44 protein-coding genes, 1 tRNA gene, 1 other RNA gene and 1 pseudogene (2 of these 47 only partly in view) are annotated in these 57,671 nt (G+C 42.6%); 14 read left to right on the top strand and 33 right to left on the bottom strand.

Going from position 1 to position 57,671, the window contains the following annotated elements:
• The 5 genes from JMW85_RS02980 to JMW85_RS02960 all read right to left on the bottom strand — a co-directional run.
• A protein-coding gene (locus JMW85_RS02980) for an ATP-binding protein (protein WP_201580912.1) crosses the window boundary here: on the bottom strand, nucleotides 1–1,137 show its 5' portion. Its footprint begins 1,059 nt before the window's first position; only the first 1,137 of its 2,196 coding nucleotides appear in the window; its start codon is at nucleotides 1,135–1,137; the stop codon falls past the left edge of the window.
• Nucleotides 1,138–1,149: 12 nt separating this feature from the next.
• The gene (locus JMW85_RS02975; protein ID WP_045443631.1) at nucleotides 1,150–2,034 is read right to left on the bottom strand and encodes a transporter substrate-binding domain-containing protein; all 885 of its coding nucleotides are present in this window, start codon (nucleotides 2,032–2,034) and stop codon (nucleotides 1,150–1,152) included.
• Nucleotides 2,035–2,389: 355 nt separating this feature from the next.
• Nucleotides 2,390–3,649 (bottom strand): multidrug effflux MFS transporter, encoded by a 1,260-nt coding sequence (locus JMW85_RS02970; RefSeq protein ID WP_201580911.1) that lies wholly within the window; start codon nucleotides 3,647–3,649, stop codon nucleotides 2,390–2,392.
• A 317-nt stretch (nucleotides 3,650–3,966) separates the two neighbouring features.
• The gene (locus JMW85_RS02965) at nucleotides 3,967–4,779 is read right to left on the bottom strand and encodes a crotonase/enoyl-CoA hydratase family protein (protein WP_201580910.1); all 813 of its coding nucleotides are present in this window, start codon (nucleotides 4,777–4,779) and stop codon (nucleotides 3,967–3,969) included.
• A 161-nt stretch (nucleotides 4,780–4,940) separates the two neighbouring features.
• Nucleotides 4,941–8,489, bottom strand: a complete 3,549-nt coding sequence (locus JMW85_RS02960; protein WP_201580909.1) for an ATP-binding protein — start codon at nucleotides 8,487–8,489, stop codon at nucleotides 4,941–4,943.
• A 512-nt stretch (nucleotides 8,490–9,001) separates the two neighbouring features.
• Here JMW85_RS02960 and cysM point away from each other — a divergent pair.
• From cysM to JMW85_RS02930, 6 genes are all read left to right on the top strand, one after another.
• On the top strand, nucleotides 9,002–9,976 hold the full coding sequence (cysM, locus tag JMW85_RS02955; protein WP_201580908.1) for a cysteine synthase CysM: 975 nt from the start codon (nucleotides 9,002–9,004) through the stop codon (nucleotides 9,974–9,976).
• A gap of 56 nt (nucleotides 9,977–10,032) precedes the next feature.
• Nucleotides 10,033–10,857 (top strand): 3'-5' exonuclease, encoded by an 825-nt coding sequence (locus JMW85_RS02950; protein WP_201580907.1) that lies wholly within the window; start codon nucleotides 10,033–10,035, stop codon nucleotides 10,855–10,857.
• Between the two features lie 88 nt (nucleotides 10,858–10,945).
• Nucleotides 10,946–12,487 carry a 23S rRNA (uracil(1939)-C(5))-methyltransferase RlmD gene (gene rlmD, locus JMW85_RS02945; RefSeq protein WP_201580906.1) on the top strand — a complete coding sequence of 514 codons (1,542 nt, stop codon included), beginning with the start codon at nucleotides 10,946–10,948 and terminating at the stop codon, nucleotides 12,485–12,487.
• 395 nt (nucleotides 12,488–12,882) lie between these two features.
• The gene (locus tag JMW85_RS02940; RefSeq protein ID WP_201580905.1) at nucleotides 12,883–15,435 is read left to right on the top strand and encodes a RelA/SpoT family protein; all 2,553 of its coding nucleotides are present in this window, start codon (nucleotides 12,883–12,885) and stop codon (nucleotides 15,433–15,435) included.
• A gap of 53 nt (nucleotides 15,436–15,488) precedes the next feature.
• On the top strand, nucleotides 15,489–16,430 hold the full coding sequence (gene mutM, locus JMW85_RS02935; RefSeq protein ID WP_201580904.1) for a bifunctional DNA-formamidopyrimidine glycosylase/DNA-(apurinic or apyrimidinic site) lyase: 942 nt from the start codon (nucleotides 15,489–15,491) through the stop codon (nucleotides 16,428–16,430).
• 328 nt (nucleotides 16,431–16,758) lie between these two features.
• Nucleotides 16,759–17,199: a hypothetical protein gene (locus tag JMW85_RS02930; RefSeq protein ID WP_198329653.1), complete on the top strand. Its 441-nt coding sequence runs from the start codon at nucleotides 16,759–16,761 to the stop codon at nucleotides 17,197–17,199.
• A 123-nt stretch (nucleotides 17,200–17,322) separates the two neighbouring features.
• Here JMW85_RS02930 and mscL read toward each other — a convergent pair whose 3' ends face one another.
• The 3 genes from mscL to JMW85_RS02915 form a co-directional block, all read right to left on the bottom strand.
• Nucleotides 17,323–17,766, bottom strand: coding sequence for a large conductance mechanosensitive channel protein MscL (gene mscL / locus JMW85_RS02925; protein WP_060490427.1), 444 nt, complete (start codon nucleotides 17,764–17,766; stop codon nucleotides 17,323–17,325).
• 285 nt (nucleotides 17,767–18,051) lie between these two features.
• A complete protein-coding gene (typA, locus tag JMW85_RS02920) occupies nucleotides 18,052–19,902 on the bottom strand; it encodes a translational GTPase TypA (RefSeq protein WP_055125731.1) in 1,851 nt (616 codons plus the stop codon).
• A 356-nt stretch (nucleotides 19,903–20,258) separates the two neighbouring features.
• A complete protein-coding gene (locus JMW85_RS02915; protein WP_201580903.1) occupies nucleotides 20,259–21,572 on the bottom strand; it encodes an OmpA family protein in 1,314 nt (437 codons plus the stop codon).
• 560 nt (nucleotides 21,573–22,132) lie between these two features.
• Between JMW85_RS02915 and JMW85_RS02910 the strand changes: the two genes are divergently transcribed.
• The gene (locus JMW85_RS02910) at nucleotides 22,133–22,858 is read left to right on the top strand and encodes a GspH/FimT family pseudopilin (RefSeq protein ID WP_227681649.1); all 726 of its coding nucleotides are present in this window, start codon (nucleotides 22,133–22,135) and stop codon (nucleotides 22,856–22,858) included.
• Between the two features lie 46 nt (nucleotides 22,859–22,904).
• Here JMW85_RS02910 and JMW85_RS02905 read toward each other — a convergent pair.
• The 19 genes and pseudogenes from JMW85_RS02905 to coaD form a co-directional block, all read right to left on the bottom strand.
• A pseudogene (locus JMW85_RS02905) lies at nucleotides 22,905–23,683 on the bottom strand (pyridoxine 5'-phosphate synthase).
• Nucleotides 23,684–23,801: 118 nt separating this feature from the next.
• Nucleotides 23,802–24,578: a DNA repair protein RecO gene (gene recO, locus JMW85_RS02900; protein ID WP_201580902.1), complete on the bottom strand. Its 777-nt coding sequence runs from the start codon at nucleotides 24,576–24,578 to the stop codon at nucleotides 23,802–23,804.
• A gap of 56 nt (nucleotides 24,579–24,634) precedes the next feature.
• Entirely contained in the window at nucleotides 24,635–25,600 is a 966-nt protein-coding gene (gene era, locus JMW85_RS02895) for a GTPase Era (RefSeq protein WP_045443844.1), read from the bottom strand.
• A 361-nt stretch (nucleotides 25,601–25,961) separates the two neighbouring features.
• Nucleotides 25,962–26,759, bottom strand: coding sequence for a ribonuclease III (rnc, locus tag JMW85_RS02890; protein WP_060490423.1), 798 nt, complete (start codon nucleotides 26,757–26,759; stop codon nucleotides 25,962–25,964).
• Between the two features lie 120 nt (nucleotides 26,760–26,879).
• Nucleotides 26,880–27,272 carry a DUF4845 domain-containing protein gene (locus JMW85_RS02885; RefSeq protein ID WP_227681648.1) on the bottom strand — a complete coding sequence of 131 codons (393 nt, stop codon included), beginning with the start codon at nucleotides 27,270–27,272 and terminating at the stop codon, nucleotides 26,880–26,882.
• Nucleotides 27,273–27,417: 145 nt separating this feature from the next.
• On the bottom strand, nucleotides 27,418–28,320 hold the full coding sequence (gene lepB, locus JMW85_RS02880; RefSeq protein WP_201580901.1) for a signal peptidase I: 903 nt from the start codon (nucleotides 28,318–28,320) through the stop codon (nucleotides 27,418–27,420).
• 103 nt (nucleotides 28,321–28,423) lie between these two features.
• Nucleotides 28,424–30,220, bottom strand: a complete 1,797-nt coding sequence (gene lepA / locus JMW85_RS02875) for a translation elongation factor 4 (RefSeq protein ID WP_201580900.1) — start codon at nucleotides 30,218–30,220, stop codon at nucleotides 28,424–28,426.
• Nucleotides 30,221–30,582: 362 nt separating this feature from the next.
• Nucleotides 30,583–31,827 carry a capsule biosynthesis protein gene (locus JMW85_RS02870; RefSeq protein WP_201580899.1) on the bottom strand — a complete coding sequence of 415 codons (1,245 nt, stop codon included), beginning with the start codon at nucleotides 31,825–31,827 and terminating at the stop codon, nucleotides 30,583–30,585.
• Between the two features lie 160 nt (nucleotides 31,828–31,987).
• Nucleotides 31,988–34,570, bottom strand: a complete 2,583-nt coding sequence (locus tag JMW85_RS02865; protein WP_201580898.1) for a capsular polysaccharide biosynthesis protein — start codon at nucleotides 34,568–34,570, stop codon at nucleotides 31,988–31,990.
• Between the two features lie 80 nt (nucleotides 34,571–34,650).
• Nucleotides 34,651–36,432 (bottom strand): polysaccharide biosynthesis/export family protein, encoded by a 1,782-nt coding sequence (locus tag JMW85_RS02860; protein ID WP_060490417.1) that lies wholly within the window; start codon nucleotides 36,430–36,432, stop codon nucleotides 34,651–34,653.
• A 55-nt stretch (nucleotides 36,433–36,487) separates the two neighbouring features.
• A complete protein-coding gene (locus tag JMW85_RS02855; protein WP_227681647.1) occupies nucleotides 36,488–37,594 on the bottom strand; it encodes a capsule biosynthesis protein in 1,107 nt (368 codons plus the stop codon).
• Complete coding sequence (locus JMW85_RS02850) at nucleotides 37,572–38,243, bottom strand: ABC transporter ATP-binding protein (protein WP_201580896.1); 672 nt, start codon at nucleotides 38,241–38,243, stop codon at nucleotides 37,572–37,574. The genes JMW85_RS02855 and JMW85_RS02850 overlap by 23 nt, the downstream gene beginning before the upstream one ends.
• Nucleotides 38,244–38,257: 14 nt before the next feature.
• Entirely contained in the window at nucleotides 38,258–39,070 is an 813-nt protein-coding gene (locus JMW85_RS02845) for an ABC transporter permease (RefSeq protein ID WP_201580895.1), read from the bottom strand.
• 236 nt (nucleotides 39,071–39,306) lie between these two features.
• Nucleotides 39,307–39,383: transfer RNA gene (locus JMW85_RS02840), tRNA-Met, on the bottom strand.
• A gap of 118 nt (nucleotides 39,384–39,501) precedes the next feature.
• Nucleotides 39,502–39,884, bottom strand: an RNA gene (rnpB, locus tag JMW85_RS02835) — RNase P RNA component class A.
• Between the two features lie 113 nt (nucleotides 39,885–39,997).
• Nucleotides 39,998–40,738 carry a dethiobiotin synthase gene (gene bioD, locus JMW85_RS02830; protein WP_201580894.1) on the bottom strand — a complete coding sequence of 247 codons (741 nt, stop codon included), beginning with the start codon at nucleotides 40,736–40,738 and terminating at the stop codon, nucleotides 39,998–40,000.
• 11 nt (nucleotides 40,739–40,749) lie between these two features.
• The gene (bioA, locus tag JMW85_RS02825) at nucleotides 40,750–42,066 is read right to left on the bottom strand and encodes an adenosylmethionine--8-amino-7-oxononanoate transaminase (protein ID WP_201580893.1); all 1,317 of its coding nucleotides are present in this window, start codon (nucleotides 42,064–42,066) and stop codon (nucleotides 40,750–40,752) included.
• A 3-nt stretch (nucleotides 42,067–42,069) separates the two neighbouring features.
• Nucleotides 42,070–42,318, bottom strand: coding sequence for a YfhL family 4Fe-4S dicluster ferredoxin (locus JMW85_RS02820; RefSeq protein WP_197215874.1), 249 nt, complete (start codon nucleotides 42,316–42,318; stop codon nucleotides 42,070–42,072).
• A gap of 102 nt (nucleotides 42,319–42,420) precedes the next feature.
• Complete coding sequence (gene coaD / locus JMW85_RS02815; RefSeq protein WP_045453657.1) at nucleotides 42,421–42,939, bottom strand: pantetheine-phosphate adenylyltransferase; 519 nt, start codon at nucleotides 42,937–42,939, stop codon at nucleotides 42,421–42,423.
• A gap of 358 nt (nucleotides 42,940–43,297) precedes the next feature.
• Here coaD and smpB point away from each other — a divergent pair, with 358 nt between their 5' ends.
• Nucleotides 43,298–43,774, top strand: coding sequence for an SsrA-binding protein SmpB (gene smpB / locus JMW85_RS02810; protein WP_011512728.1), 477 nt, complete (start codon nucleotides 43,298–43,300; stop codon nucleotides 43,772–43,774).
• Nucleotides 43,775–43,878: 104 nt separating this feature from the next.
• Here the strand turns inward: smpB and rarD are convergent, their stop codons facing one another.
• Complete coding sequence (gene rarD / locus JMW85_RS02805) at nucleotides 43,879–44,901, bottom strand: EamA family transporter RarD (RefSeq protein WP_201580892.1); 1,023 nt, start codon at nucleotides 44,899–44,901, stop codon at nucleotides 43,879–43,881.
• A 276-nt stretch (nucleotides 44,902–45,177) separates the two neighbouring features.
• Between rarD and JMW85_RS02800 the strand changes: the two genes are divergently transcribed.
• From JMW85_RS02800 to JMW85_RS02775, 6 genes are all read left to right on the top strand, one after another.
• Nucleotides 45,178–45,645 (top strand): Lrp/AsnC family transcriptional regulator, encoded by a 468-nt coding sequence (locus tag JMW85_RS02800; protein WP_201580891.1) that lies wholly within the window; start codon nucleotides 45,178–45,180, stop codon nucleotides 45,643–45,645.
• Nucleotides 45,646–45,787: 142 nt separating this feature from the next.
• On the top strand, nucleotides 45,788–46,543 hold the full coding sequence (locus tag JMW85_RS02795) for a hypothetical protein (RefSeq protein WP_201580890.1): 756 nt from the start codon (nucleotides 45,788–45,790) through the stop codon (nucleotides 46,541–46,543).
• A gap of 220 nt (nucleotides 46,544–46,763) precedes the next feature.
• Nucleotides 46,764–49,223, top strand: coding sequence for a YgiQ family radical SAM protein (locus JMW85_RS02790; protein WP_201580889.1), 2,460 nt, complete (start codon nucleotides 46,764–46,766; stop codon nucleotides 49,221–49,223).
• A 335-nt stretch (nucleotides 49,224–49,558) separates the two neighbouring features.
• Nucleotides 49,559–49,972: a hypothetical protein gene (locus JMW85_RS02785; protein WP_045443583.1), complete on the top strand. Its 414-nt coding sequence runs from the start codon at nucleotides 49,559–49,561 to the stop codon at nucleotides 49,970–49,972.
• 251 nt (nucleotides 49,973–50,223) lie between these two features.
• Nucleotides 50,224–50,787 carry a hypothetical protein gene (locus tag JMW85_RS02780; RefSeq protein WP_227681646.1) on the top strand — a complete coding sequence of 188 codons (564 nt, stop codon included), beginning with the start codon at nucleotides 50,224–50,226 and terminating at the stop codon, nucleotides 50,785–50,787.
• A gap of 62 nt (nucleotides 50,788–50,849) precedes the next feature.
• Nucleotides 50,850–51,404 carry an REP-associated tyrosine transposase gene (locus tag JMW85_RS02775; RefSeq protein ID WP_181209549.1) on the top strand — a complete coding sequence of 185 codons (555 nt, stop codon included), beginning with the start codon at nucleotides 50,850–50,852 and terminating at the stop codon, nucleotides 51,402–51,404.
• Nucleotides 51,405–51,452: 48 nt separating this feature from the next.
• Here JMW85_RS02775 and JMW85_RS02770 read toward each other — a convergent pair whose 3' ends face one another.
• The 5 genes from JMW85_RS02770 to JMW85_RS02750 form a co-directional block, all read right to left on the bottom strand.
• On the bottom strand, nucleotides 51,453–51,611 hold the full coding sequence (locus JMW85_RS02770; RefSeq protein ID WP_181209548.1) for a hypothetical protein: 159 nt from the start codon (nucleotides 51,609–51,611) through the stop codon (nucleotides 51,453–51,455).
• A gap of 267 nt (nucleotides 51,612–51,878) precedes the next feature.
• Nucleotides 51,879–52,484, bottom strand: a complete 606-nt coding sequence (locus JMW85_RS02765; protein WP_201580888.1) for a DUF6338 family protein — start codon at nucleotides 52,482–52,484, stop codon at nucleotides 51,879–51,881.
• A 73-nt stretch (nucleotides 52,485–52,557) separates the two neighbouring features.
• A complete protein-coding gene (gene ligA / locus JMW85_RS02760) occupies nucleotides 52,558–54,645 on the bottom strand; it encodes an NAD-dependent DNA ligase LigA (protein ID WP_201580887.1) in 2,088 nt (695 codons plus the stop codon).
• 292 nt (nucleotides 54,646–54,937) lie between these two features.
• A complete protein-coding gene (locus tag JMW85_RS02755; protein ID WP_201580886.1) occupies nucleotides 54,938–55,954 on the bottom strand; it encodes a cell division protein ZipA in 1,017 nt (338 codons plus the stop codon).
• Between the two features lie 214 nt (nucleotides 55,955–56,168).
• Nucleotides 56,169–57,671: the 3' end of an AAA family ATPase gene (locus JMW85_RS02750; RefSeq protein WP_201580885.1), read on the bottom strand. Its footprint extends 2,460 nt past the window's final position; the window shows 1,503 of its 3,963 coding nt (coding positions 2,461–3,963); its start codon lies off the right edge, out of view; it ends in the stop codon at nucleotides 56,169–56,171.

Below are 57,671 nucleotides of genomic sequence, written 5' to 3'. Positions count from 1 at the left end.
CTGCATATCATTTTGCGAGCGCTCTTTTTCTAGACGCTGCTCTAAATATACGGCATCTGATACATCGTTGACGTTGACCAAAATACGAGCAATATCTTTGTTATCATAAACGCGCGAGAACTTGAAGTCTAAGAAGCGACTGTTCTGGGCTTTGTCTCCAGACGTATTATGCAGCATCACTTTATGTAGCGGATTCAGAGAATCTACCAATTTTTCTTTAACGCGTGGATTGTAAAGCTGCTCAATAAATTGCTGTGTAGTTTTCAGATCTTTATCAGAAATACGACCGCGCAAGACATTGGTAAAGTTTTCCCCTGCCAATCTGTCTGAGCCGACAATGTCATTTAATGCACGAGAATGCTGTTGACCAATATTTAAGTCTTTATCAAGCAAAAATAGACCGGTACTGACCGTTTCCATAATTTCTTGCGTCTCGCGACGAGCGGCAAATGCTTCAGCATCGGTTTCACGTAAACGACGTACAAAAAAGAATACAAAGATTAGAAAGTAGGTAAAGATGGCGGCAACACCAAGTACCTGAATAAGACGAATGGTCGTCGCTTGGCGTTCGGCACTATTGAAAACATCTTTGGTCAAATTGTCTAACGAATCGTTAATCAATAGACTTGACGTCTTGGCTTGTTCAACGGCTTGGGTCAGATCATCTTCAGAGGAAACCATAATATTATCAGCATCTTTAAGATATGCTTGAATCTTAGGCTCTAACGCTTTCCACTGCTCATTAGCCGCGGTAATGTTTACTTGTGCGTTACTGTCAATCTTTGGCAGATCATAAGTTTTGCCATCAACGTCAGTGATCGTTGCACCTTGCTCAATAGCAGCAATAGAGCTGGTAATCAACGCCGTATTTTCCTTCAAACGCTCCAAAACGCGCTGAATATGCGGAGAGTTCGTATCTTCGCCATAGCTATTATCTAAGTCAAATAAATCTTTAATTACCGCCTGCGCGCTATTAGCGACTTGGTTGGTTTGGTCAATTAAAGCGGTATTTCTTTCTAATAAGTTTGAGGTATAGAACGTAAAGGCTAACAAAGCACCGATGAGCGATAAAAATAGTGCAATTGAAATGATTAGACCTTGATAGCGCTTATTGTCAACATTGGGAGTGGTTGCCATCTTCAGAATTCCTTAGTTCAATTGCGTAGTATTAGTATCAGAATTGCTCTTATCAGCAGATGCAGGTACAGCCTCACCTAACCAGCGCTCTTCAATTTCTTTAAATGTCCCTTTTTCTTTCAGTTTAGCAATACCCTCATTAACCGTATTAATCAACTGAGTATTTTCTTTTGCCATTAATACGACTTGTTGCGCTGAAGGTGCGTCTGCCGCTTCATAAGGTACAATCTTCACTTTATGTTCTGGATAACCTTTTATGATGTACTGCAGCACTGGCATGTCGTATAAGAAAACATCAGTCTTACCTTGTACTAAGTCCTGATAAGCCAAAAATGCAGTAGATCTTGAAACCAACTCAACCGAGCTACCCATCTGTTTCAGAGTATCTTCTTCTTTAGAACCTGCCAACGTACCAGTTTTTAGACCCTTTATATCGTTTAAGCCTTTGATATCAAACTTACCTTCCAAGTACATGATGGTAGCTGGGTTAAAAAAGTAAGGCGTTGATAGACCATATCTTACCGCACGATCATCTTTATAAGAGATACCAGAAATAGCTAAATCACGTTTTCCTGACTCCACACTATCGAACATATCTTGCCAAGTTTCTTTATAAAACTCGACTTTAAAGCCTTGCTCCTCGCCGATAGCTCTAATGGAATCAACGTCAGTCCCTTGCATGTTGCCATAGTCATCTTGAAATGAGAAAGGCGGTAAATCACCCGTCATAGCGACCTTTAATGTTGGTGCCGTATCAGGCAAATTACTGACAAAATTATCTTTATTTTCTGTTACTGGCGTACCAGTCGAATTGGCATTTTCTTGAGTGGAAGAGTTACCGCAGCCAAACAGGCCAACACTCAATACAATTGGTAACACTCGATATAACTGCATCATAATTTACCCTTAAAGCTTCACGTGGTTGTACATATTAATTAATGACAATCTAGCAAGGTTAGGTAATATCTTCACAATACTTACTTACAGAAAGTTACGTTTGATAATACTTGCCTAACTTTATGATTGCAATAATTATGTTTAGTTATTACGTACAATTTGTTATATATGGCAAATAAAGGATATTAAGGGCGTACATAAGTCTACCTTTATGACTGAAGACTTGTAATATGGTCTTGTTTTATGAGCATTTTTAGGCAAAAAATAAAATAAAAAGCACAAAAAAAGCATCCTTACATAATCAATGTAAGAATGCCTTTTAAGATGCTAGTGCAAGAATTATAAAGTCTCTGGCTTACTCCGCATCGTCCAGATTTAAATTACGATCTATCTGCCAAATTAAAAAACAGCCAAGACTCATCAAAGCGAACATCGCAATACCAATTTTGAGCACGGGATTAACTGGAAATAGGTTTAATAATAATCCACCAAAGATACCGACTGAAAACATGAGCGAGCCTTGTAGCGCACTTGCCATGCCCGCTCGGCGTTTTTGAAAGGCCAGCGCAATAGCAGAAGCATTTGGCTGAGTAAGACCTAAGCCTGCGATACAGAAGAAAATACAAGCCAGTACCAGTGGAAGCCAAGCATCAGTACCCAAAAATAGACCTATGATAAATAGCACGCCTGCAGAAATAACCTGCATCATCGCACCAAAGCGCAAAATACTCAAAATACGAAAGCGATTGGTAAGCCACTGATTCAGCTGAGTCAAACCCACAAAACCAGCAGCATTCATCCCAAATAGCCAAGCGAAGTGGGTGGCGGATACCCCATAGGTATCCATAATCAGCTCAGAGGCTGAACTGATATAAACAAACATCGCCCCCATCAGCAGGCCGCCACCAATCGCTGGATAATTGAACGTCGGGTCTTTTAATAAGTCCCAGTATTGACTCAGTACTTCTCTTGCAGGACGTACATTACGATTTTCTTCCGTCAACGTTTCAAAGAAGAAAAACTTTGTGAGTAATAAATTCAACGTGCCAAAAGCAGCCAAAAACCAAAAAATAGAGTGCCAGCTAAAAAACTGTAGAAATAGTGCACCAAGCGATGGGGCCAATATCGGCGCTAAACCCATCACTAAAATCATAATAGAAAAGGCTTTTGCGGTTTGCTTAGCAGTCAATCGATCGCGAATCGCAGCACGAGTGACCACCGCGCCGACACACGCACCAAGCGCTTGCATCGTCCGTCCAACAAACAATACATACTCGTTATTAGTAGTCGCACAAACAATGGATGCGATGACATATAGCGTCATACCGATATATAAAGGCTTAACACGACCAACACGATCACTAAATGGTCCATAAAATAACTGGCCAAATACCAAGCCTAAAAAATAGGCAGGAACAGAGTTGGCCATAAAGGCTGTGGAGACACCAAAGTCATCTGCCATCGATGGTAATGCAGGCAGATACATATCAATAGACAATGGCCCCACTGCCACGATAAGTCCAAGCATCATAATCCATGCAACAGGCAAATCAGCAGAACGTACGCGCTCAGAAGCAATGGGTCGATTGGGTAGAGAGGATTTTGGAGCAGACATATTCAGACCATTTTATATAGAGTGTATTAAATCGTTATAAAGGTTCAATACACTCTAGTGATTGTTATTGTAGTATTCAGGCTTCCATTGTCTTTAATATTTAGTATTTACTCAATACTGAAAACAAGGGTCATTGCCACCATTAGTGCACATTTGCATACAGCGGCGCAAGTGGACAGTGTTATATCGTACTATCCGCTCACATTTCAATAGAGGTATGACGTGAATAAAACAAACAATAACAACTAAAAACAATCACAATAATTTGTCAAAACAGGTCTGAGCGTCAGCATAGCGGCATAATTAGTAAAAGATATTTAGCGGAACTGGCGCTTACCAAATGCCGTACTGGCTTGCTTGGCTTTTCTTAACGCAAGCTTGCGATTACGACCGAGCATCATTTTAAGCTGCCATACTTTTTCTTTATATAAAGTAGTGGCTGGCTGCTGGAACATAGCGTTGACCACTCGCTTACTCGCCAACACCGCATCAGGAGAGCGCTCTGCAAATTCAGCAGCGAGCTTTTGCGCCTGCTCAAGTGGCGCTTCACTGCAATGGCTGACAAGACCCAATGCTTTGCCCTCACTGGCAATCACGATACGCGCACTCATGGCAAGCTCTTTTAGCACATCTTCACGTACCACGCCAAACGCCGATTGCGTCAAACCCATGTCTGGTACCAGACCCCACTTAGCTTCCATAATAGACAGTTTGCAATCTGGATGACTGATACGCACATCGCAAGCCAGCGCTAGCTGAAGACCTGCACCAATACAATAGCCTTCTAGTACGGCAATGACCGGTACAGGCACATCGCGCCATACCAGACAAACACGCTGGAATGAACTCTGCCATGGCTTTATCAGCTCCCAAACGGCGAACGCTTGATTTTTTGGATGATTTAAATCACCCAAGTCGATGCCCGCACAAAACGTGCCTTCAGCACCATTTAGAATCACCGCACGTGTCGTTTTATCTTTACCAATGCGTTCTGCGACGGCAATCAATTCTTTCACCACTTTAAAGCTCATGGCATTTTTTTTGTGTGGGCGATTTAAGGTTACCGTGAGTATATTGTCGGTCATACTAACTTGTAAGGTTTCATATTGGTAAGTGGCAATCGCGTTCATAACAATCCTTATTCATGAATAAAATAGAAATGGCATCTAAATATGATGCCGATACGTCTAAAGCTGACGGCAACAATATTAACAGCCTTGTTACGACGCTACCTCATCAATAACTGACTGCAACGATTCGATTCATCGTTAATGTCATAAAACCATCACTTCTAAATCATTTTCCACGTCATATCATTTTCACTCAAACGATGATAATTGAGCTGAGGATAGGCTGATAAATCCAGCGCCTGCAAGTTATTTAACGCTGTTATTAATGCGGCATAATATGGCTCAAGCATGGCAAACTGCGCAGGGGTGGTGTGTTGGACATTCAGCAAGCACTTATCTTCTAGGTCTTGACTGGCCTGACGTAATTGCGGCACACCAGTATAACGACTGCCGCCTAAGATGCGATGGGCAATTTGCGCTAGCATACTGCGATCACGGGCGTCCCACGCTTGCGTCAGCGCCTGCTTTTCATCATTAATAGTATCAAGCATCATAATGATAAGCTTGGCCGCCAAGTCGGGCTTATTCGCTGAGCGGGTCAACGCGTCTTGCCAATCTAAAATAGCAAACCCATCACTTTCGTTAGCCCCCAAAGAGTGATGGCTTAAATGGTGGTGACTGCTGTCCCAACTCTTTGTTCCTTGCGCATATGTGTGGGAATCTGTAGGCATTGCCACTCCATCATGAGCACTATTTATCGGTGTTTCCGATGGCTTTAATAGTGGCGACTGTCCTTGTTTATGTAAGCGCAAGTTCTCATAGCGTGGCTGGGTGTTTCGCGGTGTTTCGCGTCTATAATCCTCACGAGGTTGGCTGTCTCGCAAGTAGTTATCACGAATTTTCTTCAATGATAAAGGACGCGTTATTTTTGGCTGATTGATTGTATTAGAATCGCTATGACGGTTATTTTCATCCCCTTTCACCATAGGATAGGCAATAGTTGTAGAGTCTGATGGCCACGTTGAATACGTTTCAGCCTCCCTATTTTGTGAGTCGGTAGAGTGTGAGTTATCTTTTGATAAATCGATAACCTGCACATCAGTATTGTGCACATCCGTACTATGCAGATTGGTATCAGGCAACGCTGTTAACTGCGGCATTGTCGTTGTACGTCCAAGCCATTTTTGCAGTACTTGTAATAACTGAGGCTGGCTAATGGGCTTACCCACATAGTCATTAATGCCACTAGCGATCAGTTTGTCTCGCTCATCAGCCAAACCATGGGCAGTCAACGCAATAATCGGGATACGGCTATCATCATTTTCAATATTGCGAATTTGTCTTGCGGCTTCATGTCCTGACATACGCGGCATTTGAATATCCATGAATATTAGATCAATATGACCTTTATCCTGAGTAGCAACTTTATCGTCGGTATTCATCTCTTCATAAAGCGTACTATTTGATTTTTTATTCACCTCATCGCGCGTTTCAGCTTTAGAGATTTGCGTTTTATTCGACAGACTTTGCTTATCATTTTTTGTGGTTTTGATATTTTTGGTTTGTTGTTTACTGATAATTTCTATGGCGTCAAAACCACTACTCGCTGTGATGACTTGGATGCCAAGCTCACTAAGTAATGCATCGAGCACCAACAAATTGGGCAGATGATCGTCGACTGCCAGTACCGTCACCCCTGTCCAGCGCGGTTCTTGCACGCTTTTTTTGGTACTGCGATTTTGGGTGTCGAGCATGGCATAAAGCTGTCTTTTGTCTAAAGGCTCATACAAAATATTGGCATGATAACGATTTAATAATGCTTGATCGGCGGCAACTTGATAACCAAATACTGCAAGCTTGCCTTGATAATGCAGACGAATTTGTTTGAGTAACGCCATCATATCGTCTTGGGTATCATCATCGACGATGACCCAATCCCAATAATTACCATGCTCTTTTAATGACTCAAGTACGCCTGGTAAGGAGTTGGCTTGGGTCAATTTAATCGGCAAATATTGCAAGCTGGCTTTGAGCACTTGGATAGACGCAGTATGATTAATCCAGACCAATACGTTAAATTCATCAGTCTCACTCGCCAGCGGCGCCAAGACTGGTAGCTCAATCGTCTGTCCTGTAGCCGCTTCCAATACATCGACATGTGCTGGCATCCGAAACCAAAACGTTGCGCCCTGATTGGCAATATTCTCTTGAGCATTATCATGAAAGCCAATATCACCGCCCATCAGCCGCGTTAATTGCTTGGAGATGACGAGTCCTAACCCTGTGCCACCATACTGACGAGTGATTGAAGGGTCGCCTTGGCTAAAGCTTTGGAACAGCATCTTTTGATCGGCTAAAGAGATGCCCTTACCGCTGTCTTGCACACTGATCATGAGATAATTATCACGATGATCATCTAAGCTGACGCGCACCACCACATCACCACTGTCGGTAAATTTAATCGCATTGCCGACGATATTGGTCAATACTTGCTTGAGGCGCAGGGCGTCGCCATTGATGCGCATCGGTACATCATTATAAAACAGCACCGCCATGCGCAGACCTTTTTCTGCGGATACCGGCGAAAGCATATCGACCACGTCATAAATGGTGTCATAAAGGTCAAACTCATGACGGTCAAGTACTAACTTGCCCGCTTCAATTTTAGAGAAGTCCAAAACATCGTTAACCAAGGCAAGCAAGTGTGCTGATGACTTACGTATGGTTTGCACGTACAAATCTTGTTCAGGATTTAGTTCGCCATGCCTTGCCAGCAAATTGATAAAGCCATCGATACTGTTTAATGGCGTGCGCAGCTCGTGGCTAATATTGGCCAAAAATGCCGATTTTGCTTGGCTGGTTGAAATTGCCGCATCACGTGCATTACGAATAGAGATGTTTTGCATTTCCATCTCATCAAACGCAAGACGCAAATCATCCTCAGTTTGCTCGGCATGGTCTTTTAATTCCTGAAAGCTCCTATGCAAGCGGCGCAAAGTTTTGACCAAATCTTGCTGCAATAAGTTCAGCTCACCATCTGACTCAACGGGAATAGGCTGATACAGATTGTCGACATGGGTGCGCTGCAACTGCAAACGTAGCTCATAAATTGGTGCTATCCAGCGCTTTGAATAAATATTTAAACTCAGCAATAAAATTAAAATAGTGAACAAGCCAGTAATCACTAACGCCATGGCGATACGGTAGCGGGCGATATAGAGTGGTTCATTGTCCATATCGACGAGCAGCCACAGTTTTTGTCCTTCAAACTCCCCTAATACACTGCCATAAGCGGTTCCAATAGGCGTTGGTTGCTGCGATAAAAACTTCTTTGTTGTGTCTATTGCAGGCCATGCTTCGTTCAGTCCATAACCGACTGCGGCGAGTACTTGATTGCTTTCATTGATGATCGCAATACGCTGTACATGTTGCTCAGACTGCATACGACCCAGCTTATCTTGAATTTCCTCAAGCTTTGTGATGGTCGTTTGAGTGGCATCATTTGCTCTCACTCCGCCATCCGCATTGGGTTCGCCGTCTGCTTGCTGGCGATCTTGCGCTAACAGCTCAGGGATTAGCTCTGCAATCGCTGGGGTATAACGAATCAGCACCGCCTCCGCCAATACTTCTTGTTCGGAATTGCTGGCACGCATGGTCTCATAAAAGACCAAAATACCGCCCACCGCTGCCAAGATACAAATGGGTAGGAACACCAATATAATCAACTGGCCATACGCACTGCTGGTATCAAAACGTTTTTTGTATGCCATGCTAGCTTTACTCTCTACAGAAAATTGCACTATGAATCAATAGCGGCGGTAAGCGGTGTTAGCCAATCATAATTTTTTTAGGGGCTGTGCTCATTTCAAAGCTCTCCTCATTTCAAAGCTATCGTCATTTTAAAAATGATAACTGCCTACCCATGATAAATTTAGCGGTTCTTGTTATTGCCGTACCTATATATTGCCATAACTATAACGCATTTCATCGATCATGGTGAGTGGCTATGGCGCAAAGGCATTTTAACTGTCCAGCCCTTTTTAAACACCACTCATTTACCAAAATCTCTTGATGCCTTCAGCGTAGCTAAAAACAAAATGATATAATGACGCAACTTTTCATTTATTGCTATTTGGTTAAAGCGGTAGAAATATCATTAATGATCAAATTACTTACTTCACTCAATAGCAGCCGTATCAAGATATTTATTCAAAAATCAAAATGATAATTAAAAAATAAACGGTAATTAAAAATCAATTTTAAAAATTAACAAGGATACTTTATGTCCGCAACGGCTATCTCCAACTCTAATTTCATTACTCAAGTCACCAAACTTGCTGATTGTGTCGGTCAGACGCCATTGGTTAAATTGCAGCGCTTACCTGAGCAAGAGCAGCTGACCAATGGTGCTGCATTACTGGCCAAGCTTGAAGGTAACAATCCAGCGGGCTCTGTTAAAGATCGTCCTGCTTTTAATATGATTTATCAAGCAGAACAGCGCGGTGACATCAAAGCGGGCGACATGCTGATTGAAGCCACGAGTGGCAACACTGGTATCGCTTTAGCCATGGTCGCCGCGATGCGTGGCTATCCGATAACGCTACTGATGCCAACCAATTCAACTCAAGAGCGCAAAGATGCCATGATTGCGTATGGTGCGACGTTAATCGAGGTGGATGAAGGCATGGAAGCCGCACGCGATTTGGCGCTGCAAATGCAAGCAGATGGCAAAGGCATCGTATTGGATCAGTTTAATAACCCTGATAACAGTCAAGCCCATTACCTGACCACAGGGCCTGAACTGTGGGCGCAAACCGCAGGAAAAATCACTCATTTTATTAGCTCAATGGGCACCACTGGTACTATTACCGGTGTATCGCAATACCTCAAAGAACAAAATCCAGATATCAAAATTATCGGACTACAGCCTGATGAAGAAGCTTCGATTGCTGGTATTCGCCGCTGGCCTGCAGCTTACATGCCGAGTATCTTTAACGCAGATTTGGTTGATGAAATCATGGATGTGGATCAGCGTATCGCAGAAGTTTATATGCGCAAACTGGCCAAAACCGAAGGTATTTTCGCGGGCGTTTCATCAGGTGCTGCAGCATGGGCTGCCGTACAAGTCGCTAAAGAAAACCCTGATGCCGTCATCGCCTTTATTGTCTGTGATCGCGGCGATCGTTATTTGTCGACGGGTTTATACAATATTAACGACGACAATATTGACAACAGCAATGTCGATAACCGCACATAAACTACTTAACGCACAGACAACGCTGCTCAGTTTAGTTGATTCAATCAGGATTTCTTATGTCACAAGCTCTACCATCCGACCCTATACTGGTCTTTGATATCGAAACTGTCGCTGATACCGATGCGGCGCGCCGTATCTATCCGCAATTGGCAGATTTGAATGATGCAGATGCATTGAGCGCACTCACAGCGCTTCGAATACAAGAAGCTGGGCATGATTTTATGCGCTTGCCACTGCAGCGTATCATCTGTATCTCAGCGTTATATATCAAAGATGGCAAGTTGTCGTTATTCTCATTGACCGCTGATAAATTCAGTGAAAAAGATATTCTTGCCAAATTTTTTCGGGCATTTAGTGACCTTGAAAAATTGCCACAGCTTATTAGTTGGAATGGCTCAGGTTTTGATATTCCTGTACTGATATATCGGGCTATGCAATACGATTTATCAGCGCCATGGTTATTTGAAGAAGGCGAGCGCATCAAAAATATGCGCTTTGATAATTATGTCAATCGCTTCCACACGCGTCACCTTGATTTGATGGACAGATTTAGCCAGTATGGTGCCAGCCGCCGCGAAGCCATGGATATTGTCGCAAGCTTATATGGTCTACCGGGTAAAACAGCTGTCGACGGTAGTATGGTTGGTGAGCTTGTCAGCACTAATGACTGGCAAACGCTGTCTATTTATTGCGAGTCTGACGTCATGAATACATGGCTAATCTATTTGCGCTGGTTGCGTTTAACTGGGCAACTATCCTCACAAGATTTTGACGCTTGGCAGCAGCAGAGCTATGACTATTTAGTAAAATATACCCAAGCAGATGGTCATGCCCGCCATCAAGACTTCATCGCTGATTGGTCATCTGCGCCCACATCATAACAAATGAAGTTATATGAAGGCGCGGTATAAGACATCGCGTTTATCCTCATTTTTTTAGTTATTTATCATTTATTATTAAGGCAGGTTTATGCAACCCACCGATTCAAAAACGTCTACAACCTCTGATGTTACGCCACCAACGAGCGAGACCCAAACGATTACTATTCCGCCTAATAAGAAAAAATCTAAACCCTCATCAAAGACACGCCGCCGTCTAAAGGATGCAGAACCTCTGCCCTTCACCATTGATGGTTTGTCGCATGATGGTCGCGGCGTTGCCGTTTATGGTAATGGTTTTGGTATAGACGATGGCCATATCGAAGACAAACATGGCAAAAAAATCTTTGTAAGCTTTGCATTGCCGGGTGAAAGTGCCTTGGTCAAAATAACCAATAGCCGTGCCAGCTTTGAAGAAGGCGAGGCTGTCAGTATTACTGCCAACCCAAATTCTGAACGTGCCGTACCGCCCTGCCCACATTTTGGCGTCTGCGGCGGCTGTAATTTGCAACACTGGCAGCCAGACGGTCAAATCAACTTTAAGCAATCTGTATTGGCTGAAATGCTGATACACCAAGCCAATGTCACGCCTGATAACTGGCTTGCTCCAGTGGTTGGTGATCGTCTTGGTTATCGTACCAAAGCACGATTGGGTGTGCGTTATGTCACCAAAAAAGAAACCGCGCTTGTTGGCTTTCGTGAGCGCTCAAGTAACTTTTTGGCAGAATTAAATGAGTGTCATATTTTAGATCCAAGAATTGGTTTTGAGATTGAAAACTTAAAAACACTGATTAGTACGCTAGAGAGTCGTAACAAAATTGCTCAGCTTGAGTTGGCCATGGGTGAGGAGATGCCTGAGCTGCCAGATGGCAATCAGCCCGTTGCCCTTATCGTACGCAACTTGGAGCCGTTATCAGACGCTGATATAGAAAAGCTAAAAGTGTTTTTTGCCGCACGCAACTGGCAGCTATATTTGCAGTCTAAAGGTGCGGACAGTATCCAGCGTATTGCATTGACTGAAAATGATGACATGAGCCAGCAATTTGGTCGTTTGTATTACCAATTGCCAGAATACGATTTGACTTTCGAGTTTATCCCGACAGATTTTACCCAAGTGAACCTGTCCGTTAATCGTCAAATGACCAAGCTTGCTTGCGATTTGCTAGACTTAAAAGCAGGTGAACGCGTACTTGATTTATTCAGTGGTCTAGGCAACTTTAGCTTGCCACTCGCGCGCCTCGTTGGTGAGACAGGTTCTGTGGTTGGTGTTGAAGGCAGCGAAGCGATGACCGCACGTGCAGCCGATAACGCACGTCGTAATGGCATCAATAATACAGAATTTTATAGCCAAGATTTGACGCAAGACTGTACCGATAAACCTTGGGCGAATCAGGGCTTTGATGCGCTATTGATCGACCCGCCGCGTTCTGGTGCTTGGGAAATTATGCAGTACTTGCCGAAATTTAACGCTGAGAGAATCGTTTATGTCTCTTGCAACCCTGCAACCCTCGCCCGTGATACAAAAGCATTGTTAGAGCAAGGCTATCGTCTGACTCATGCTGGCGTGATGGATATGTTCTGTCATACCGGTCATGTTGAGTCCATCGCTCGTTTTGAAAAAGTAGCGGTGTAATTCAATTTACGGTTAAGTAAGCGGTTCAGAGCGTTAAATAACCATGCTAAAGGTCACTGACATTGATTCAAAATTTGAGTCAAAATTTGAGTCAAGCGGTGGCAAAAAATGATGGTTATTTATCCTGATTAACCGCGGACATTACATAGCCTCGCTTGATTTGTCTCTTTAAAGTGAGATAATAGTAAACAATATTCCTAGGCTGGTTTTTTCAATCCTTGTGAACGTTTGCACTCATAGCTTTATATATTTTACGCGCATTTTATGACTGCTAAAAAACAGATTTTTTAGCAGTTATATTGGTTTATAGCTGATACTTTATGAATCGTAAGTTCAACGTGTGTGCATAGTAGATGAGGTTATAATCAATTCAAAATAGCTAAGAGGAGTCGGCTATGGTAAAAATTCGTGAAGGATTACCGCTGGTGGATGGACAGACCACCCAAGCCGATAGTGCAGCACTTGCCGCTCAACTGGTCGCGAGCCAACGCTCGCACCAGTCTGCCAATAGCTATGCCCAAATCCCCCTCGATATCAAATACCAGCTGTCCACTCATAAACTACACACCACTTTTGATCGCTCAGCACTACATGCTTTTCATAGTCATGATCCAAAGCTTGAAAACGAATATTCTGATAACCCGCTTTTAGATAAAAATAATGCTCTCTCAGATAAAGAGCTCGAAGCGATTGATTTAGATCAAGTCAATATTGATGTTCCCACTTGGTTAGACAATGTCGCCAAACGTATCGGACAAGATTCTGTACCTCACTTGAATGCTGCTTGTGAATTTATTCGCAGTCATATGAATACTAGCGAGTCTGAGCGTTCAGGCGCTTATGTCACTGGTATTGGCATGACAGACATATTGACCTATCTCTACCAAGACGAAGACGCTCTTGTGGCTGCAATGCTCTATCGTAGTGCGCGAAAATCAATCATAAGCCTCGCTGATATCGAGAAAAAATTCGGTGCAGACATATCGACCCTAGTCAAAGATACCTTGGCAATGGGTAAGCTGTCTGAGATTATTGAAAGCAATAAGCGTCTAGAAGATCACTTCGTAAACAATCAGCGCGACCAGCTATCTAATATTTATAGCATGCTAATTTCCGTCACCAATGATGTACGCGTCGTGCTTATCAAATTGTCTGAGCGTACTTTCGCCATGCGCGAATTGACCTTTTCTAATGAAGAGCGTCAGAATCGTGTGGCGCGTGAAGTCATGACTATTTATGCCCCACTGGCGCATCGCTTGGGCATTGCGCAACTTAAATGGGAGCTGGAAGACTTAGCCTTTCGCTACCTTGCGCCTGAACGCTATAAAGAGATTGCCAAACTGCTCTCCGAAAAACGCAGCGAACGCGAGTCCTATATTCAGCGTGTACAAGATAAGCTTAATGAAGCACTAGCAGAGGCTAATATCGAAGGTGAGGTCTCTGGACGAGTCAAGCATATCTACTCTATCTACCGAAAAATGAAGCTCAAAGGCTTATCGTTTGATCAGCTTTATGACATTCGCGCGCTGCGAGTATTGGTCACCAACCCATCAGACTGTTACCACGTGCTTGGATTGGTACATGGCTTGTGGCGATATATTCCTGAACAATTCGATGACTATATTACCAACCCCAAGTCCAATGGTTATCGCTCACTACATACGGCAGTCATTGCTGAAAACAAGTCACTGGAAGTGCAAATTCGTACTCATGAAATGCATTTCGAAGCTGAGCTTGGTATGTGTGCTCATGTTAACTACAAAGAAGGTCTAAAGAATAAAAAAGACAATTATCTTAATCAAAGAATCAGCTCGCTGCGTCAGCTGTTATCGATCAATAATGAAACTCGTAACCAACCGCGCTCATCTTTACTAACAGGTGAAGAAATAGAGGGTATGGAGTTTGACGAAGAAGAGCAACTCGTTGATTTTGACGAGCTCGAACGCATCTATATCTTTAGCCGTGATGGTGACATTACTGAACTGCCAAAAGGGGCGACCGTTCTTGATTTTGCTTATTATGTACATACACAAGTTGGTAATCGTGCTCAAGCTGCGCGAGTCAATCAGCGCTATGTACCATTAACCTATCAACTCAAAACGGGTGAACAAGTTGAAATTATCACCAAAGCATCACGTGAGCCCAACCGTGATTGGCTAGTTGCTTCACTTGGATACATTCATACCAACCGTGCACGTTCAAAATTGCGTCAATGGTTCAATAAGCAAGACCGTGATAAGAACATTGAAATTGGTCGTCAAATGCTCAGTAAAGAGCTTGAACGACTATCGGTACATCCCAATAGTATCGATTTAAACGACTATATTCAGCATTTCCATGTCAATACGACTGATGATATTATCGTTGGATTGGTCACAGGCGACATTGGTCTCAACCAACTCACCAGCCACATCTCTCGTCAGCTACACCTAGAACCTGAAAGACCGCCAGAACATTTTGCGCCAAGTATAGATGCTAGAGAGGCAGGAAAAATCGATGCTTATAAAATTCGTATCGATGGGCTGGATAATATAGAAATCAATCTAGCAGGCTGTTGCCACCCTGTGCATGGCGAGCCAATTGCTGGTTACATCACCTTATCACGAGGTGTCAGTGTCCATAATCGTGGTTGCCCTGAATATTCGCGCTTGATTGAACGCGATCCTGAGCGCGAAATAGAGGCTTCGTGGCGGGTACAAGCTGGTCGTTATCAACCCGTTGATATTCACGTAGAAGCCTATGATAGACGCGGACTATTGCGTGATTTGACGCAAATTATTGATAAAGAAAATGTCAATATCCGTCAAGTTGAAACCCTTAGTAATGATGATAACATTGCCTTTTTGAAATTTCATATTGAAGTCTCAGGATTGGCGCACCTATCTAAGCTTTTGGCGAAACTAGAGCAACAGCATGGTATCTTGCATGCTCGCCGCGCCGTCGCTTAGATATAAAATCACAAAATACGTCCACTGAATCATAAGGTTATTATAAAAAAATCATGCCTGAACTGCCTGAAGTAGAAACAACCAAAACCAGCCTTGCACCGCTATTAGGGCAACGCATCATCGATATAAAAGTTTTCCAGCCAAAGCTGCGCTGGGCGATGCCAGATGATTTAGACAGCTTGATTGATTACACGCTAGATAGCGTTGAGCGCCGCGCAAAATATTTAATTCTTAACTTTTTACCTTTATTACCCAATGATGATAGCGCTGCAGCTCAAACTGCTACGTTAGTACCGCGTCAACTTTTGGTTCATTTAGGCATGTCGGGCAGCCTGCAACAGCAGAGCTACGGTACTGAAAAGCGCAAGCATGATCATCTCATCATCATTGTTTTTAAGGGCGTTAATAATACAAAATCCCAACTACATTATTATGACCCAAGACGTTTTGGGTCAGTGTTATGGCACAAGGATTATAGTGCTAAGCTATTAGATCATTTAGGTCCTGAACCATTATCAGATGAATTTACTGCAGACTATTTGTATCAGTTGATTCAACGGTCAAACTTGCTTGATCACAGTGCTGATACCGTAGCAATTGGCAACGCCAAATCAAAAAAGCAGCCCATTGCTCGCGCTATAAAATCAGTCATCATGGAACAACAGGTCGTCGTGGGTGTCGGTAATATCTATGCGACTGAAAGCCTATATTTATCAGCTATTCATCCAGCCACCCCCGCTCACCAACTGTCCCATGCTCAGATGATTATTTTGGTCGATCATATTAAAGTTATTTTACAAAAGGCGATAGCACTTGGTGGCTCGACACTGCGAGACTTCACCGCAGCAGATGGCCAAACCGGTTACTTCCAGCAGACATTAAATGTCTATGGTAGACAAGGGGAAACTTGTCCGCATTGTGATGCCGTACTTGAGAATATCAAAATTAATGGTCGCGCCAGTGTATTCTGCCCCAACTGTCAGCCAATCCTTTAAATATTATCTGAAACTATCACTATCTGTTTCGCCTTAAGTACCAGAATAACTTAGGTATCAAGTCGTAGAATATGGCAGCACAATACTCTTTACCAAGTGTCTTATTATTTTGCACTAAGATTATTATATCGCGCGCCATTTTTGTTGCTTATTGACACACATCTTGCTTTAATAGTATGAGCACTTACATAAATAGTGCATAATGTTTATACATCTGTAATATATTTAGCTTACTTATCGTTGCGCATTGTTTATATAGGGAAATTGTCTCTGTGTGGAAATAGCAGCAGCTAATAATCATACCAATTATGAATTTTAGGACATCGTTATGACTGTTAAAGCCAAAAACCAACGCACAGTTAAGCAAAAAGCCTTTACTATAGCCGCAAGCTTAAGTTTAATGGCTGCTACTATGCATCCTGCCTTGGCAGCCATAGAAATTGATGAGACAGACTTTGGGCCTTCTTATGAGACAATGGTGGTTGATACTGTAGTGGGTAAACCTCTACAACTGGTCAGTGCCGTTGCTGGTACTGCCGCCTACCTAGTTAGTCTACCCTTCTCGCTTATCGGTGGTAATGCGGATCAGGCGCAGCAGAAACTTTTTGTTGAACCTTGGGATGCGATGGGACGCTGCTTAGGTTGTACTGTGGCTGAAGACAACTATTACAAATCACAAGTGACTAATGATAATGTTGTCCGTATTGTCGTTGATCAACCATCTGAGATTTTGATTAATACCAACGATTATGTCGTAGTTACGCCATAGTCTTTATATTAACAGCTGGTTAAATGATACAACTGCGCTAAAGACAATGCATTTATAAATTATCCATAAAAAAGGCTAACACGACGTTAGCCTTTTTTGTGTTTTTAATCAAATCATCATATTTTATTTTGAAACAGCGGTATTACCTAATTTAGCACTAATTTCACGAAGCAATTGCACCTCTTCTGAAGGTTGTTTTACCAATTCTTGTACTTCTTCTTTACGACGCATTTTGTTAACCATTCTAACCATCATAAAAATAATAAATGCTAAAATTAAGAAATTAATCAGTACAGTAATGAAACTGCCATAGGCTAATACAGGAACGCCAGCTGCTTTGAGAGCATCATAGGTCATGGCAACACCTTCAGGCGCATCACCCAACACTAAGAACATGTTTTTGAAATTGATTTCGCCACCTGCTATGAAGGCCACTATTGGCATAATAATGTCTTCAACTAAGGACGTTGTGATAGTAGCAAATGCTCCACCGATAATGACACCGACCGCTAAGTCCATCACATTACCTTTTAAAGCGAATTCTTTAAACTCAGAAACCATACTCATTATTTTCTCCTCAAAATACCAATCTATAATCGAATAAGTATCTCAACAGTCGACCCAATCTTGAGCCTTAAGAGTAATAGTGAGAAACACTACTACTGTCGGTTATTCTGTCTATATTCTATGGAAATTACAACAAAAAAAAGCAGCATAAAATGAACCATATTTAGTTCACTCTATACTGCTAATTTTTTAGCTATCTTGATGACCATTATTAAATAAAAACAGCATCAAATGCTTCTATAAAATATCAATCCAATAAATTACTCAGTAATTCATGGCTCAATATTAAGCACCTTTTTTACCACGGCCGTGACGCTTACGCTCACTTTCAGTCAAATAGCGCTTACGTAGACGGATCGCCTTAGGTGTTACTTCAACCAATTCATCATCTTGAATGAATTCAAGCGCTTGCTCAAGTGTGAACTTGACTGCTGGAGTCAACGTCAATGCTTCATCAGTACCACTCGCACGAACGTTGGTTAACTGCTTAGCAGTCGTTGGGTTAACAGCCATATCATCGTTACGTGAGTTAAGACCAACGATCATACCTTCGTAAACTTCAAGCTGTGGCTCAGCAAATAACTTACCGCGTTTTTGCAAGTTAAATAGCGCAAAACCTAAGCAAACACCCTTCGCCATAGAAACCAAGACACCGTTCGAGCGACCACCAACATCACCGATCTTTTGTGGACCGTAATGTGAGAAGCTTGACGTCATGATACCCGTACCTGAAGTCAAGGTTAAGAATTCAGAACGGAAACCAATCAAACCACGGGCAGGCATCGTCGCTTCGATACGCATACGACCTTTACCATCAAGTTCCATATTGGTCATCTCGCCTTTACGCAAGCCAACCTGCTCCATGATAGAACCTTGATGCTCATCTTCAATATCAAAAACAACGTTTTCATACGGCTCTTGTAATTTACCATCCACTTCTTTGACGATAACTTCTGGGCCTGAAACACCCATCTCAAAACCTTCACGGCGCATGTTTTCGATCAATACAGATAGATGAAGTTCACCGCGACCTGATACTTTGAATTTATCAGGAGATTCCGTATCTTCTACACGTAATGCTACGTTATGAATCAATTCACGCTCAAGACGCTCACGGATATTACGCGAGGTCACAAACTTACCATCACGACCAGCAAAAGGTGAGTTATTTACTTGGAAGTTCATTGAAACGGTAGGTTCATCAACCGTTAATGCTGGTAACGCTTCGACAGCACTAGGATCACAAATCGTATCTGAGATATTAAGCGAATCAATACCAGTAATACAAACGATGTCACCAGCTTGTGCATCTTCAACATCAATACGATCAAGACCATGATAACCCATAATTTTCAAAATACGGCCGTTACGGGTATTGCCGTTTTTGTCGATTACAGTCACTTGAGTATTGGTTTTAACTTTACCACGCTGAATACGACCAATGCCGATAACGCCAACAAAACTGTTGTAATCAAGGCTTGAGATTTGCATACGGAACGGTGCGTCAGCATCAACTTGAGGAGGCTGAACCACATCAACAATTGTTTTGAAAAGCGGTGTCATGTCATCAGCCAAATCGTCAGCTTCCAAACCTGCAATACCATTCAATGCTGAGGCATAAACAACTGGGAAATCAAGCTGTTCATCAGTTGCACCCAAGTTATCAAAAAGATCAAAGATTTGATCCATTACCCAGTCAGGGCGTGAGCCAGGACGGTCAATTTTATTGATGACCACGATAGGTTTTAGACCTTGCTCGAACGCTTTTTGCGTCACAAAACGGGTCTGTGGCATTGGGCCGTCAACCGCATCAACGACTAGAAGCACGCAGTCAACCATAGACATTACACGCTCAACTTCACCACCAAAGTCGGCGTGACCTGGGGTGTCAACAATGTTGATACGATATTCAGTATCATCAGTCTTATCTGTCCAGCGGATGGCTGTATTTTTAGCCAAAATGGTAATACCACGTTCTTGCTCAATATCGCCTGAATCCATTGCACGTTCAGCAATGTTTGCACGGTCGCCAAAAGTACCAGACTGATGTAATAACTTATCAACCAAAGTTGTTTTACCGTGGTCAACGTGGGCAATAATTGCAATGTTACGCAGGTGTTTGATATCGTTCGCCATATAAAATGCTCGTTTCGTCTTAAAAAAATGCAGTAGCAATAAGCGCCGCTGGATAAACTTTTATCATCAACCAGATAGATATTGAGTACTTACTTTTAGAAGACTGCACAATAGATGCGGTTAATCAAATAATTTCAATATAATCAAGTATCTACACTGATAAATTCATCATACAGATAGCTATGCTAATGTACATTCTGTCAATTTACAGAATGTTTGGGCAGCTAGTATAACATTATTGCTTCACAAATTTATGTAATAACTTGCTTTTCTCAATCCATAAATAAAAAAAAGCCACCCATTAGGTGACTTTTTTTGTAACTATATATTTAGTAAAACAATCGGTCCAATACTATTTACTGAACAACCATATCTTTAGTTTGTTCAACAGTCATTGTTTTGTCACCAGTGATGATGGCATAAACACGACGGTTCATAGCACGACCTTCTTCAGTGTCGTTTGGAGCGATTGGTTGGTCATAACCATAGCCAACTGTTGATATACGGTTTGGAGCAATACCGAATTCGTTAGTCAACATAGATTTAACAGCAACGGCACGGGCTTCAGATAAACGTTGGTTATAACGTGCTGAAGGACCAGTTTTAGAAGCATGACCTTCGATACGTGCTGTAGAGTTAGGATACTCGCGCATCTTCTCTGCTACTTTAGCGATTTCAGGTTGATACTGTGATTTGATCGTTGATTTATCGTTATCAAAGAATACACGTAGTTCCATTTTCAGCTCATCAGTAATATCTACTGGTACTGGGCAACCGCGCTCATCTACTACAACATTCATAGGAGTGCCTGGGCATGCATCGATGCTATCAGGTACGCCATCGCCATCAGAATCAAGATCAGATTCAACTACGACTACTGGAGTAGTATCGATAACTGGCTCTTGCATTGGTGGTACTGCTACTGTAGGTGCTAAATGGCCACCAAGTACAACTTCTAGACCGGCCAAAGCCATGCCTTCCCACCAGTTGTTATCAAAGTTATGAATCGCACGAGCTTCACCACGTAGGCTTAAAGCGTCATTGATACGATACATAGCACCTAGACCTAGGTTACCAATAGTATCTTTAGACTCTGCAACTTCAGTACCAGCAGTAACTGTACCTACAGAAGAACCTTCAGCAGCTGTATAAGTTTCTTGGTTTTCTACTTTGATCTTAGATTGACCAGCACCAACCAATACATATGGCTTGAATGCGCTATCAGTATAACCAGTAAATTCTTCAGTACCGATTAAGAAGTTACCAGAAAGCATGGTTTGTTCTACGTCAAAACGGTTAACGCCAGCATCAGCAGAATCTTCAGAAGCTTCGCCGTTTGCACTTGACACGCCGTACTCTACTTGGAACTGAGTAGAAGGAGTTAGTTCAATACCTAGTGCAGCACCAGTGTATAAGCTGCTTTCTTTAGCTACGCCGCCATTATTAGGATGACCATTAGCGCCAGTAAAAGGAGTACCGTCGTCGATGTTATTACCATCAGCATTTACGTACAAGTTTTTACCAGTTTTCAAAATTTCGCGTTGCTCGTCATGAGCTTCGCCAGTGTAATGATAACCTAGTAACAATGGGCTAATAGTTACGCCAGCATTAGCTGCTAAAGGTGCAGCTGCTACAGCAACCAGAGCTAGAGCAATTTTATTCAATTTCATGGACTTCCTCCAAAGGATAATTTGAGTGATGCATTAAGCAAAACCGCTTCTCAAGATGCTCTAAAATAGACATCTTTTACGAATTTTAAGTGACAAAGCAAAACCAATTAAGGAGTAGCTTAGCGATTATCAATTCAGTTTACAACTTTTTTCGTTAACGAGCTACACATTATTACACGATAATGTCGTAACTAAAACACAATAACCAGCTTAAGTTACCTAGAACTAACACACCTTACGCTTTTTATCTTTTGTATGTCAGTTCACAATAGATAGTAAACCTAACAGTATCTATTGTCTGGGCGTATTTTAGTACAGTTAGTATTTTTTCTCTATTATTAAAACCAGTCATTCACTAATTGAAACATTTTTTGACAGTAGACATATATTCTGTTTATATTATAGCACTCAACATTATTTCATACATCATAAATTTGATCATTACTCCAAAATTTCGCGCGCATATTGGCTCGATTTTAGGCAATGATTGGATTGAATAACATTTAAAGAAGCGAGATTGTTTTATTGAACTAAACTACTTATTATAGGTAACAAGCCTCATGGCATTGCTGCATAAAACATTATCAAGTTATAAAAAGCTCTCAGCATTTATGTTATGGGTTTTTACTTCAAATAAGCACAGGCTAGCTCAAAGCCGATTGATTCTTTATGTGTATCACAGATATATAGTATCTCTCTATAAAAGAGCACCTAATACAAACACTAGAACAGACCCAAGCACTGTTAATAGAAATAACAAGGGTTTTACGCTGGTTGAACTTATCGTCACTGTATGTGTATTAGCAATTATAGTGACGATCGCAGCCCCAGTCATACGAACGCAATTAGCACGTATGGAAGCCAAACGGATTCAAAGTCAGTTAGAGAATTCTCTTGCCTTAGCCAAGGCTGAGAGTTACATCAGAAGACAGAATGTGATTGTTTGCTTGTCTGATACTGGAGGGCGCTGCCATAGAGACAGCGATAAGACACTTTTGTTATTCATAGATAAAAATGACAATAATCACTTTGATGCTCAGGTAGATTCATTAGTCGTTCAGCAGTCTTTAAATCCTAAATACAGTAAGTTAAGTTTAAGAGTTGGGAGTCGACGCCACTACACCAAATTTTGGGGTGATAGTGGCAAACCACGAGGACATTTTGGTCATATAAAATACTGTCCCATCGTTGCTTATAATGAAGCAATGTATCTAATATCATTTAACCAAGGAGGTATTGTTAAACAAAAACTTAACGAAGATCATCCCACCGAATGTGACGAATAAAAAACTACCAATGACATAAATTACCACTCACATTTTTTTGATAGCTTTATAGATCTGTATACATTGCTTCTTTCATCATAATGACGGCCTGCTCGAGTCCTACAAGTACAGCGCCTGCAATGAATGCATGGTTGATATTCAACTTATAAATACCCTCAATTTGTGCGATAGCACTCACATTATCACGTGTTAGATCATGACCTGCGTTAATTAAGAGCTTATTATCACTGCGTCAAGCAGTAGCAAGAGCTTGCTTAATTCGTTTCAGCTCAGCCTTTTGCATGTCCATATCGGCTACCAAGCTTGCCTCAGCATAAGCGCCTGTATGTAAATAATAGCATCAGCGCCGCCTTCTATAGCAGCAGCGATTTGCTTTTCTTCTGGGTCAATGAATAAAGAAACCTTTAGACTTGCCGCTTGTAACTTGCCAATATAGTCTGTCAACTAAGTGATCTGCCCTACGACATCAAGACTGCCTTCTGTTGTTAACTCTGCTCGTTTTTCAGGTATTAGATATACCCAAAATGGTTTGACGTCACAAGCAATCGCTAGCATCTCATTGGTAGCGGCGATCTCTAAATTCATTCTAGTCGTCAACTACCCTGCTATCTCATAAACATCTGCGTTTTTAATATGACGACAATCTTCGCGTAGATGGATAGTAATACCGTCTGCTCCCGCCTTCTCGCACCAAAGAGCGGCGGCTAAAGGGCTTGGATAACTAACCCCACGCGCTTGACGCAGAGTTGCTACGTGATCAATGTTTACACCTAATAAAGGTTTTTGCAAAGCGTTGTTAGATGAAGGTAATGAAGCAGTGGTCATAAGAAATTTTTTTGATAACGAAACCCAATTGACTGATCAACGGTACAAGAATATGAAACTTTAGACAGTCTCAGCACCAATCAGATTGGTTATAGCACTTTGAGGATAGTGCTATTATTTATTGGTAACGCTGTTGCTGCTGCCATAATAGGCGGCTTTGCAATGGTTGATAATCCAGTAAATGGTCAATAAACTGTCGATGGATTTTTGACCAATTATTTAAGGTTTTTTCAGTAATACCTAACTGCGTCATCTCAATGATATCAGTACCTTTGAAAAAAATTTGCCCCATAGTATTATCTAAATGCTCAGTCTTTATATCATTCTGCAAGACAGGCACTAAACCAACATCAGGTAAAAAGCGATAAGAATCGTCAGGCTGAATGATGTTTTCAACACTATCGTGAGTCAACATTAAGATAAAACCCAACTCATTGAATAAATGCTGCTCAAATTGGCGCAAGCACAACCGTAATTCGTTGGCGCTCAAAGGTCGCCTAAGCTGAGACAGACTGTCCTGATAATGTAGCCATAATACCGGCATTGGATCTTCAGTCGACAACAACCGCCATAGTATTTCGTTTAAATACAACGCCGCATATTGATGTTGACCTGTAATATTTTCGTAGGGCAGTGCTTCTAAAACAGTGGCAATGCCATAATCTTTTGCTATGCCTGTTTGAGTTGTGTGTTGCGATGCAATATTGATCTGACTAAACGTTTTTAAATCCCGTTTACCAGTGGCAAAGAGCTGCAATGGCATGAACAATGGCGCGCCTTTTTTCCCAATACCATGAATCACGCCATGTTGCTGAGAAAACAGATAATATAAGGCGCGCTTTTCTTGATAAGGACGCTGATGCAATAAATAACCGACTAACGCTTCATTGCGCATTTTTTATCACCTCAGCATCAAAACCATAGAAAAGTGATTCAAGCGCTATTCTTCAATCAATATCCTAAGCTAGTCAATGCACGTTCGTCATCAGACCAGCCACGTTTCACTTTCACCCACAGTGTCAGCATGATTTTTTTATCAAACAACTGCTCCATATCTTTACGAGCATCCATACCCACTTGCTTAATACGCTGACCTTTATCACCAATTACAATGGCTTTTTGACCACTACGTTCAACATAAATAGTCGCATCGATGAAAGTACAAGCCTTACGTGGACGCCCTGTCTTTGGATCGGTGTGCGCAGGCTCATCTTTGAACCCATCAATCTGTACAGTTAAGTCATATGGCACTTCGTCACCAGCGCTACGCATGATTTTTTCGCGGATAATTTCACTGGCCAAAAATCGTTCTGAGCGGTCAGTAATTTGCTCGGTATCATAGATAGGAGCAGCAATAGGCAGGTGTGAAGCAATCACTTCTTGTAGACGATCTAGGTTTTGGTTTTTTAAGGCAGATACTGGTACGATATCGGCAAAATCAAAACTGTCATTAAACGTCTCAATCAGTGGCAACACGCTGCCTTTATCTTTTAAGGTATCAGATTTATTAATAACCAATACCACATTTAAATTGGTGTCGCCAAGCTTTTGTAAAACCAACAAATCATCATCACGCCATTGATCTGAATCAACAACGAATAACACTAAATCAACATCTACTAATGCAGATACCGCAGCTTTATTCATACGCTCATTAATAGCACGTACTTCATTGCGATGAATACCCGGCGTGTCAACGAATACTGCCTGCATCTCATGATTTGACAAAATACCGTGGATACGGTGACGAGTCGTTTGCGGCTTACGTGATGTAATAGACAGCTTTTGACCCAATAAGTGATTCATCAAAGTCGATTTACCAACGTTTGGACGTCCAACGATCGCGACATAACCTGCTTTAAAATCATCAGCAATACCTGCATGGCTACTAGGGGCAAAGAATTCTTCAATTGCCATATCGTTGTCTAAAGTAATATCTTCTGCTTGATTGATACCATCGTTAGTAGTATCGATATTATCTTGGTTTTGATTCAATTCTGTGTTTTCGGTCATATTTTTGGCATTATCTTCATCGTTGGATGGCAAGTCAGTACGATTGCTCATAGGTTAATCCTATAGAATTTATACCCAGTTAAATGGTGCTTAATGATGTATTGGCTGTATTAGCACTAAAAAAGCAAAACCATTATCGGCTGGGAAATATTTAAGGTTTTGAAATGTGTGACGTTTACGCTAATTCAAATAAACGACTCTTAAAACGTCACTTAACATATATTGTCAAAAAAAGTGGTATGTGCGATCCATAGGTTAATCCTAGTTAGGATCGCTTTTTAGCTGAGCTCGGCAGTTTATGCAATTGGTTAATCATTAGTTCTGCTGCTTTTTGTTCAGCGATACGGCGGCTCTCACCAGATTCAGTAATATCAACACAGTTATTGATATTAACATGGCAACGTACAACAAAAATTTGATGCGGCGCGTTACCACGTGTTTCCATCAGCTCATAATGTGGCAGATCAAACTGCTTAGATTGTAGCCACTCTTGCAATCGACTCTTGGCATCTTTTAAGGCTTTTTGGTCATTAACGTTGTCAATCAAATCACCATACCATGAGAGTACACAATCGCGAGTAATATCCAAATTTTGGCTGTCTAAATAAATAGCACCAATCAAAGACTCCACGGCATCAGCCAATATAGAAGCGCGATTGCGCCCACCACCTTTACGCTCACCTATCCCTAATATCAAATGATTAGAGAGCTCTAAGTTTTGCGCAATAATGACCAATGATTCTTGACGTACCAAAGTGGCACGCATACGAGTCAAGCGACCCTCATTTTGGCTAGGATAGCGATGATATAAAGCCTCACCCACAATCATTCCTAACAGAGCGTCTCCTAAAAACTCTAAACGCTCATAATTTTTTTTGCTATCAAATGAGCGGTGTGTCAACGCAAGTTTGGGAAGACTCAAGTCCTTAAACACATAGCCTAACTTGCGTGTTAATACGGCTAATTGCTGAATAAATTCTGAGCTAACAATCAGCGTGTCGACAGACGTGCTATTTTGTTGAGGAGTAGGAATCGCTTGGGAGTGCTGCAAAGTTGGTTTCATGCGTGGCTTGTGGTTATCCCTTCTGTTTTACTGATTTGGTTAGTAATAGTATGGATTAATAAATATTATAAAGACATTCAGATATTAAAAAGTTTAAGAGTGATCTAACACTCTTTTTAGTTACTCTGCTGTTGTCATATCGATATCACCTTCGAAGCGATTGACGATATCAACATTACCAAAGAAATTGTTAGTGACTGCATATTGTTTACGAATAGCCAATTGTCCCGTCTTTTTATCAATAAAAGTAAATACGTCTTCCGCCTGAGTATCGTAGTCAGCATTAATAGATAGCTGTCTATTAACACGCTCGACAAACTGCTTGGCCGTCTCATTATTATTATTTGCTTCCTTAAGCTGTGCGCTTAAGGTCTTGGTCAATTGATAATCACCAATCTGAGCAGGTATGATAGCAACCATCAATTTGGCAGCAACTCCTAACACAAGAATAATTAAAACGATACTCGTTACGCTAGCACCACGCTGTGTGGCGATTCCAGATAATTGCTGCACTATGATATCCCTCTACTGGTAAACAACTATTTTTAGGAGCTACCGAAATACTAGGTAGCCGTTTATTAGATAGCAACAATATTAGCATAAAACTATTATCGATAAATCAACCAATAGAGCGTCTCATAATCTTAATGACATAATCTTAATCAATAGTGCCATTGCGTTCAAAGGTTGGCAAATTAAGTCCGGGTGGCTTATGCATCCAGATATAAACCGCTTTACCCGCTAAATTTTCATCAGGAACAAATCCCCAAAACCGACCATCAGCACTACGATCACGGTTATCGCCCATCACAAAATACTGACCTTCTGGAACGCTAATACGCCATTTGGTACCTGCTGAGCTAACCACCTCTGGCGATTGCTTCTGCAAAAATGGTGCATATTGAGAACTATTCATACCATTCAAGTAACGAACAAGATGCTTGTTTTCACCTTGTGTTTCCTGAAAGTATTGCGCCTCACCCTCTTCTTGCTCACCCATCGCTGCCGCACTGTCTTCGGTCAGTACTTGCCCTGGACCGATTTGTCCTGGTAAATAAAGCTGTGAGGTCAACTCAGGGTTCGCCGCAAAATCGACAGGCTTAGTATCAACTGGGATATCATTGATAGAAAGTGTCCCTTGATCATAACTAACAGTATCACCAGGCAAACCAATGACACGCTTGATATAATAAATACTTGGGTTTTCAGGATAGCGGAATACCGCCACATCACCATGCTCAGGCGCGCCCGTATCCAGCACTTTGTTATACGTCAGCGGTAGGCGCACCCCGTAGGCATACTTATTAACCGCAATAAAATCGCCCGTATATAATGTCGGCACCATAGAAGATGAGGGAATATTAAAAGGCTCAATCAAAAACGAGCGTACTATTAACACCACTGCCAATACGGGGAAAAAATCGTAAGCCCAGCGTACCAAGAGACTTTCTTGACCACGCCCGCGAGTTTTACGCTGTTTCAGGGTCAGCTTATCTAATAGCCAAATAATACCCAAACCAATGGTTAATGGTACTAAAATTAAATTAAAATCAAAATCCATACTCAATTGCCTATTAACGAGCGACTTATCTGGCTATCTATACTATCAACTGCGCCACTAATTACACAAAAAAACTATCGTTGACCAGTCAATTAGTAATGACTTACTCAACCTGCAATACCGCTAAGAAGGCTTCTTGTGGAATCTCCACATTACCGACTTGCTTCATACGTTTTTTACCCGCTTTTTGCTTAGACAATAGCTTTTTCTTACGCGACACATCACCGCCATAACACTTAGCCAAGACGTCTTTACGCATGGCTTTCACCGTACTACGCCCAATAATTTGGCTACCAATCGCGGCCTGAATTGCCACATCAAACATCTGACGCGGAATCAACTCTTTCATCTTAGTCACCAACGCATTTCCACGATAGCGTGATTGGGTTTCATGCACAATCATAGCCAAAGCATCAACTTTTTCGCCGTTAATCAGTACATCCACTTTGACCAGCTTATCGACTTGATAACGCTCAAAATTATAGTCAAGTGAGGCAAAACCGCGCGAAACTGATTTTAGACGGTCAAAGAAGTCCATGACGACTTCGCCCATCGGAATATCAAAGATCAGCTGTACTTGACGACCCATAAAACGCATATCTACCTGTACGCCGCGGCGCTCGATACAAAGCGTCATGACATTACCTAAGTAATCTTGCGGTACTAAAATCTGACAGCGGGCAATGGGCTCACGGAACTCTTCAATATTATTCGGCTCAGGGAGTCTTGATGGATTATCAACATACATGACATCGCCATTTTTCTTGACGATCTCGTAGATAACGGATGGCGCAGTAGTAATCAAATCCAAGTCATATTCGCGCTCTAAACGCTCTTGGATAATCTCCATGTGCAGCATGCCAAGGAAACCACAACGGAAACCGAAACCTAGCGCATCGGAGGTATCAGGCTCGAAGAACAAAGACGCATCGTTGATTTGTAGCTTTTGCAGCGCTTCACGGAATTTTTCAAAATCTGTAGATTCAACAGGGAACATACCGGCATAGACTTGCGGAGTAATCTGTTTAAAACCTGGAATACGCTCAACGTCTGGCGTTTTGGCGTGGGTAATCGTATCACCCACTGGCGCGCCAGCGATATCTTTGATACCAGCAATAATAAAACCGACTTCACCCGCTTCCAAGATACCCGTATCGACAGGCTTGGGCGTAAAGACACCGATCGAGCCGACTAAATGCGATTCTTTGGTTGATTTGATATAAAGTTTATCACCTTTTCGGATAGTACCTTCACGTACCCGAACCAATGAGACCACACCCAAATAGTTATCAAACCAAGAGTCAATAATCAATGCTTGTAGTGGCGCCTCACGATCACCAGTCGGTGCAGGGATAAATTCAACCAATGCTTCTAGCAGTTTATCGACGCCCAAACCCGACTTAGCAGAAACTCGTGGTGCATCAACTGCGTCAATCCCAATGATGTCTTCAATCTCTTGAATAACGCGTTCTGGCTCGACTTGTGGCAAATCAATTTTATTTAGTACCGCCATGACTTCTAGACCCTGATCAACGGCAGTATAGCAGTTGGCCACGGACTGAGCTTCCACCCCTTGCGCGGCATCAACGACCAATAACGCCCCTTCACAAGCGGCTAGTGAACGCGACACCTCATATGAGAAGTCAACGTGTCCTGGGGTATCAATAAAGTTGAGCTGATAGCGCTCACCATTAGGATGATCGTAGAATAAAGTTACCGACTGCGCTTTAATGGTGATACCGCGCTCACGCTCAATATCCATGGAGTCAAGTACTTGCGCCTGCATCTCGCGATCTTGCAAGGCACCGCACATTTGAATAAAACGATCAGCAAGCGTCGACTTGCCATGATCAATGTGGGCAATGATTGAAAAGTTACGAATATTTGCTAATGCAGTCACAAAGCGCCTACTAAATTAAGGGTGATAGAATAATAAAATTAAGAAATAAATGCTGTCAGGCGCAACCGCTAAAGTAGCTGTCCATCATTAAGGGAGAAATAACAAGAGAAAATAATTAGAATCAGCTTATTTGCCAATATTATCATCTCCACTCAACCGCTCAGGACGTCAACTCTTACGCGCAGGCATGAAAGAGTATTCTAGCAGTTTTCTACCATAAAGTAAGGCGATTTTATTAGCAGAGGGATGATTTACAAGTGAAGTTACGAGCGGATAACTGTACAGATAGAAAGCGAGCGGCTTGATAGCACCTTATTCACTTCGACAAGACTCATGCTAACTAAATATGAACAATCAATAATCTACTGAGGGGTATTGGTTTTGGACAGATCGCTCTCTATGGGTTCACATCCTGCGCTATGCAGATATTTATGCATCCATGGTGACTTACCGTAAAAAGCCCCGTTGATTTGAGTTTGCTCTATCAAGTATTCACGGAATCTAAGATAAAACTCATTATCTGGGCGGTTAGGTTGTTGCCAAAACTCATTCAGTGGTTTTTGATCTATCAGTTTCGGCGTATCATAAATCGCGCGACCCATGATTTTGGTAGGTTTTTTGTGATATACCGATTGCAACCCTGTCGTGCTATTGATAGTAACCATCCCAATACTGTGTTTCATCAAGGTTGGCAGGTGCATGTCGCAACCATAAAATACACGATCCGCCACTTGATAGCGTCTAGCCAAGCTAGATACCAGCTCGCGATAATCTCGATGACCACGATCTAACGGATGATGCTTAAATACCAGTAATTGCTGCTTATCAGCATACTCTGCAAAGCTGGCAATAGACTCATCAATAAACTGCACCACATCACGATAGTCACTATGATGGGTAATCTGCGAGTCATTATGCACCTGTAAACTAATCAAAAAATAATTATTACTTTGTTCTTTGGTCAGCTTATTTTGCAATCGCTTATCAGGTAAATACCCTCGCAATTTACGCCATGGTGCTTTGAGCCAAGCGATTGCTTCTTGCCACGCCGTCATCCCGCGATAATGCGAATAATGCGGATAGCGACTTTTGTACACCCAAACGATAATATAGTAGACAATCGCAGCGATACTCAAACGATAAAAACGATTGTGAGTATACAGTGGTTTATCATTGGCTTTTTTGAGCGCTTTAATATCTGCCGTATTTAAGCGCGAATAGCCATTAATGCCATATTCTTGCAATGTAATGTAATCGGGACGCAAGTAGCCTTCTTCAAATACAAAAAAAGAGGTGCCCAACTGCTCACTGATATAAGCAGCTTGGGTGTGATGCGGACGACAATCACCAAAACAGACAATCGCATCAATGCTATTTTCTTCAATGAAAGCCTGCAACCAAGAAGAGAACTGCGCTAATGTATCAGTATATTCATAGGTATTATCATGATGATAAAAAAATGCATCACCTGCATTAAAGTTAATCTTACTAACCTTAATATTTTGAGTTTGCAGAAATGTCGAAAAACGGTTGAAGAATCCGCCCATCTTTCCTTGTAACAGCAAGACGTGTCGATGAGTAAGCAAGTGAGACATCGAAGCTGCCATAGTATTGAATTACCATTAATGAGAAGATGAAGGATAAAAGCGGGAGTATTTATTAAACAATTTGAATGTTAAGCCGTGTAAATACACACTAATCATCACTGATTATACCGAAAAAGCCCCTACTTGTCGCAATGGATTTACGTCATAAGTTTAGAATAAACTAACGAGATAGTTTACGCAGGCGCTGCTGCCATTGATGACGCTGCTGCATAAAACGAGTCGTCGATTGGCGTTTAAAGTTTGCAGATAGCGTGGATAAAACTGAAGTCGCATGGTTAATCGAGCTATTTATAGGGCTAGATATTTGCGCTTGAGACGCTGTATTATGAATATCTTTAAGCAAAGGAGCGCTTTTAGGAGGGTATAAATAGTCAATCACTTGCTCTACTTGTGCAAGCCCGTAGCCATTTGGCAAACGATATAAGGGATAGCGAATAAGCGCACAATATAATAATTGCTCAAGCGTTAATGCAGTGTCGCGTTTTCGTCTCTCTAAATAGTCAGCTTTCGGTGGTAATTGGGCATCAATATCTGCCGTTAACCCCCAACCAGCATAAAACGGTAAGCCGTAGCAAGTAACGTCTAAACCGCGCAGCAACGCCTCAAAGCCAGTCAATGAGCTAATCGTATGTACTTCATCGACACATTCTAAGCAATCAGGCATCGCAGTATCATAGGCGACGGCACTGACCTGCTGTAAAAACTCTGCGCTAACCTTACCAGTCCTTAGCCCTGCTTCAACGTCAGGATGCGGCTTATAAATAAGATAAGCCTCAGGATTGTCTTTGCATACACGCTCAATCAAGCCGCTGTTGGTTTTGATCGTCGAGCCGCAGTACTGCACCGATAAATCATCTTCGACTTGACCGATGATAAGCAGACGGCGCTTGCCAGATACCCTAGCCTCATGCATCCACGAAGTATACTGGTTATTAGCACTGTCGACCTCAGCCCCAACATTGTATTTACTCACCCGCTGATTCAGCAATTTATCTTGCAGCTGTTGTACACGGACACTTTGCTGTGGGTTCAGTGCCTGGCAATGATATAGCAACGTCTCTAAATCTGAAGGCTGGGTCGCATCATAATAAATGCCTTGCTTATCTATGACGACCGACAACGGTGCTAACAACGTCGCGCCCAAACCATTTGAGCGGATAAATCCATCTTCCATACAGTATATAGACGGTAGGGACAAATGTGGCTGTCTCTCAAGCTTACGCTGTAATTTATTTTGTACTTGCTGGCGTTTAGCCAAACCCCACGCTAGTAGAGGCTGCTGATAATCAACACGAAAATGATCAGGATGCAATAAATTCTTGAGACGTGGCTTGGGTTTGATAAATAATGTCGTACGCGGTAGATTCGTAAAAGCTTTTACAAATGGTAATTTCCAGCGACTAAATTCATATATCGTGAGATCCCCTTCAAGGCGCGCTTGCCAATATCGATTAGTCACTAGCCATTCTATCGCTGTATCAATATCACAGGCTTGCTTGGTGGCTGGATCTACATAACGACTATAATCTATATAGGCGCTATAAAATAACGTTTCTAACGTTGCAGATGTTTTTTTAGCAAATGATGTAGGAAACAACGCAGGATTTGAGTGTCCCCTAGACTCTAGCTGTTTGCTGACAAGTTTTTGACGACGTTTTTCGACCGCTTTAAGCAGATTTTTGGGTGCGCCGCTGTCATCAGTTAGACCCCAGCCACTATACCAGTTGACCCCGAAGCAATGTACTGTTTTACCTAACATCAACCCTTCAAAGCCCATATGGGAGCTGACCGTATAAACATGGTCAACTTGCTCTAATAGCTCGATAGGATTGAGCGCTTGAGTTAATAACCGAACCTGCTTAGGTAGTTTTAAACGAGTCAGGTATCCCGATTTTGATGCAGGATGTGCCTTTATCCAAATATGGGCATGAGGATGATTACGACACGCAGATGTTAACATCTTCTTAAACTGACGTTTATCCGCGCCCGCACCGGTGATAGAAGCATCACCAACCACTTGGTCAATCAATAAAACATGCGATTTCAATGGATCTGCTGTTGTATTAACGCCGTCTTCATTTATCAATTTATTCAAGGACGGACAATCGATCACTGTGTTATATTTACTGAGCTGCTCATTACAAATACGTGCAATCAATTGCCTCGCGTGCGCGTCATCTATTTCGTGATTATTAGGCGTAGTAGCATTTTTAGTACGCTCAATAATCAGCCGCTCAAGGCGTGAGTCATGCGTCATATCAAAATAAATACCAAGGTCATCAACGACGACACTCAGGCCATGACGGCTACCAATACCAGAATCTAATGAGCGCAAAAAGCCATCTTCAACACTCAATGTCTCAAGCTTTTGCCGCTTAGCCACTGTATTAGCTCGTTGATAACTTTTTTTACGACCCCAACCGATAAAGGCATCGGGTTGCTGAAAAGAGAGAGAGGAGCTGGACAAATGAGTTATCTGATTTTTTACAACATTAGGTAATGGCAATGCAGACAGTAAATGCGTTTTACCTGCATTGATACGTTGCTGTATACCTGACCACGGATACCAGCGCTGAATATCTGCCTGCAATACCTGAGACAAAAGTACATTGTTTTGACGCATACCCTTACCAATGACCGCCAAATGCTGTGGCAATTGGTATGCGGATGATGGCAAAAGCAAGGCATTATCAGAGTGAGAGGTCACTGCCACATTGACATCATCTGCCGCGCTTTTTGCCATTTCTAACACCCTTATTCATTACTTTTGCATCTATCTATGCAAATGACTTGTTCTCTTGTTATACAACTTTTCAATAATGGTTATAAATCGAGAACCACTTTAGCAGCAATGGCCAACTGATAAACAATTTGCGATAAGCCACGAGCAATTTCTACGCGCTTGGTTTTGACTTTTGGTAATACCATAATCTCATCGCCTTGCTGGATACGGTAAGCGGTATTGACCACCTCACTGGCGCCATTTTGATGGATAATCAAGATTTCTTTAACATCAGCATTGTCAGAGAAACCGCCTGAATTGGCAACATAATCACCAACGGTATAATCTGGATTAAAGGTCAGCGCGCCTTGTGCTCGTACTTGACCATTAACGGTAATGACAGACGTTTGCGCAGGTATCTCAATGATATCACCTTGCTGCAGAATAATATCCTGCCACGAATTCGGGACGACAACAATTTGACCCGTCGTTTTAACATTACGCGCTTTGGCAACAAACTGCTTAACCAACGCTGCATCGTCTTGACGCAGTGCTGCTTCTTCACGAGTGGTTGACTGCGTGGCAAGCGTCAGCTCTTCTAGACGATCGAGCGACTCATTAATCATGCGTTTTTGTTGCTCAGCAACAGACTCACGATAAATGGTCAGATGAGTCAGTTTAGCGAGTGGGCTTGGCTGTAGCTGTGGCACGATGTCCTTTAAGCGAGCACCATATGGTACAACCATGGCACCATTACCCGTATGCGCACCTTTTACTTGCACCGCAATTGTGCCCGCATAGCGATCGGAGGTAACTACCATCTGATCACCATTATAAACAGGCACGTTTTGAGCTTCTGCTAACGAGTAATATTCTGCCGTCTGCGCGCGTCCTGCACTACGAGTGATACTAACGTTGGTCGCATTTGCTGCTGGATTGGCCACTTGCAATACATCACCAATGGTCAGATCGTTCACATCAAATTCAAAGGTATATTCGTTTTGGACTTGACCGCCTACTTCAAAGGTTTTTTTCTGCGGCGCGACCGTAATCACATCGCCGTCACGAAAAGAGAATGCTTGTAATTTACCCGCTAGTAAAAAATCATACAGGTTGACTTGCTGTAGCATTTGCCCATTACGTTTGATTTGAATATCAATATAACTACCACGTGTTGGGTCAACGCCGCCTGCTCTATCCAAATAAGACAATACAGAGTCTGCTGCTAAACCGCCGTAATAACCAGGTTGTTTAACGAAACCTGTTACAAATACTTTTACTGGCTGTGCTTGTTCTAATGAAGCATACACGCCAACGTTCGAGCGATAAATACGACTGACAGCACTTTTTACCACATTTTGTAGACTGCCATTTTGCACACCTGAGACACGTACTGGACCGATATTTGGTAAGAAAATATTGCCTTGTGGGTCGACGGTCATGGTAGCAGCATATTGATAAGCGCCCCACATCCGTACTTGGACGTTATCACCTGGGTTGATCACGTAACTGTCATTAAAGGTAGAGCCAGAGGTGGTCGAAAATGCTCCACGGAAGAGCTGCTCACCAAACATCATGTCTTGCGTATTGATGTCTTGATAGGGGCGCGTGGTATTGATGACTGACTGACTTGGCAAGCTTGAGGCATTAACCGCTTCTTGCGCGGTCGCCTGTCCTGATACACCACCTGCAAATGCCTGTGTTGAGACATTGATGTTATTGCTGTTTTGGTCTTGACTCATGCTGTTATTGCTGGTGCCAAAGCTAGATCCTGAGATTTGATCAGCATAACTGCCTGCTGCTAGTGCTGATACACTGCTGGCGGCCATGGCCAAACTTAACACTTTTATCACGGTCACAAGAGGACGTGGTTTCATATTCATGAGTGGTATTCCTTTGCTGATCTATCGATCATTACTGATATCTGGTGTGTTAAAACTAGCTACGATGATCACGGACAACCGCCATCACTAGGCGCACAAATCCATAAAGCATCAAAAGTAATGCTAGCGACGTCCAAATAATATAAGCACGGCGTGGATAAGTTGCTTCTTCAGCCTGATATGGTGTTGAGATAACAATCAAATTCTTCATCTTTTTAAAAGCTTCTAAACGTGCCTTCTCAAGTGAAGATAACGACAATTTATAGAGCTCAGTAGCGAAATCAACATCTGCCTTGATAGTCTCAAACTGTACCGCTTGACGGTTTAACTTGGTGGTATTCGGTGATGTCAGCTTAGTTTGCTCTTGGTTGATTTGCTCTTCGACTGCTTTGATCTGGCTTCTTAATGACACTACTTGCGGAGCATCTGGATTTAGATAGCTGAGTAATTGACGCTCTTCGGTACGTAATGAGCTTAATTGCGCTTGCAAACTACCAATCAGCTGATTCACAATTTGAGCATTGGATTGTGGATCGTAAATCTCATTTTCGTTCTGATAGTTTAACAATTTCTCTTTGGCATCATTCAAGCGATCTTGTGATTCATCCAATTGCGTCTCTGCAAATAACAACTGATCACGAGCCACCTCTTGTGAAATACGGTTGACGAACTGCTCAGACTCATTGAGGATCGTTTTATTCAGCTCAAAAGCATACTTTGGATCAAAGGCTTCTGTCGATACTGACAGCACATAGCTTTGCTCGTCCAGATTGATGTGCACGCGTTTTTTAAAGTACTCAAGTAACTCTTCTTGTGTGGCATCAGGCTCAATCTCATTAAGTGGATCTGAGCCATCGACATGATACGCTTCGCGGAACTTGAACTTATTATCAAGGCGCTTCACCATATCATTGGATAGAATATACTCGGTCAGATAAGTCGCATCTTCTTTACTGGTACTGTTCACACCCAACAAGGCCGACAGTCCACCGCCAGAAGGCACACTGGTATCACTGACTTGTTTGACCACCACATCAGCCGTCGAAATAAACCGCGGATGAGCAATGGTCATGACATAAAATATCACCAATACCCAAGGGAGGACCACCAAGCCAATAAACAGCGAGAAGTCAATTATCTTATTTTTTCGCTTTGTGGACATGCTCTTCATATACCTCAATCGCTTCTGTTGTGTCTTCAAAGACGTGTGCTGTTTGATCCATTAGCACAATACCAATATCACAATTACGCTTAATATCACCGATGTTATGCGATACGATTAAAAACCCTGCTTGTTCACGGCGCGCGGCCAATATCTCTTCACTACGCTTACGAAAAGCCGCGTCCCCAACCGCACCCGCTTCATCAAGCATATAATAATCAAAATCAAAGGCCAAACTTAGCCCAAAGGTTAATCGCGCTCTCATGCCTGATGAATAACTTTTTACCGGCATATCGAAATAGTTTCCGATATCTGCAAACTCTTCCACAAAACGAATTTTTTCGTCAATATAGGAACCGCTTGAATAAAGGCGGCAAACAAAGCGGACGTTTTGACGACCCGTCAAACTACCTTGGAAACCGCCGGCTACCCCTACTGGCCAAGAAATCGTCGAGTCGGTAATAATCTCTCCGTGATCAGGCTTATCTAGTCCGCAAATAATACGCAGCAAAGTTGATTTACCCGCCCCATTACGACCGAGTAAACCCACACTTTTTTTATCACCAATAGTCAGATTTAGATCTTTAAATAGATAATGCCGACCTTGCTTGGTCATAAATGACTTAGAAACATTTTTAATCTCAATCATTCATTTACCTGTCACTACTTTGAACGGATAAGGTCTTTTTCGACCGCTTTATACATCAATAAACCTAAGAAATTGACTGCGACCATCCATTTTAAAAAATACGTTATGTCAATATGATACGCAGGATAAGTAGGAGATAGTGCATTTCTCATTAGTTCAATATTATGGACAAATGGAATATATAATAAATAACTCAGATATGGTTCAGGAATAATATGAATAGAATACATAATTCCAGATACAAAATATAAAATAGTAAAAATCAAACCTATAATTTTGCTGATTTCACCACCATAATAACCGACAACCATCATAATCATCGCTAGACCAAAACCAAATAAGAATAAGGTTAACCAACAAAACAATACTACATTCAAATGTGCAAGGCTGATGGGAATACCAATGAATGCAAGTATGACTAACAACAGTACAAAGGTAAAAAAATAAATCACTAACTCTAAAAATGAGCGGGCAATAATGACGTCAATGTGACGTACTGATCGATACATTAAAAGCCCTTGATTGGCCTCAACTGCTCCTAACGATCGTGTTGCTATGGTACTCATCATACGAAAAGGCACTAGGCCTGCCACCAGAAATAACATGTAATCCATCCCTGGCAGCACACGGGTCATAATAGCGCCAAATACTATCAAATAAATAGCAACTTGGAACAGTATCTCTAGTGGTGCCCACAGATAGCCCAAGCGATAACCACCGAAGCGCGTTTGCAGCTCACGCATCAGCAAAGCATGAAATGCGGCACCCATGACTTTTAGACCACTGCGATGCTTGATAGGACGATAAGGAGGTAGTTGTACAGACATGGCGTTACAGGACTTTACCGAAAACAGCCCCTATGATAAGTAAGAGGGACATAAGTTACAACAATTAATCTGTACCTAAACAGATAAAGCTATGATTTAGCAAGAAATCAGTAGGTAATTATAATTTTATGGTGCGCATTGAGCCATTCACCATATTCTGAAATAGTTTATTTCAGACAAAAAAAAACCAATCAAATAGTGATTGGTTTTTTTAATATTACAGGTATTGCTAAAAATGGTGGCGATGAAGAGACTTGAACTCTTGACCTCACGATTATGAGTCATGCGCTCTAACCAGCTGAGCTACATCGCCATTTTAGGATGCACATTTTACCCAAGCTGCTGACTGTCGTCAACCCCTAAAGGGCATTTTTTGCAGAAAATATGAAATTTATTCAAATTAGCTGCATTTTTATCACGAACAATAAAAAAGGTTTGGTAAACCGATAAGCCGGGTTCTGTCGTGGACAATCATTCCTCTAGGCGTACAATCGCTCGTACGCTCAAGCAACCTACCCGCATCGAACGCGGGCCGCGCCATGCCGATGCCTATTTGGTCTTGCTACGCGTGGAGTTTACCATGCCGTGAACTGTTGCCAGCCACGCGGTGCGCTCTTACCGCACCCTTTCACCCTTACCGATGACATGAACATCTTGCGATACTCATATAAGCCAAAGGCGGTCTACTCTCTGCTGCACTGGTCGTCAAGTTACCCTGCCCAGCCGTTAGCTGGCACGCTGCCCTATGTAGCCCGGACTTTCCTCCCCTGCATGTCTGTTGCCAGTGTGCAGCGGCGATTGCCTAGTCTACCAAGCGCGCTAGTATAGCAAACATATCGACTAATTGGGAATGAGTTTTCTATTTATTTGCAGACTTGAGATAAAAGCCTATTTTGCGATAGAAAAGAAACCACACTCATAAAGCTTTTAGACGAAATCGACTGGTAAAGACAATGAATAGCTTTTTGATAACGCCTCATAATTGGCTTGATGACTGCCATCTATATACGGTATCTGTAACCAATGCGCTTTGGGGTAATTTGCAGCTAAATAATTTTGTAAAAAATCCATGGTACTATTTGCAATCTCAGCATCTGTCTGAGCAGCATCGTCATGGATATGATTATAAATAACGCTATGTACAGATAATCCACGGGCTTTTATTGCTTCCAAACTCAGTAATGTGTGATTGATACTGCCTAAACGACCAGAAGTGACCAAAACAATCGGATAACCTTGAGCAGCAATATAATCTAAAATTAATAATTGCTCCGTTATTGGTACGAGCAATCCACCAGCACCTTCTAGTAATACCAAGTCATACGTAGCTTGCAATCGTTTGGTGGCACTAGTGATCAGTTTAGGATCTAGCACTTCTCCTGATAATCGAGTCGCTAAGTGCGGTGATGCAGGCTTTTCATAGCGATGAACGCAAGTGGTAAAATCAAGATCACATGGCTGTAGAGGAATAGCCATGAGTTGACGATGCGCTATGATATCGTCAGCAATGCCCATCTCGCCATTGGGTGGATTAATCGCCACGCCCGTTTGCACCAGCTTTTGAGTGATGACGTTGACGCCTTGCTGCATGAGTGCCTTTGCAATCATACCAGTGGCGTAGGTTTTGCCAATGTCGGTATCGATACCGGAGATAAAGAGAACGCTCATTCTTGACCTTTTTACGTTAAATAAGCTTGGCTTAAATACGTGCTCACCACTTTTAATAACGCTTCGCAAAGAGTGACAAGTTCGTATTCGCTAATCACATATGGCGGCATGATATACACCAATTTGCCAAAGGGTCTGACCCAAATACCGTTTTCAATCAATAAAGACTGAAAGGTCGACATATCAACCGCTTCATTTAGCTCAATGACGGCGACTGCACCCAAACAACGTACTTCTGCAACGCCATTTAAACTCGCAACTGGCGCAAGTTGTTGTTTCATTATTGTTTGGATATTTGCTGTACGTGCTTCAATATCATAGGAGAGTATTAAATCAATTGAGGCACAAGCGACGGCACAAGCTAGCGGATTGCCCATAAAGGTCGGACCATGCATAAGGGATGGATAATCACTTTGGCTAATGGTATCGGCAATTTTGCGAGTGCACAAAGTCGCCGCAAAAGTCATATAACCGCCAGTTAATGCTTTACCAATCGTCATGATATCAGGGCTGATACCTGCATGCTCACAAGCGAATAGCTTGCCACTACGCCCAAAACCAGTCGCAATTTCATCGGTAATTAGTACCACTTTGTATTTATCACACAATTTGCGAAGCAATTGTAAATATTGAGGACTATAAAAGCGCATGCCGCCTGCGCCTTGAATAATCGGCTCGATAATAAATCCAGCCAACTTATCGCTATTTTTATCAAAGAAATCCGTTAATTCATCATATTCAGACTGGCTAATATCACGCTCAAAGCCTAGTGGCGGAGCTGGCACAAAATGCTGCATAGGTAACTGTTTACCATACAAGCTGTGCATGCCATTGATAGGGTCGCAGACACTCATCGCATGCCACGTATCACCATAATAGCCAGAATGGGTCGAGGCAAATTGGCACTTTTGCGGACGCTTAGCGGCAATTTGATATTGCAATGCCATTTTTAAAGCCACCTCTACCGCAATGCTGCCGCTATCGGCATAAAATATGGCATCCAGTCCAGCAGGCACAATTGACAGCAGTTTTTTGCCCAAATCTATTGCGGGTTGATGGGTCAAACCACCAAACATGACATGCGCCATTTTACCCAATTGTTCAATAATTGCCGCGTTTAGTTTGGGATGATTATAGCCATGGACGCTCGCCCACCACGATGACATCCCATCAATCAAGCGCGTGCCGTCTTCAGTAACGATATAAATACCATCAGCGTGATTAATCACAATATTGGGATAACTGGGCGGTAAGCTGGCGTACGGATGCCAGAGATGTTGCTGGTCAAAGTCGTTCGTTGATTTCGTAGATAAGAGTGATGTTGTCATATTTTATTGACCAGTAATGCGTTTATATTTTGACAACAAATCGCTTTCGGTCTCGACATGATTGGGATCATGAGGGATGCAATCCACAGGGCAAATGACTACGCATTGCGGCTCATCGAAATGCCCAATGCATTCGGTGCATAAATCAGGGTCAATCACATAAATGTCATCGCCTTCTGAGATGGCTTCGTTTGGGCAGGCAGGCTCACACACATCACAGTTGATGCATTCATCAGTAATTAATAACGCCATAGACTGCTCCTTATATTTTACTTATAGCACTTGTATCGGTGGCTTTGACGATTTCGATGCGTTTAAATGTTCGACACATCTTCATTGTCAGCGGGTATTTTGCTATCTAAGATTGAGTTTTTCAGCAAAAGCTTGTGAGACACATGGCGGGACAAATTTAGTCACATCACCACCGAGTTTGGCGATTTCTCGAATCATCGTCGAAGAGATGAATGAGTAATTCTGCGATGGCGTCAAAAACACCGCTTCAAAGTTTTCATCAAGCTCACGGTTCATATTGGCCAGCTGAAACTCATATTCGAAATCTGACATCGCACGCAGACCTCGTAAGACAGCGGTGGCGTTTTTTTCACGCATAAAGTCAACGAGTAGACCTTCAAAACCCACCACCGATACTTGTGGTAAGTCAGCAAATACTGTCTCGACTAAGGCGACGCGCTCCTCAAAGTTAAATAAAGGCTTTTTGTGATGTCCTGAGGCCACCGCAATAACGACCTCATCAAACAGTTTGGTGGCGCGTGTGACCAAGTCTACATGACCATTGGTAATAGGATCAAAGGTACCAGGATATAAAATTCTGGTGTGCAGCTTTGAGGAGTTAGCAGAAGTAGAGTGGCTCATAGCGTGGCTAATAGGGTCAGTAATAGTAGGCTATATGCTAGCAAATTTTTCTCAAACTTAATACTTATCGTCGATGCATTTGTAAATAGTTACCGCCTTAACCTCACTTAATGTACTCAGTCTTCTGTTTGCGCTCGATTGCTGTGTGACCACCTTAAATGACTTCGACTATATTGGCTACATTTGTCCTAATAGCCGACTTACATTTTTATTAGAGGCTTTGCTACAATAGGCGGTTCGACTCATCCGTTTTATAAACCAAATAAAGGACAATACCATTTATTGAGTTAGGATGAGGAATCAGTAGGACTAGTCAGATAAGGACTTTGTATTTGTAGGCAGTCCTTATGGAGAAATTATGTCAAAAAAATCAAAAAAACCAGAGAATCAAATTTGTGCCAATAAAAAAGCTCGACACGAGTATTTTATTGAAGAAACGTTTGAAGCAGGTCTGTCGTTACAAGGTTGGGAAGTAAAAGCCATTCGCGCAGGCAAAATGACCATTACCGAAGCTTATATTATCTTTCGTAATAATGAGGCATTCTTATTTGGCGCGCATATTCAACCGCTGCTTTCAAGCTCGACGCATGTCAGTCCTGATAGTATCCGTACCCGTAAACTGCTGCTTAATCGCCGCGAAATCGAAAAGTTAATGGGTGCAGTCAACCAAAAAGGCTATGCCTGCGTACCGTTATCCTGCTATTGGAAAAACTCGTTGGTGAAATGTCAAATTGGCTTGGCACTGGGTAAAAAACAACACGACAAACGTAAAACGCTTAAAGACCGTGATTGGGAACGTGATAAGCAGCGTGGCTTTAAGAAGGATTTAGATTAAAGCCATCTTTCAACAGATTGGTGTTAATCTTAAAAAAACGGACGATTCAACTTTATACTGAATCGTCCGTTTTTATTTGTTCAATCAAGCTTACTTATTAATTTTCAAATAGCTGGCGCAATCTTTGTCGTTTGCGATTGTTTATGAGCGCGGCGCAATTGCCTAACCCCATGGGCAATTAAAAAGACAATACCGAGCCAAATCAAACCATAGCTATAAATCATCGCTGATTCAAAAGGGTTGCCCAGTACAGTGATGGCTAAGATAAATAATAATGCAGGCTCTAAATAGCTCATCATGCCATAGACATTCACTGGCAGCATTTGGCTAGCATCCACATTGGTTTTCATGGCCAACACGCTCATGACACCAAGTCCCGCCAGCATGAGAATAAAAAAGCCGGAACCGCTAACCAAGCTTAGACTACTCGGTGCAATAAAAAATAAATACGCCAAAGCAAACGGTGCAAATATCGTCAAATCAACCAATAACCCAGTAATCGCACCGATACCTTGCAAACGGCGCAAAATATAATACAGCGGATACGTGCCGCAGACCCAAAGCGTTGCCCAAGAGACACTTTGCGTACGGATAATTTCACTGCCGACTCCTAATACGGCAAAGCCAACCGCCAACCATTGCAGACGGCTTAACTTTTCGCCAAATAGCAGGCAACCAAACACCACCATCATCAGTGGGAATAAGAAATAACCCATCGCGGTTTGTACGCCCTGCCCATTGACCGGTGCCCACATAAATAACCAAAACTGGCTTAAGAATATCGGTGTTGGCAATAACAACCACGCCCATTGTTTAACTGTGCCTAGCGCTTTGAGTTTATCGATGTGAAAACCTAAGCGCCCACTGATCAGCAAATATCCCACCAATGCCGCCCACATTGCCAGCATCCGCCAGATAAAGACTTGCGTACCTGACAATGGCGCCAAAAAGCTGCTGTAAGCATAAAGTACGCCAAATAAAAGGTTCGACAAGATTGCTAGTATGACGCCCAATATTAATGTGCGTTGCTGTGCGCTACCCGCCGTCCAAATCGCTGGCAATGGCAAGCGCGAGACAGTCGTTGCTAGCGTATTTACAAAGACAGTAGAAAGCATTGAAGTAGACATAAAAGCACCGTAAGTTTACATAGATATTAGAAAACCAGCTGTGAGCTTTTACTTGTTAGGGTTAAGCTTTGGTTGCTAAGTTTTGGTTGTTAGACCTTGATTAATAGCACCTATTTTACTGAGTGTCGGTGAGATATTATTCCTATAAAAATCTATTTACGAATAAATTTAGCTTTTAGAACCTTTAAAAATAAATATTTTCCTAAATTTTGACTTATAGTGATAATAATTATAAGAAATCCAGTGAATAAAACGCTTTCTAAAAGAGAGAACACCATGAGCCAAGTTTTAGATGATATCGATAAAGCGATTTTAAATTTATTACAGGACGATGCGACCTTGCCATTAAAAACCATAGCAGAACAAGTGCATGTGTCTATCGCTACTGCCCAGCGCCGTATTCAAGCATTAATCAGCAACGGTGTCATTACCAAGCAAGTCGCTATCGTTGACCCAAATAAGGTGGGTTACGGACTCACTGCTGTGGTAATGATAGAGATGGCGCGCTCAAATACCTCGATGCAACATCGGTTTGAGCGCTTGATGAATACACAGCCACAGGTGATGAGCTGTTATGAGGTGTCTGGTGATGCGGATTTTATGTTGATGGTCAATGCCAAAAATATGAGCGATTACCATCGATTCACGACTGGTTTGCTCACCTATGAGAATAATGTGCGCAACTTTAAAAGCCAATTTGTGATGAACTTTACTAAAAGTGGCACAAAGATTTTGCTCGATTAATTTGATTATGAAAACTGCTTGGCTGTTTAATTAAAAGTAGATAAGTCGCGGTCAAACAAGGTACGATATCAACGAAAGTTTGGCAGTAAATAATAGATGCCGCACCAGTAGTCCATCGCCTAGTAGACAAGGAAGCCTTACCATGACTAAAAACACCCGTACCATTAGAAAAGAAGAAAGTAATAATCCAGTACTAAAAGCATTAAGCTTTAAGACAGTGATATCAGTGGCGTCCCTTGCGGCATTGCTCGCCAGCTCAGGCTGTGCCACTAGCTCATTATTAGACAGTGACAATCGAGTCAGCAAAACGACAACTAAACACGTTTTGTCTGAAGATCAAATCGTAGCTTTTGGTCGCCCTGCACAGGCATTACCCAAAATGCCAAATGCGACCATGGTTATCGTTGGCGAAAAGAACAGCTATGTGCTGACCCAAGGTGGGACAGAGATGGTGGGTTTACTGACCAATTTGACGCCAAAAAATATCCAAGTCGATAATGAGATGAACTTTTATGTGCCCAATAACGATGGCTACTTTCAGGGTGAAATGAAGCTGTCTTATGCCAAACTAAGAGATGAATTTAAACGTTCTGACTATCAGTTCTTTTTGCAAAACAACGGCAAAGAATGTACCTCAGCCAGTGACCAGCGTATCAATGCTCAGCGCTTTTGCTTTAGCGTTCCTGTCAAAGGCGCTATTTATCCGCAAGTGAGTAATCTCAGCTTAATCCAATCCAATTATCGCCCTTTAACTAAGCCTTATACGGTGAGCTTTTATACCCAAAGTCAGCAAAATCAAGTGTCTCGTAGTGGCGCAAATACGGCTCAGAAGCTGGTTTTATTGCCTTTTGCCTTAGCTTTTGACGTTGTCACTTTCCCATTTCAGTTATTAGAGTAGCAAATCCTTACTATAAACGATGATTTAGCACAAAAAGATTATTAGTTCCTAGAAGCCTTTTTATTCATAGATTACTTAAACTATCAATAACTTATCGCTAATCGTTTATCACATAATGAGCGTAATTCATGTTAAAATGAGCGCTTTTAAATTAGCCGTTAATATTTTTAATGAATAACGGCTTTTTTTAGTGCCATTTTTCTAATGAACAGGTCCGCTCATGTCTGCCGATACCATCGCCCGCACCGCCTTTAAACAAGGTACCAAACCACTTTACGACTACGATAAACATTGGGCAAGCTGCTACGAGCCAGCGCCTTATTTGCCTATGAGCCGCAAAGAGATGGACGATTTGGGCTGGGATGCCTGTGATGTCATCATCATTTCAGGCGATGCATATGTCGATCATCCAAGCTTTGGTATGGCGATTATCGGTCGTCTACTAGAGTCACAAGGCTTTCGTGTGGGTATCATTGCTCAGCCAGATTGGAAGAGCAAAGACGCGTTTATGGAATTGGGCAAACCTGTCTATGCTTACGGCGTGACCGCAGGCAACATGGACAGCATGATCAACCGCTATACCGCCGATCGCAAGATTCGTAGCGATGATGCGTACTCGCCGGGCAACGTGGCAAATAAACGCCCTGACCGCGCCGCTATCGTCTATAGCCAGCGCTGCCGTGAAGCTTATCCTGATGTGCCAATTATCCTAGGTGGTATCGAAGGCAGTCTACGCCGTATCGCTCATTATGATTACTGGTCGGATAAAGTCCGCCGTAGTATCTTGATGGATGCCCGTGCCGATGTTTTATTGTACGGTAATGCTGAGCGCGCCATCGTCGATGTGGTACATGGTCTGTCTAAAGGCTATAGCTTTGAGCAGATGAGCAAATTGCGCGGTACTTCATATCTGTTGACGCCAACACGCCGCCATTGGCAAGACGATATGACTGAAGTCGCTAGTAATGATGTCGATACCGTTGGCCGTGTTGACCCAATTATCAACCCTTATGTGATGACCGAAGACGTGGATCAATGCTCAATCGAGCAAGACAAACCCAGCGATTCACCAGTTGGGCAAGCGCTCTCAGGAATGGCTTCACAGTATCCGGGCTTTGTGTCTGAACCAGTTGCCAATAAAATTCTAAATGCTGAGCAAGTTGACGAAGAAACGCAAGTGGTGCAAATGCGTGGTTTTGATAAGCCAATGACGGCGCGTAAGCATAAAATAAAAATGCCACCACGTGAAAAGACGGTCATTCGTCTGCCTGATTATGAGCACGTCAAATCTGACCCTGTGCTCTATGCTCATGCCAGCCGTATCTTACATCTTGAGACCAATCCGGGTAATGCCCGTGCCCTCGTGCAACGTCATAGTAGCGGCGCTGGTAACTCACACACCTCCATCGATGTCTGGCTCAATCCGCCACCGATTCCGCTCTCGACCGAAGAGATGGATTATGTGTTTGACTTGCCGTACGCACGTTTGCCGCATCCAAGCTATGGCGATGCACGCATCCCTGCTTATGACATGATTAAATTCTCAGTCAATATCATGCGCGGCTGTTTTGGTGGTTGTACTTTTTGCTCGATCACTGAGCACGAAGGACGCATTATCCAAAACCGCTCGGAAGAATCTATCCTACGAGAAGTCGAAGCGATTCGTGATACCGCACCTAACTACACTGGCGTTATCTCTGACCTTGGCGGGCCAACGGCCAATATGTATCGTCTGAGCTGTAAAGACGAGACCATTGAAAAGAATTGCCGTAAGCCATCTTGTGTCTATCCTGACGTCTGCGAAAACTTGATTACCGATCACAGTAATTTGACTAAGTTGTATCGCAAAGCCCGTGATATCAAGGGCGTGAAAAAGATTCTTATCGCTTCTGGCTTACGCTATGACTTGGCGGTAAAAGACCCTGAGTATGTCAAAGAATTGGTCAGCCATCATGTCGGTGGTTATCTAAAAATTGCGCCTGAACATTCAGAAGAAAACGTCTTATCGAAAATGATGAAGCCGGGCATGGGCAGCTATGATAAATTCAAAGCCATGTTTGAGCAGTACAGCCAAGAAGCAGGTAAAGAGCAATATCTGATTCCTTACTTTATCGCCGCGCATCCGGGCACGAAAGATGAGGATATGATGAACCTTGCGCTGTGGCTAAAAAGCCACGGCTACCGCGCTGACCAAGTGCAAGCGTTTTATCCTAGCCCGATGGCGACAGCGACCACCATGTATCACACGCACAAAGATCCACTGCATAAGATCAGCCGTGATGAAGGTGACATGGATATCGTCAAATCTGGTAAGCAGCGCAAATTGCATAAAGCGTTCTTGCGCTATCACGATCCAAAAAACTGGGTATTATTGCGTAAAGCTCTGCAAGATATGGGTCGTGGTGATTTGATTGGTAAAAACCGTGGTTGCTTAATCCCGCCATTCAACGCCAGTTTAGAAGGGCGCGATGCGGCACAAGACAGCTATCAATCAGCGCGTAAAAAGAACAGCCGCCTCGGTAATGATTCGGTGAAGCGTAATAATAATTCGTCAACCAATGGCACATCCGCTAAAGGCGCTGCGAGTAAAAACACGGTCAGTAAAAATACCAAAAAGCGCGTGAGCAAAGGCAATTTCCAAACCCAGCATACTGGTCTGCCACCGCGTAAAACCAAGTAGTTAAAGCCCTGTATCTCATTGCTAAATGCAGATGCTTAAATGAGTGACGAACACTTATTTAAGCTCATCAAAAAAGCGTCTATCGGTCAAAAGGTCGATAGACGCTTTTTCACTTCAATCGGTTTATTTTTAATAAATGCGTAATCAAAGCTTAAATACCGACCAAAACGCGCCAAATGATGCGTTACATTAGTCAGTGATTACGTAACTTAATGAACACGTAACAAACAATTTCTAACATTCTTCAAGCGCTGTTTTCGTTACCATATGCGCTATATGCTTAACGCATTGTTAAAAATAAATACATTATGATTTTTATATCTTTGGAGAATGCCATGAACACCCTAACTAAATTTGCTGTTGCCTTACCTACCCTTGCCCTATTAAGTGCTTGTGCGACCACGGCTCCTACTACGCCAAATGCATCAAACACGCCTGCATCAGAAAGCGTCACCGATGCCGCTTATGATCGTATGGCACCAGCACCTTATACCTGTACTGACGACAGCACCATCATGGCTAAACAATCTATCAATAAAAAACAAGTGATGCTCAATGCAACCTTGCCTAAAGTAAAATGGGCTGAGCAACCAATCATCTTAAATGGTGATGTGCAAGGTGATACCGCAAGCTACGTTAATGAGTCAAACCCAGAAGCTGTCTATGCATGGCACATGAAAGGCGACAAAGGTATTTTTGCCATCAAATGGGCAAACGGTAAAGAATATCAAGTGAACTGCCAAATCTAGTTGGCTAGCTATAAACAGTCTGCCAGTTGTAAAAAACTAGCTACTTATAAAAAACAGTCATCATAGGATGGCTGTTTTTTTTGCGTGTTGATTGAACAATATTGCATTGAATATCTGTATAAAAACTGACATCAAAACTGACATCAAAACCCTAGATTTAGGTAAAGCGTTGATTAGAATAAACGGTTTGTTGCTTTTGTCTAGAGAAGCACTAAGAAACCTGTCAAAATAGCGCTGATAGGACATTGTCTATGATTAATAATACTGAGGATACGTCGATGGCTAAGCGCCTAATGAATATAATGCTAATCGCTACTGCCAGCATGTGGGCACTGGCAGGCTGCGACAACAGTGCTGAAACTGCCGCTCAAGCTTCTGAGCCAGTGGTGGCGGCCGCAGACTCGTCAACGACAGCCACTAAGACTATCGACTGGTCTGTCATGGCGAGCGGTGAAAAGCCCGCTGACCCTGCCAATTATCAATATCCGTTTGCGCTTGATAGCCAAAATGTCCGTGATTATGCAGAGTATTTCAAGGTGGATAATGCGACGGCTCAGCATAACCTAACGGTGAGCATGGCAAGTAATGAGGCACTATCAAAAGCCTTGGATCAGCTCAGTGAAAGCTATGTCTCACATGAGCTAACCGATGGCAATGAGATGAAACTCATCATTCATACCACGCCTGATATCGCTGCCAGTAGCTATGATTATGTGCTGTCTGATGACTTTGCGAAAGGGTTGGTATTGCCTATCGTGATACAGCCAGATGGTAAAAAAGGTGAAGCGAAGGCACATGGAGAGGTAGTGGAGTAATTTAATTTGTAGGGTGCGCCCTGCGCACCTATAGAGTATTAAAATTCATACGGTAAATATAAATGTCACAATACATTCGTTCATACACGAAAGGTGCTACCTACTTTTTTACTTTGGTGTCATACGATCGAAGAAAAATACTGTGTGAAGATGACTTCTTAAAAGCCTTTAAAAAAAGCATCAAACAAGTTCAACAACAATATCCTTTTAAAATCATTGCATGGGTACAACTACCCGACCATCTACACTGTATTTGGAAAATGCCTACTGACGATGCTAATTATAGTATGCGTTGGTCGCAGATAAAACGATTAACCACCCAAGCCTGTCCGCAATATCATTTACCAATAGATGTGTTAAGCCGTTCAAAAATTAAAAGAAGCGAAAGAGGTATTTGGCAACGTCGATTTTATGAACATGAAATAAAAGACGAAGCAGACTTCATAAGGCATATGGATTATTTGCACTATAATCCTGTTAAGCATGGGTTAGTTAAAAATGTAGTAGACTGGCCATATTCGAGCTTTCATCGTTATGTGAAGCAAGGTGTTTATGCGGAAGACTGGGGTAATGAGTCAATTGGTTTTTCAGAGAGTTTTTCAGATAAATTAGAGTAGTTTTTTCTAGGTGCGCTGGGCGCACCCTACGCTAACTCAATAATATAATCAGCGCTTTTTAGGTGGATTTACAGGTTTAGCTTCAGAACGCTCAGGTGTATGCCCAGTTTGAGGCCTGCCATTAGGCTTATTACCTATATCACTTGGTTGATAGCCATCCCCAATAAAACAGCTTTTTATTTTATCATCGTTAATTTTATTACTCATTTGAGAACCCTCTAATTTCACAAAAAATAGTTTACTAGGACAGTTGCTGTCATGTCTTATTACGTTGTGCTTCTACAGTGTAATTCTTATTAAATAGTGCGCATGTAATATTTAATATATTATCAACGCTTCTTAGGAGGATTTTTAGGCTTACTTTCAGATGTTGAAGGCCTATGCCCAGGTCTATGAGGCTCAGGTTTATAACCCTCATCACTCGGCTGATAACCCTTATCGATAATACGTTTAACAACTCGATCTTTGTTAATCTCAGTCGTCATTTAGTTCATCTCCACTATAATAGAATGATACAGACTCAGCATCTTTTAAGAAAATTATGATACCTGCACTTTGCTCTACAATCCTTTCGAAACCACCATCTGCATTTATAACCCATTCTTCATCTATATAAATTTGCTCTTCATGAAGGTAGCTTGACGAAAATGAATCAACTCCATAAGAGCCACCCAATTTTTTACCACTGTTCATATTAACTATTACCCAGCCAGTTTTCTTTTTGGCAAAGTAGTAATCCCATGGCTTTCCTATTGGATGTACAGCAAATTTCTGAAAATACTTAACCCCTCTTATCCATTTCCAGAAAAATGCCAAGCCAACAGGCGAAATGAACAATACTACGACAGCTAGTGCACCAAGAACAAAGAAACTACCTATATTCATGTAATATTTGTACGTGTAAAAACTAGGTACTATCCATAATGCATAATTTATTGAGCTATAAGAAACAGCATCAACTACCTGCTCAGAAAATTTAATGTTTGATGGATATAAAAAATTATAAGTTTTTATTGCAATAAACCCAGGCACAATAAACAAAATAAATATAATTAATTTATCAACTTCTAAAAAATTCATATTTATACGTCGCTCTATTTTATCAAACAAATGTCATTATAACTAAAACTTCTATAACATTTCATGTTTTATCCTACTCCCCAACCAACGCCAAAAACTCATCCTCACCCACTACTTTCACACCCAGTTTTTCTGCCTTTGCCATCTTCGATCCAGCTTTATCCCCTGCCAGTAGCGCAGTCGTTTTTGCTGAGATGCTCCCCGAGACTTTTGCCCCTAGTGCTTGCAGCTTGGCTTTGGCTTCATCACGCGCCATGCTATCGAGCGCACCGGTGATGACCCACGTTTGCCCATCGAGCGGCAATCCTTCTGATGCGACTTGTTCAACCTTATCCCAGTGGACGCCAGCTTCACGTAGTGCAGTAATGACTTCGATATTGTGCGGTGCGCGGAAGAATTTATAAGCGAGTTCAGCGGTGATCGCACCGACATCAGGCGTTTGCAGTAGCTTATCGATATCAGCAGCCATCAGGCTATCAAGGTCGCCAAATTGCTGCGCCAAATTCTGCGCCGTCGTCTCACCGACACCGCGAATACCAAGCGCATAGATAAAGCGCGCCAATGTCGTATGCTTACTGGCTTCGATAGCGCTGAGGATGTTTTGTACTGATTTTTCGCCCAGTTTCTCAAGCGTAATCAGCTCGTCTTGATGATTGTGCAATTGATAGATATCAGCGACTGTCTTCACCAAGCCATGCTCAAAAAAGCTAATCAACCAACTTGCGCCTAAGCCATCGATATCCATTGCCCGACGCGAGACAAAGTGAATGAGCGCCTCGACCTGCTGCGCGGGACAAAACAGCCCACCAGTGCAACGCGCCAACGCTTCATCTTTGGGTAACACCACAGGTGAGTCGCATACTGGGCAGGTCGATGGTAATGTAACGGGTTCAGAATTTTCTGGGCGTTGATCTGTCCAAACACGGGTCACTTTAGGAATCACATCGCCTGCACGGTGGACGCTGACCATATCGCCTGCACGCACATCCAAGCGCTGAATCTCGCCAAAGTTATGCAAGGTGACATTGCTGACCGTGACGCCGCCGACTTTCACGGGTTCTAATTTACCAACAGGCGTAATCGCGCCAGTGCGTCCGACTTGCCACTCGATAGCATGCAAGCGTGTCATGACCGTTTCGGCAGGGAATTTATAAGCGGTTGCCCAGCGCGGCTCTCGCGATAAAAAACCAAGCTGCTGCTGCAACGCCAAGCTATTTACCTTGATGACCATGCCATCAATCTCAAACGGTAGCTCGCCGCGTGTCTCCTTTACCGATTCATAATAGGCTTGAGCCTCACGTGGATTTTGCACCACCTCGACTGCACTGACGGTAAAGCCAATGGTCTTTAGCCAAGCAAGCGCTGCTGATTGGGTTTTGATATGCTCAGGTAACCCTTGATTGACTGAATAACAGTAAAATGCGAGCGGACGGCTGGCGGCAATGGCGGGATCTAGCTGACGCAAACTCCCAGCAGCGGCATTGCGTGGATTGGCAAAAGTTTTGTCGCCCTTTTCTTCAGCAAGGCGATTCAAACGCTCAAAACCCGCTTTCGGCATCAGCACCTCACCGCGCACTTCTAATAATGGAATATCGCTTGCAGCCGCGAGCCAAAGTGGCAAATTGCGAATGGTTTTGGCATTTTGGGTGATGTCCTCCCCGGTTTGCCCATCACCGCGTGTCACCGCTTGGACAAATTTGCCATAAGCGTATTTGAGTGATACCGCCAAGCCATCAAGCTTTAGCTCCATCTCATACTCAGGGTTTTTCTGCGCATCATTGAGACGATCATTCACGCGGCGCATAAATCCATGTAACTCATCATAATCAAAGACATTGCCAAGCGAGAGCATGGGAATATCATGGGTAACTTGGGTAAAAGCCGATAGCGGCATGTCACCAACTTGGTTGATTGGGCTGTCTGGCTGTATCAAATCTGGATATTGTTCTTCAAGCGCCAATAAAGAGCGGCGCAACTGATCGTATTCGCTGTCCTCTAAAATGGGATTATCAAGCACATAATAGGCATAATTGTGCTGCTTGAGCGCATCGATAAACGTGCGCATCTGGGTGACGATAGCATCATTATTTTTTATAGGATTGGCAGTATTGATGTCTTTATTAATGTCTTTGGAAGTAAGCGGTGAGATAGGGTCAGTCATAGTCGGCGTCTTTTTCTTTGCAATTCAAGATGCCGATATGATAACAAGTTTGTAGGATGCTCGGATATAGTCGATCCTATATAAATTAGATACTGTGTCAGGCTCGCTCAGTCTACTATGTGTAGCACTTTCACTCACCTTCCTTGTATCTAAAGTATCTTGAACCGACTCTAGCATTTTGCAGAAACTAAAGCCCATTAAAAAGGCAAATAACGTCAATCGCTATTTGCCTTTTAGAATACTGCTAATATGAATCAGCTTTTATTAATCAACCTGTATTAATACATTAAAACTAACCTTCATAATCGCGAACTTGGTTACGCAATTGCTGTTTGTATTCAGGGGTGATTGGTTCGTTCTCTTCATCGAGCATAATGGCATCCAAATCACTTGCCATCATGTAAGCAATACTCATCATACTATCGAAGCTACGCAGCGCTTGTGGATGCGGCAGCGATAAGAATACTACCACGCCACTATAAGTATTGGTCGCCACGCTATGCGGATCAAAAGGCGCGATACCACTATCGGTGATGCCCATCATGCTGAACCAGAGCATACCCGTGCCATCTTTTTGCTCATAGCGATGGAACATGTTCATCGCGCCATAGCGCAGACCATACTTATCAATTAATGCCAATAAATCACGACCACGGATAATTGCGGCTGGACGGTCGCGATATTGATGCGGCAAAATAGTGATATTAATGTTGTCTTTGGCATTGATGAGTGGACCGTTTTGCGCTTCATCCACTGGCTCTGAGAGATGCTGATCGAGTATCGGACTGTTATTATCGAAGCTTGGCTCGGCTGCGGTATCAATAGAGGGCATCAAGCTGTCAGTTGCAGACATCAAGCTTGAAAACGCATCCTGCTCTTGCTCGATATGCATCTGCTCAGCGGCTTCTGCAAACTCGCTGTTGTCAGCACGCTGCTGCTCTGCTTGCCAGCGCACATAGTCGGCGTCATCTATTGTGTCAGTATCGCTGTCATTAACATCCGCATGCCCAGCTGTCAGCTGCGTATCAACATGGGTATGAGATTGGGTCAAAGGCTCGTCTTCGACCACCGCATTTAGATAACTGCGATCAGGGGCGATACTTGTTTCGCCAGCAACTGTATCATCCAAGTCTGGCTGATCGACGATGTTGCGTTCATGGCGCGGTATGATAGGAATACCGTTTTTATCATAATTGACCGCTACCGCTTCAGCATTGCTGCGGCGCTTAAAGCTACGAATGACCATAAATAGCCCTGCAAGCATGATAAATGCGGCAATGGCAATCAATATAAACTGAATAGCGGTCATAAGAGATACATCCTAATATATGACAAAAGGGAATACATAAGAGGGAATAAATGGCAATAGTCTAGCATGGCTAATGAATATCGTCACCATATAGTCATCGTTTACCGTGAGGCTGACACACTTGCGTGACGTTGTAATATTGTCACATCATTTCTAACTATACCACTGACAACTGCTACCAGTTATCAATTATTTTTGCTATTTAGCGCTGCTCTTAATCAGAAAGGTAACGTGCCGCCTCATCGAGTGAGACGCTGACTAAGGTAGAAATCCCTGCGCTTGGCATGGTAACGCCCTTTAACTCATCGGCAATCTGCATCGTTAATTTATTATGGCTGATAAAGATAAACTGCAAATCGTCTGCTAATTCATGAATAAGACTAGTAAAGCGGGCGACGTTGGCGTCATCAAGCGGCGCATCGACTTCATCCAGTACGCAAAATGGCGCAGGATGCTGCTTGAATATGGCAAAAATCAAACTCAGTGCCGTCAAGGTTTTTTCACCACCTGAAAGTACAGCAAGGCGACTATTACGTTTGCCTTTTGGCTGTGCCATCAAGTTTAGCCCTGCCCGCCACTGTTCTGATTTTGGCGCATTAACAGGCATATCATCCGTATTGAGCGTTAAACTGGCTTGCCCGCCACCAAACACTTTGGCAAATAAATTGGCAAGCTCAATATTGACGGCATCGAGCGTCTGCATAAATAGCGTCTTGGTGGTCTCATCAATCGAAGCAATCGCCTCCGTTAACGTCTGCATACTCGCAGCAATATCTGCGGTCTGCTGCGAGAGTGCTTGTAGGCGCTCATTAACTTCTGCCAACTCTGCCACGGCTGCCAAGTTGACTGCGCCAATTTTGCTTAGCTGCTGCTCAAGCTGCACGCGCTCAGACTCAAGCTCAGTGATTTTATCTGGGCGCACACGGCGATCATGAGCGATAAAATCTGCTAATAAGTTTGAGACGCTCATCACTTGTTGCTGATGCTGTGGACGCTGCGCTATGTCTGATTGTGCTTTATATTTATGACTCACATTATAATAAGCATCTAGCGCTTCTTGCGTATGGCTACTAGCATCCTCTAATTTTGCAGCGCTTAATGCCAGATCAGTGGCAAGACGGGCAAGCTCAGATTGCTGCGTTTGCAAGGTATTTTGTAGCGTATCTAGCTCTACTTGCTGCTGATTATATTCTTGCTTGAGCACCGTTAATGCGGTCTCGCGCCCTGTTAATACTGCCTGCTGCTCATCGCGCGCGGTCTGTGCTGTTTGCAATGCAGCTTGCAGTGCTGGCAATGTACTTTGCTGCTGCTCATGACGCGTCTTTAGATTTTGCTCGCTTTGTAATGACTTTTCAAATTGCGCACTTGCCCGAGCAAGACTGCTAGTGCTGTGCTCTAGACGCATCTCGCTCTGCTGAATACGCAGCTGCATTGCTTGCCAAGCGTCATCATCTGCTTGACGGTTACGACTTAGCTCACTGCGCTCCGCTTGTAATTGCTGAGTTGCCGCACGAGCATCGGCGATTTGTGGCGTTAGCGCTGCTATTTTGCTTTGGATATCCTGCTGTTCTTGATTCAGCGTTTGTTGTTCTTGCTCTAATTCTTGTTGCTCTTGCTCAAGGGTAACTTTGTCAGCATTGAGGCGTTGGCTGTCCGCTTGCAAACGTTCAGCGTTGGCGCGCTGAGTAGTGAGCTGTTGCTGGTATTGATGCTTATC

The organism is Psychrobacter glacincola (assembly GCF_904846075.1).
Lineage (GTDB): Bacteria > Pseudomonadota > Gammaproteobacteria > Pseudomonadales > Moraxellaceae > Psychrobacter > Psychrobacter glacincola_C.
Note: the sequence above shows the minus strand (reverse complement) of the source record. Positions and strands in the feature narration are given on the sequence as shown.

Coding starts and splice junctions, on each gene's coding strand:
- JMW85_RS02785 (WP_045443583.1), top strand. CDS start 49,559: ATGAACACCCTAACTAAATTTGCTGTTGCCTTACCTACCCTTGCCCTA.
- JMW85_RS02915 (WP_201580903.1), bottom strand. CDS start 21,572: ATGAAATTGAATAAAATTGCTCTAGCTCTGGTTGCTGTAGCAGCTGCA.
- JMW85_RS02775 (WP_181209549.1), top strand. CDS start 50,850: ATGTCACAATACATTCGTTCATACACGAAAGGTGCTACCTACTTTTTT.
- JMW85_RS02755 (WP_201580886.1), bottom strand. CDS start 55,954: ATGACCGCTATTCAGTTTATATTGATTGCCATTGCCGCATTTATCATG.
- lepB (WP_201580901.1), bottom strand. CDS start 28,320: ATGGATTTTGATTTTAATTTAATTTTAGTACCATTAACCATTGGTTTG.
- JMW85_RS02850 (WP_201580896.1), bottom strand. CDS start 38,243: ATGATTGAGATTAAAAATGTTTCTAAGTCATTTATGACCAAGCAAGGT.
- JMW85_RS02780 (WP_227681646.1), top strand. CDS start 50,224: ATGATTAATAATACTGAGGATACGTCGATGGCTAAGCGCCTAATGAAT.
- typA (WP_055125731.1), bottom strand. CDS start 19,902: ATGGCGAACGATATCAAACACCTGCGTAACATTGCAATTATTGCCCAC.
- JMW85_RS02930 (WP_198329653.1), top strand. CDS start 16,759: ATGACTGTTAAAGCCAAAAACCAACGCACAGTTAAGCAAAAAGCCTTT.
- ligA (WP_201580887.1), bottom strand. CDS start 54,645: ATGACTGACCCTATCTCACCGCTTACTTCCAAAGACATTAATAAAGAC.
- JMW85_RS02790 (WP_201580889.1), top strand. CDS start 46,764: ATGTCTGCCGATACCATCGCCCGCACCGCCTTTAAACAAGGTACCAAA.
- rlmD (WP_201580906.1), top strand. CDS start 10,946: ATGCAACCCACCGATTCAAAAACGTCTACAACCTCTGATGTTACGCCA.
- JMW85_RS02910 (WP_227681649.1), top strand. CDS start 22,133: ATGGCATTGCTGCATAAAACATTATCAAGTTATAAAAAGCTCTCAGCA.
- JMW85_RS02940 (WP_201580905.1), top strand. CDS start 12,883: ATGGTAAAAATTCGTGAAGGATTACCGCTGGTGGATGGACAGACCACC.
- JMW85_RS02820 (WP_197215874.1), bottom strand. CDS start 42,318: ATGGCGTTATTAATTACTGATGAATGCATCAACTGTGATGTGTGTGAG.
- coaD (WP_045453657.1), bottom strand. CDS start 42,939: ATGAGCCACTCTACTTCTGCTAACTCCTCAAAGCTGCACACCAGAATT.
- mutM (WP_201580904.1), top strand. CDS start 15,489: ATGCCTGAACTGCCTGAAGTAGAAACAACCAAAACCAGCCTTGCACCG.
- cysM (WP_201580908.1), top strand. CDS start 9,002: ATGTCCGCAACGGCTATCTCCAACTCTAATTTCATTACTCAAGTCACC.
- JMW85_RS02795 (WP_201580890.1), top strand. CDS start 45,788: ATGACTAAAAACACCCGTACCATTAGAAAAGAAGAAAGTAATAATCCA.
- bioD (WP_201580894.1), bottom strand. CDS start 40,738: ATGAGCGTTCTCTTTATCTCCGGTATCGATACCGACATTGGCAAAACC.
- JMW85_RS02845 (WP_201580895.1), bottom strand. CDS start 39,070: ATGTCTGTACAACTACCTCCTTATCGTCCTATCAAGCATCGCAGTGGT.
- JMW85_RS02865 (WP_201580898.1), bottom strand. CDS start 34,570: ATGGCAAAAAGCGCGGCAGATGATGTCAATGTGGCAGTGACCTCTCAC.
- JMW85_RS02870 (WP_201580899.1), bottom strand. CDS start 31,827: ATGGCAGCTTCGATGTCTCACTTGCTTACTCATCGACACGTCTTGCTG.
- rnc (WP_060490423.1), bottom strand. CDS start 26,759: ATGAAACCAACTTTGCAGCACTCCCAAGCGATTCCTACTCCTCAACAA.
- rarD (WP_201580892.1), bottom strand. CDS start 44,901: ATGTCTACTTCAATGCTTTCTACTGTCTTTGTAAATACGCTAGCAACG.
- recO (WP_201580902.1), bottom strand. CDS start 24,578: ATGCGCAATGAAGCGTTAGTCGGTTATTTATTGCATCAGCGTCCTTAT.
- JMW85_RS02800 (WP_201580891.1), top strand. CDS start 45,178: ATGAGCCAAGTTTTAGATGATATCGATAAAGCGATTTTAAATTTATTA.
- JMW85_RS02970 (WP_201580911.1), bottom strand. CDS start 3,649: ATGTCTGCTCCAAAATCCTCTCTACCCAATCGACCCATTGCTTCTGAG.
- era (WP_045443844.1), bottom strand. CDS start 25,600: ATGGCAATTGAAGAATTCTTTGCCCCTAGTAGCCATGCAGGTATTGCT.
- JMW85_RS02965 (WP_201580910.1), bottom strand. CDS start 4,779: ATGAACGCGATTGCCACTTACCAATATGAAACCTTACAAGTTAGTATG.
- JMW85_RS02960 (WP_201580909.1), bottom strand. CDS start 8,489: ATGGCATACAAAAAACGTTTTGATACCAGCAGTGCGTATGGCCAGTTG.
- JMW85_RS02860 (WP_060490417.1), bottom strand. CDS start 36,432: ATGAATATGAAACCACGTCCTCTTGTGACCGTGATAAAAGTGTTAAGT.
- JMW85_RS02975 (WP_045443631.1), bottom strand. CDS start 2,034: ATGATGCAGTTATATCGAGTGTTACCAATTGTATTGAGTGTTGGCCTG.
- JMW85_RS02950 (WP_201580907.1), top strand. CDS start 10,033: ATGTCACAAGCTCTACCATCCGACCCTATACTGGTCTTTGATATCGAA.
- JMW85_RS02765 (WP_201580888.1), bottom strand. CDS start 52,484: ATGAATTTTTTAGAAGTTGATAAATTAATTATATTTATTTTGTTTATT.
- bioA (WP_201580893.1), bottom strand. CDS start 42,066: ATGACAACATCACTCTTATCTACGAAATCAACGAACGACTTTGACCAG.
- smpB (WP_011512728.1), top strand. CDS start 43,298: ATGTCAAAAAAATCAAAAAAACCAGAGAATCAAATTTGTGCCAATAAA.
- mscL (WP_060490427.1), bottom strand. CDS start 17,766: ATGAGTATGGTTTCTGAGTTTAAAGAATTCGCTTTAAAAGGTAATGTG.
- JMW85_RS02770 (WP_181209548.1), bottom strand. CDS start 51,611: ATGAGTAATAAAATTAACGATGATAAAATAAAAAGCTGTTTTATTGGG.
- JMW85_RS02855 (WP_227681647.1), bottom strand. CDS start 37,594: ATGTCCACAAAGCGAAAAAATAAGATAATTGACTTCTCGCTGTTTATT.